This is a genomic window from Streptomyces sp. NPDC006174 (assembly GCF_040614075.1).
GTDB lineage: Bacteria > Actinomycetota > Actinomycetes > Streptomycetales > Streptomycetaceae > Streptomyces.
Genome location: NZ_JBEXTJ010000001.1, coordinates 564,988 through 619,742, shown reverse-complemented (window position 1 = coordinate 619,742; position 54,755 = coordinate 564,988). Strand labels below are relative to the sequence as shown.

Below are 54,755 nucleotides of genomic sequence, written 5' to 3'. Positions count from 1 at the left end.
ATCCGTGGGCGTAGGCGTCGGATCGGTCGGCGTCGGTGTCGGGTCCGTGGGCGTGGGAGTGGGGTCCGTCGGCGTAGGCGTGGGGTCCGTCGGCGTGGGTGTGGGATCCGTAGGCGTAGGCGTCGGGTCCGTCGGGGTCGGCGTGGGATCCGTAGGCGTCGGTGTCGGGTCCGTAGGCGTGGGAGTGGGATCCGTCGGCGTAGGCGTGGGCTCCGGGTCGCACGTCGGGAGGTCACCGTCGAACGGGTACGCGTGGATCTCCTGGCCGCCCGAGGTGCCCGAGGTGTGGGTCAGCGAACCCGCCGTGTAGAAGCGGCCGTTGGTACCGCTCATGGTGAGCGTGGTCGTGCTGGACGGCTGCCCGATGAGCACGCTGCCCTGGAACTGGGCCGGGCCCGTCAGCGTCAGGTTCGTGGCGTCCGGGAAGTTCCACAGCAGGCGCTCGCGGAGCCCCGGGTTCGGAAGGGCCCCCATGAACGTGGCGACCGTGCGTGCGTCCCCGTACACATTGACCAGCACCGTCGCCCCGGACGGGATGTTGGCGAAGGTGAAGCCGGCGTTGCCGCCGCTCGCTGAGACCAGGTCCGCGTCCACGTCGAAGACCTGGATCGGCGAGGTGTTGTCGCCGGTGAAGGTGAACGTGTCACCGGCCCGCGTCCAGCTGCCGGTCGTCGCGCGGTGCTCGTCGCCGTCGTACGCGTAACACCGGCTGGCCTCGGTGAGCTGCGGGCGCAGGCCGGTGAACGGAGCGACGGCGTCCGGGTCGGGGCGCGGGGCGCCCAAGGGGTTCACCGCGCCGCTCAGGGATCCGGCGTAGGCGACCCGGCCCGAGTGGTCGCCCTCCTCGGCGAGGAGGCGCTTGCCGGGCGCGATGAGGACGTCAGCGCCGACCGACAGGTAGTCGGACCCGTCCGGCGGCGGGACCCGTGAACCGACACCCACCACACCGACGTTGTAGATCTGCGAGGCCTCGGGCCGCTTGTCCATGTCGAACCGACCGAGGGTGACGATCTTTCCCTCGGCCTCGGCGGCGGCCTCACGGACCAGGTAGTCGCCGCCGACGTAGATGTTGATGTTCTCGTCGAAGCCGACGACCGGACCGTTGTTGGGCTCGTTCCACACGGACGGGCACCCGCTGCCGAGGCAGGGTCCGAGTCCGCCCGGCAGCGGATCGGCGGCGGCGGCCGGGGCCAGCATGCCCACCATCGCCGCGGCCGTGGCCACTGTCACTGCTGCCCGGATCGTGTTGCCGCGCCTGCGCGCCTGTTGTTCCATGCCGCGCAATATGCATCTTAAATACTAGTCATTTGTTATGACACGCCGGATTTGCCCACAGGTGTAGGCCTATAGGAGGCCAGGAGGGTTCAGAGGAGGCCAGGAAGGTTCAGAGGGCCAGCAGCTTCTCCTCCAGCCGGGGATCGAGGCCGACCGTCGGCCGGTCCGGCCGCTGGGGCGCGGCGCCGCCTATTCCGCGCAGCCAGGTCCAGGTGTCGGCGACGGTCTCGGCCACCGGTCGGCAGCGCAGCCCGGCCGCCTCGGCCCGGGCATGGCCGCCGCGGTGCACCGTGTCGTACAGCTCCCCCTCCGGCAGCCAGACCGGCAGCCCGGTCCACGGCTCGACACCGGCGGCCAGCAGCGTGTCCGGGTCCGTCCAGCGCAGCTCGGCGTCGGAGCCGGTGGCCCGGACGCAGGCGTCGAGCAGCTCGCCCATCGTGGCGTGGCCGGCGCGGCTGACGGTGTTGTACGGACCGTGCAGGCCGGCCATCCCGGCGTCCAGGATCCAGCTCGCCAGGTCGCGCGCGTCGACGTACTGGAGTCCCGTCGTACGCGGGCCCGGCGCGATCACCGGGCCGCCGCGGGCGATCCGCGTGAGCCACCAGGGCAGCCGCCCGATGTTCTCGCCGGGGCCGATGATCAGCCCGGCCCGTGCCAGCAGCGCCCGGTCGCCGAAGGCGTCGAGCGCCGCCAGCTCGCCGCCGCGCTTGGCCCGGTCGTACGGCACGTCCCCCTCCTCGTCGGCCGAGGCGCCGGCCACCAGCGGCCCGTCCTCGTCCAGCCCGGCGGGCGCCGGATAGGCGTACACCGAACGGCTGGAGACGTACGTGTAGTGGCCCGCGCGGTCCGCGAGGAGCCGGGCCGCGTCCCGTACGGCGGTCGGCCCGCCGCTCCACGTGTCGACCACCAGGTCCCAGCCGCCCGCGTGGTCCACCAGCGCCGCGAGGCCCCGCTCCCCTCCCGTACGGTCGCCGGTCAGCGCGCGCACGCCCGGCGGCGGCGCGTGGTGGCCGCGGTGGAAGACCGTGACCTCCCAGTCCCGCTCCAGCGCGGCCTCGGTGACGGCCCGTCCGACGAACTCCGTACCGCCCAGCATCAGTAGCTTCATGACCCGAGCCTGCCCGCTCGGACCACTTTGAGGAACACCTGCACGCTGTCAGCAGAGCGGGGAACTCCCGGAGCTCTCAGGGCGTGCGGGCGAGCGGGCTGTGGTGGCGCAGCAGCCACTCGTAGTAGCCGCTGGAGCGCCGGGCCGCCTCCCGGTAGGCCGCCTCCAGCTCCGCGTACACCACCGAGACGTCCGTCTCCGGTCGTGAGGCCAGGAGCAGCCGGACGGCGAGCGGGTCGCCGCGCAGCGGCCGGATCGCCATGTCGTCGCGCGGCCCCGAGGTCGGCTGGCAGGGTGCGACGGCCTCGCCGAGCACGACGAGCGAGGCGGCGGTGAGGTAATCGCCGTGCAGGACCGGCGGATCGAGTCCGGCGGCACCCAGCACCCGGCGCACGCCGTCCCACTCGCCGTCCACCGTCGGATCGACCATCCACCGGTCGCCGGCCAGCTCCCCGAGTTCCACGACGCGGCGGCGGGCGGCGGGATGGTCACGGGAGAGGGAGATGAACTGCGGTTCGCGGTCGACCAGTACGCGCTGTTCCAGGCCCTCGGGAAGGGCCAGCGGGCTTCCTTCCACCTCGTGCACGAAGGCCACGTCCAGCCGGCCCGCCTCGACCGAGCGCAGGAGGGCGTGGGCCGAGACGTCGACCCGCAGGGAGATCTCCGTACCGGGCAGAGCGACCCGTAGCCTGCGGAGCCAGCTGCCGACGACCCGGCTCGCGGTGGAGCCGATACGCAGTCGGGGCCCTCGGGTGCGGGTGGCGTCGGCCTCCGCCAGGGCGTCGCTGACCAGGGCGCTCATCCCGTCGACGAGCGGCCGGGCCCGGCTGAGGACGGCCCGGCCGAGCGGAGTCGGACGGCAGCCGGTGCGGTCGCGGCGGAACAGCTCGGCGCCGAGCGAGTTCTCGATCCGCCGCAGCTGGGTGGTCAGGGAGGGCTGGCTCACGCCGAGACGTCTGGCGGCCTGGTGCAGACTGCCCGCGTCGGCGATGGCGCACAGCGCCCTGAGGTGCCTCACCTCAAGCTCCATGAACCGGAGACTACGACCGGTCATGCCCCTGACACCAGCGGCCTCAACCCCATCAAACGGAGTTAATTCAGCGGGTGTTGGGCGGCGCGTCATGGAGTGATGAGAAGGTGGCGCATCCCTGGCCGCGCAAGTGGCCCTCTTGGCCGAGGAAGTGTGGCAGTTTCCGGCCGGTGAGGTGGCGGACGCGGGGATAGGGCCGCGTTATCGCCGGTTGGCATCATCCCCGGCGGCCGTCCGCTCCCCCACACTCTCCCCGTACCGCCCCGCGCCCCGTCCGTTCAGCGGACAACCCCCACGGCGCGGGTTCACCGGACAGTAGGAGAAATCCCCCATGAGACACCTCAGGACCGCCATCGCCTCCGCCATCGCCGGTCTCGGCCTCGTCGCCGCGCTCGGTACGGCTCCCGCGGTCTCCGCCGCTCCTGCCCCTGCGGTCTCCACCCCCGCCACCATCGCCGCGTACAACGGGTCGGGCGAGAACGCCGCCGCGAACCGGGCCTTCTTCGACGCGGTGATGAAGTCCGTCGCCGAGAAGCGGGCCGCCAACCCGCGTGCCCTGGCCGTCACGGTCACGTACAGCGCCGCCTCCGCCCCGAGCTTCCGCACCCAGATAGCCAACAGCACCCGGATCTGGAACAGCTCGGTCTCCAACGTACGGCTCCAGGAAGGCTCCAACGCCGACTTCACCTACCGCGAGGGCAACGACCCGCGCGGCTCGTACGCCTCGACCAACGGCCACGGCCGGGGCTTCATCTTCCTGGACTACCGGCAGAACCAGCAGTACAACTCGACCCGCGTCACCACGCACGAGACCGGACACGTGCTCGGCCTGCCGGACACCTACTCCGGCCCGTGCAGCCAGCTGATGTCCGGCGGCGGCCCCGGCCCGTCCTGCACCAACGCGCAGCCGGACGCCAACGAGCGGTCCCGGGTGAACTACCTCTGGCAGAACGGCTTCGCCGCCGCGCTGGCGGGCGCCACCTCCTGACCCGCACCGCCGCACCGACCCGCATCGCCGCATGAGAAGAGGGCCGTTCCGGACGCGGAACGGCCCTCTGTGGTGGAGCGGGCCGGTGTCGTACGGCGGTGGCGGCGGCCTGCGTGTGTTGCTGCCGTACGCCGGTGGCGCCGGCCCGCACGCACCGGTGTCGTACGCCGCCGGCGTCGGCGTCAGCCGCTCAGTTCGGCGCGGACCAGCGTCAGCAGCTCCTCCTCCGTCATGCCCAGTTCCCGCGCGCCCGCGACCACTTCGCGGACCCGCTCCAGGAGATGGGCCCGGCGCGGAGAGGCCCCTTCGGTGACCACCGCGCCGCGGCCGCGGCGCAGTTCGATCAGCCCTTCCTCGCGCAGCCGCTGGTAGCCGCGCAGCACCGTGTGGACGTTCACCCCGAGAGAGTCGGCGAGCACCCGGGCGGCGGGCAGCCGCTCGCCCGGGGTCACCGCGCCGTCGGCGACCGCGCGGCGCACCGAGGCCGCGATCTGGTCGCCGAGCGGCACGGTGGAGGTGGGGTCGACCCGGAAGAGCATGGTCAGCGCCCCGCCCGGTTCCGGTCGACGAGGGTGTTGAGCAGCGCGGCGCCGGTCGCGGAGTCCTCGACGATGACCGCGAACTCGCGTCCGCCCCGCTGCCGGGCCACGATGGCTTCGCCCGATCGGACGATGAAGCCGGTGCGGCCCGGGCGGATGCGGTAGCCCCAGCCGCCGAACTCCGCGACCGCGTCGACCCGGCGGCTGTCAGCCGCCTCGATGCGCTCCAGCGGGACCTGGAACCAGGGCCGGGGCAGCAGGCCGGAGACGGTGAGGCCGCGCCGGTCCACGGTGACGTGGACGCGGCTGAACGTGAGCGCCAGCAGGCCGAGAAGCAGCACGGGAGCGCCGATGAACCAGGTGGCCCCGTAGCCGGCCCCCACCCCGACGGCCACGAGGACCAGGGCGCCCAGCGGCAGCCACCAGGAACCGGTGGTACGCGCCCAGCCGGCCACCTCGCCGTCGGCGAGCGGGATCCGCCGGCGGTCGGCGGGGTCCCTCCCGGCGTCGGGGTCCTGCGGCGCCGGGACCAGCCGGGCCAGCAGCAGCCCGATGCCTCCGGCGAGGACGGCCGCGCCGAAGGCCACGGCGAGGTGCCACAGGGGGAAGGTGGCGGCCGGCCCGCCGTCGGGAGCGTCCAGGTTGACGATCAGCGTGGCGCCGAGCACGTACTGGAAGAAGGCGGCCACGGCCCAGCCGCCGCCGATGAGCAGGCGGTGTGCGCGGCCGTAGATCCGGCCCCGGACCACCATGAGCACCCACACGGCACCGAGCACGGGCAGCACCGGCGCGGTGACGAGGACGTAGGTGGTGCGGTCGACATAGCCGTTCACGTCTCCGGAGACGTCGAAGTGGCCGGCCAGGCGGGTGGGAAGGCGGTCCTCGATGGTGAGGAAGAGGACCAGGTCGACGAGGAAGGCGAGGACAAAGGGCAGGGCCGCGAGTGTGGCGCGGCCAAGGTTCTTGCGTGTCATGAAAACCTCCGTTGTTCGCATGTTAGTAGAACAGCTAGAGGAAGGGCAATGGGTCACACCGACGAGGGCCGCGCTGGAGGTCCGGGAACAGGTCTGCCCCGTACCGGAGTTGCGGTACGGGGCAGAGAAGGAAGCGGCCAGACCCGGCCGCACATCAAGCAAGCTCCAGCGGCTCCAAGGGCTCCAGTGGCTCCAACGGAAAGGCCCCTCGGTGGCCGGTCCCGGCTCCCTTGGCCGGGCGCACCTCGAACTCCTCGCAGCTCCAGATCTCCTGGACGCATCCGGTCCGCCGGTCCCACAGATCCAGCACCGCGCTCTCGCCTTCCGCGTCCCGGTAGGCGTCCTTGGCTCCCCGGAAGCAGGCGAGGCCACCGGAGAGGCCGCGGCCGGTTGCCGGGGAGTAGTCGGAGAAGGCACAGGCGATACAGGTCTGGAGCTGGATACCGTCCGGCAGGATGCGCTGGACGGCCGCCAGCGCGGCGGCGAAGTCGCTCTCGGCGCGCGCGGATTCGTAGACCGCGCCGTCGAGGTGGAGCGTGAGGTAGAGGTCCGGGTCGGCCCGGCGCAGGGAGAGCAGGCAGCAGCCGAGGGTGGCCTGGCGCAAGGTGCCTTCGACGAGGACGGGCAGCGGGAGGTCCCACTCCAGTACGCAGTCGGTGAGCGCGCCGTCCGCCAAGGCGAACATGCCGGCCTCCGGAGGCGTGCCCGACACCGGAGCCAGGCCGTCGAAGCTCTCGCCCTCGAAGTCGACCCCTCTGATCCGGATCCGGAGCTGCTGTCCGTCCGTGGTGAGGACGACGGCCTCGGAACCGCCCCGGTCCCGGTACCAGCCGGCCCACGACTCATCTGTCATGAGCAGGGACTGTAGCCCCTGCCCGGCGCGGCTCCGGTGCCGCCCTCCCTCTCCGCGGAGAGGCCGGACTGGACGTCAACGCGTGCGCGGCTCACGCCACATGGGCCACATCGACGGGCCGTCCGGAAGCTCGACGGCGCGGCCCATGAAGCGGAAGCCGAGCCGTTCGTAGAGCGTGCGGCTGCGGGCGCTGCTCGCCTCCAGGTAGGCGGGCACGCCGTCGTGGTCGCAGCTCTCCAGCTCCGCCCGGATCAGCTCGGCCCCGAGGCCCTCGCCCTGGCGGTGCGGAGAGACGCCGATCATGAGGAGGTAGGAGTGGGCGCGGTCGTGCGGGTGCACCTTCCCGGTCAGCCGTCCGACCAGTTCGCACCGCTCGTTGTCGGGGTCGGCGGTCTGCCGCATCAGGGCGGGTGTGGGGTCCTCCTCCTCGGGTGCGCCGGCGGGCACCGGCAGCCACAGGGCCACGGCCGCGCCGTCCTCGGCCACATCGATACGGCCTTCGGCGAGGGTGATGTCGGCGAAGACGCCGAGGAACCTGCCGTGCACCGCCCGCCGGTGCGCCTCGTCCGGGAAGACCCAGCTGCTGACCGGGTCGTGGTGGAAGGCCTCCTCCAGGACCGAGACGACCAGTTCCCTGTCGTCCTGGCCCGCCCGCTGTATCCGTATGCCCATGACCGGCTTCCGCTCCTTCGCCCGCTGCTCTCGACTCTCAGCTCTCGACCAACCTCCGGAATACTAGAGTTGATGGGTTCCTGAACCGGCCCGATCAGGCCGGTCAGCTGGTGCGGCGGGTGACGAATTCGGCCAGGGCCAGCAGGTCACCGGCTCCGTCCGGGTCGGGGACCGCGCGGGAGAGGTGGTGCACCGCCCGGGCCATCCGGTCGGCCGCGCAGACCTGCGCCCAGTCCCGGCCGCCGGCCCGGTCCACGGCGTCGGCGGCGCGGTCCACCTCGGCGGCGGTGGACAAGGGGCCCCGGTAGAGCGCGGCGAGTTCGGCGGCGGCCGGAGTGCCGGAGGTCAGAGCCGCCACCACCGGCAGCGACTTCTTGTGGGCGGCGAGGTCGGCACCGACGGGTTTGCCGGTACGGGCCGGGTCGCCCCAGATGCCGATCAGGTCGTCGATGAGCTGGAAGGAGAGGCCGGCCTCCCGCCCGAACCCGTCCATGGCCCGGACGGCCCGGTCCTCGGCCCCGGCGTAGAGGGCGCCGAGCGCACAGGCGCAGCCGAGCAGCGCGCCGGTCTTGGCGGTCGCCATGGTCAGGCACTCGTCGAGCGTGACCTCCTCCGGGCCGCGCTCCTCGAAGGCGCAGTCGGCCTGCTGGCCCGCGCAGAGCTCGATGACGCAGGAGGAGAGGCGGGCGGAGGCGCGCTGAGCGGCCGGGTGGGTGTCCTCGGCGAGCAGCCGCTGGGCGAGGGCCAGCATGGCGTCGCCGGTGATGATGGCGTCCGGGACACCGAAGACGGCCCAGGCGGTGGGCCGGTGTCTGCGGGTGGTGTCCTCGTCGATGACGTCGTCGTGGAGGAGGGTGAAGTTGTGCGCGAGCTCGACGGCGACGGCGGCGCGCACGGCGCGTTCCGGATCACCGCCCAGCGCCCGGGCCGCGGCCAGCACGAGCGCCGGCCGGATGGCCTTGCCCGCCTGTCCGGCGGCCGGAGTGCCGTCGGCGTTCTCCCAGCCGAAGTGGTACATCGCGATCCGGCGTATGCCACCGGGCAGCGATTCCACGGCCGTTCGCAGATGCGGGTCGACGATGGCGCGGGTGCGCTCCAGCAGCGCCGCGGCCTCGTGCCCTTCCGTCGCTGCGTCCGTACTGGTCATGGTCACGGTCACTCCCTGGGGCGGTGCGGTGGGGCGGGGCCCCGGCGGCCCGGCCGGTGTCGGCCGACCGGGCCGCCGGGGGTGACACGGGGTCAGCGCCAGCGGCTCACCTCCACGTTCTCCAGTACGCCGAGGGCGTCCGGTACCAGGATGGCGGCGGAGTAGTACGCAGTCACCAGGTAGGAGATGATCGCCTGCTCGTCGATGCCCATGAAGCGGACCGAGAGGCTCGGCTCGATCTCGTCCGGGATGCCGGTCTGCTGGAGGCCGATGACGCCCTGTTCGGCCTCGCCGGTCCTCATGCAGATGATGGAGCTGGTACGGGCGTCGGTGACCGGGATCTTGTTGGACGGGAAGATCGGCACGCCGCGCCAGGCCGGCACGTGATGGCCGCCGATGTCCACGCTCTCCGGGACGAGTCCGAGCCGGTTGCACTCGCGGCCGAAGGCGGCGATGGCGCGCGGGTGGGCGAGGAAGAGCTTCGATCCGCGCCGGCGCGAGAGCAGCTCGTCCATGTCGTCGGGGCTGGGCACGCCGTCGTGCGGCTGGAGCCGCTGGCCGTAGTCGCAGTTGTTGAGGAGTCCGAACTCCCGGTTGTTGATCAGCTCGTGCTCCTGGCGCTCACGGAGCGCCTCGACCGTGAGCCGCAGTTGCTGCTCGGTCTGGTTCATCGGCTGGTTGTAGAGGTCGGCGACCCTGCTGTGCACCTTCAGTACCGTCTGCGCGACGCTCAGTTCGTACTCGCGAGGCGCGGCGTCGTAGTCGACGAAGGTGTGCGGGACGACGGCCTCGCCGACATGGCCGGCGGAGAGGTCGATCGCCGCCTCGCCGTACTTGTTGGTCCGCTGGTGCGGGATGGAGAGCAGACCGGCGAGATGGGCGCGGAGCGGCTCCGCGCGCTCCGCCAGGTTGAACACGTCCGCACGGCTGAGCGTCAGCAGCGTGCACGCGGTGACGGCCCGGGCCGTGTACTCCCAGACGGCGTCGCCGTCGACCAGGCTCTGGTCGCCGAAGTACGCGCCGTCGGCGAGGACTTCGAGCTCCGTCTCGTCCCCGTAGAGACCGGAGCCGATCTTCTCGACCTTGCCGTGCGCCAGCAGGAAGACCCGGTCCGCCGCATCCCCCGAAGCGGCGAGCACCTCCCCCGCGGCCACGTCCCGCTGCTCGCACCTGCGGGCGAGCTCGGCGAGGACCTCCTCGTCCCCGAAATTACGCAGAGCGGGCAGCTCCCCCAGCTCGGCGGGGATCACGGCCACCCGGCCCCCGGTCTGGACGAACGTCACCCGGCCGTCACCGACCGAATAGCTGAGCCGACGGTTCACCCGGTACGTACCGCCCTGTACCTGCACCCACGGAAGCATCTTCAGCAGCCACCGTGAGGTGATCTCCTGCATCTGCGGCGCGGACTTGGTGGTCGTCGCGAGGTTCCGCGCAGCCGCCGTCCCCAGACTCTGCTGCGGCGGCGCCTGCGTGTCGCGAACCTCTTCACCAACGGACATCTGACGTCCTCTCGATCTTGGGCTGACCTGCTGGAGAAGCCTTTCAGCGGAGGACGCCGCCCGCCATTACACAAAAGAGTGTGACTAATCGGCCTTCGGTCGGGGCACGTTGCTCCTCGTCGCCCGGCGGACCCTAAAACTTGCATCGCAGATACCACTTACCTAGAATCAAGCCATGCGGCTGACCAGATTCACCGATGTGGCGCTCCGTGTGCTCATGCGGCTCGCGGTCGCGGAGGGCGCGGACCCGCCGACCACGCGCGAGGTGGCGGACACCATGCGGGTGCCGTACACCCACGCCGCCAAGGTCGTCGCCCGCCTCCAGCACCTGGGTCTGCTCGACGCCCGCCGCGGCCGGGGCGGTGGCCTCACGCTCACCTCGGCCGGACACTCCGCCTCGATCGGCGCTCTCGTACGGGAGCTGGAAGGCACGGACGACGTCGTAGAGTGCGAGGGCGACACCCCGTGCCCACTGCGCTCCGACTGCCGGCTACGCCGCGCCCTGCGGCAGGCCCAGGAAGCCTTCTACACCTCGCTCGACCCGATCACCGTCACCGATCTCGTCGCCTCCCCCACCGGCCCTCTCCTGCTCGGCATCGGCAGCGGCCCACCGCAGGACTGACCCGCGCTCCGACCGTCCCGGCACACCCGCCCCCAGCCACGGGCGGATTCCTTCGGCCCAAAAATAAGCATCCTGCATACCAATTCAAAAAGGAGCCTCTCCTTCATGCTCTCCGACCGGTCCACCGCCACCGTCCGTGCCACCCTCCCCGCCGTCGGCGCGGCCATCGGTGACATCGCCGACCTCTTCTACAAGAAGCTGTTCGCCGCCCACCCCGAGCTGCTGCGCGATCTGTTCAACCGGGGCAACCAGGCCTCCGGCGACCAGCGCAAAGCGCTCGCCGGCTCGATCGCCGCGTTCGCGACCGCGCTGGTCGAGCGTCCCGGCACCCGGCCCGACGTGATGCTGAACCGGATCGCGCACAAGCACGCCTCGCTGGGAGTCACTCCCGAGCAGTACGAGATCGTCCACACGCACCTGTTCGCCGCGATCGCCGACGTACTGGGTGACGCGGTCACTCCTGAGGTCGCCTCGGCCTGGGACGAGGTCTACTGGCTGATGGCGAACGCCCTCATCGCCATCGAGGCGCGGCTGTACGCCCAGCAAGGAGTGGTTGCGGGCGATGTGTGGCGGGAGTGGCAGGTCGCCGCCCGGATCGAGGAGACCGAGGACGTCGCCACCTTCCACCTGCGGCCGGCGGACGGCGGCGAGGCTCCCGCCTTCCGGCCCGGCCAGTACGTCTCCGTCCAGGTCGAACTGGCCTACGGCGCACGGCAGATACGCCAGTACAGCCTCTCCTCCTCGCCCGGCTCCCGGCTGCGCTCCATCACGGTGAAGCGCGTACGCGGAGAAGCGACGCCCGACGGTGAGGTCTCCCGCCACCTGCACGAGCACGCCCGCGCCGGCGACCGGCTGCGCGTCTCCGTCCCCTACGGGGACCTGGTCCTCGACCACCTGGAGGCGCCTCTGCTGCTGGCCTCGGCCGGAATCGGCTGCACGCCCATGCTGTCGATGCTGGAGTACCTGGCCGAGCAGGGCCACGACCGCCCGGTCACCGTCGTCCACGGCGACCGCTCACCCGCCGACCACGCCCTGCGCGCGCACCACGTCCAGCTGACGGAGAAGCTCCCGGAGACCGAGCCGCACTTCTGGTACGAGACCCCGGAGCCCGGCCACCCGGCCCACCGCACCGGCCTCGTCGACCTGAACGGCATCACCGTCCTGCCCGGCACCCACGCCTACCTCTGCGGCCCGCTCCCCTTCATGCGCACGGTCCGCACCCGGCTGCTGGACGCCGGAGTACGCCCGGCCGACATCCACTACGAGGTGTTCGGCCCGGACCTGTGGCTGGCGAGCGCATAACAGAGGGTGCGGTCGAGGCGGGCCACAATAGGCAGGTGAACCGCCCCGAGACCCTCCTGCGCCCGCGGGTGCCGTCCCCGCTCCAGGAGGTCCGGGACGACCGCTTCGGCCGGCGCGGGATCACACTCCTGCTCAAGCGGGACGACCTGATCCATCCCGACCTGCCGGGCAACAAGTGGCGCAAGCTCGCGCTCAACCTGGAGGCGGCCGCCGGCCGAACCGTGCTGACGTTCGGCGGCGCCTACTCCAACCACCTCCGCGCCACCGCCGCGGCCGGCCGGCTGCTGGGATTCGCCACCATCGGAGTCGTACGCGGAGACGAACTGGCGCACCGCCCGCTCAACCCGTCGCTCGCCCGGTGCGCCGCCGACGGCATGCGGCTGCACTTCGTGGACCGTACGACCTACCGCGCGAAGGCCTCACCCGAGGTCCTGGAGGGGCTGCTGAGCCTCTTCGGGGACGTGGAGGTGATCCCGGAGGGCGGCAGCAACGCGCTGGCCGCACAGGGCTGCGCAGCGCTGGGACAGGAGTTGCATGGGCTCACCGATGTGGCTGCTGTGGCCTGTGGGACCGGCGGCACTCTCGCCGGGCTCGCGGCCGGGCTGGACGCCGGACAGCGCGCGCTCGGCGTACCGGTGCTGCGTGGCGGCTTCCTCGGCGAGGCCGTCACCGCGCTCCAGCGGGAGGCGTTCGGCGGTCCGGCCGGTGACTGGTCGCTGGACGAGCGCTTCACCTTCGGCGGCTACGCCCGTACGACTCCGGAACTGGACGCCTTCGCCGCGGACTTCGAGGACCGGCACGGGCTGCCGGTGGAGCGGGTCTACGTCGCCAAGCTGCTGTTCGCGCTGGTGGCGCTGGCCGAGGAAGTGGCCTTCGCTCCGGGCACCCGGGTGAGCGCGGTGATCACGGGCACGCCCGGTACGCCGGGCCCTCAGGAGTCGTCCGTCTCCCGGTAGGCGGCCGCCTCCTCCAGGTCCAGCCGGCGCAGCAGCGTACGCATCATCTCGTCGTCGATCCGCCGCTCGTCCCGGAGCCGGACGAAGACCTCGCGTTCGGCCTCGATCATCTCGCGGGAGAGCCGCCGGTAGGTGTCGTCCGCCGACTCGCCGGTGACCGGGTCGGCCGCGCCCAGCCGCTCCCAGACGGCGTTGCGGCGGCGCTCCAGCACAGCGCGCAGCCGGTCGGCCAGCGGCGGCGGCAGGCTGTTGTGCGGGTCGGCGAGCAGCTCCTCCAGACGGGCCTCCGCGGCCACCGACGCCTCGCTCTGGGCCTGCGCCTCGATGAGCGTCTCGGCCTGCGGGTCGCGTCCCGGCAGCTTCAGTACGCGGACGAGGACGGGCAGGGTCAGCCCTTGGATCACCAGCGTGGCGATGACGGTGGTGAAGGTCAGGAACAGCACCAGGTTCCGGGCCGGGAACGGCTCGCCGTCGTGCGTGACCAGCGGGATCGAGAAGGCGACGGCGAGCGAGACGACCCCGCGCATCCCGGCCCAGCCGACGATCAGCGGCGCGGTCCAGTCGGTGCCCGGCTCCCGTTCCCGTACGCGCTCCGAGAGCCATCGCGGCAGATAGGTGGCCGGATAGACCTAGATGAAGCGGACCACGACGACCGCGACGAACACGATCGCCGCGTAGCCGAGCGCCGCCACCGCGCCGCCCGCTTCGAGCCCCTTCAGGACGAACGGCAGCTGGAGCCCGATCAGCGCGAAGACCGCGGACTCCAGGATGAAGGCGACCATCTTCCAGACCGCGGCCTCCTGGAGGCGGGTGGCGAAGTCGACCTGCCAGGAGCGGTGTCCCAGGTAGAGCGCGACGACGACCACGGCGAGGACTCCGGAGGCGTGCACCCGTTCGGCCGCCGCGTACGCCACGAACGGAATCAGAAGGGACAACGTGTTCTGGAGAAGGGCCTCCTTCAGATGCGTACGCAACCAGTGCAGCGGCACCATCAGCAGCAGCCCGACCCCGACCCCGCCGACCGCCGCCAGCAGGAACTCCGCGATCCCGGCGACCCACGTCATCCCCTCCCCCACCGCGGCGGCCAGCGCCACCCGGAAGGCGGTGATCGCGGTGGCGTCGTTCACCAGCGACTCACCCTGAAGGATGGTCGTGACCCGCGCGGGCAGTCCGACCCGGCGGGCGATCGCGGCAGCCGTCACGGCGTCCGGTGGCGCCACCACGGCTCCCAGGACGAGCGCGGCGGTCAGCGGCAGCTCCGGGATCACGAGGTACGCCAGCCAGCCCACGGCGACGGTGGCGAAGAGCGTGTAGCCCACGGAGAGCAGCGCGACCGGCCGGATGTTGGCCCGCAGGTCGAGGTAGGAGCTGTCGACGGCGGCCGTGTAGAGCAGCGGTGGCAGCAGCAGCGGCAGCACGATGTGCGCGTCCAGGTGGTACGTCGGAACGCCCGGGATCAGGCCCACGATCAGGCCAACGGCGACCAGGACGAGCGGCGCCGGAATTGGCGTGCGGCGCGCCGCACCGGCGACCGCCGCACTGGCCGCGACCAGCGCCACCAGTGGCAGCGCGTCCATCTCACCGTCCTAGGATCCGTCGTAACCTGCCCATCATGAGCGAGTGTGCGCACGTAGCGGATCTGCCACGCCCCGAGCCCGTACCGCTCGGGAAGACCTGTCCCGAGTGCCTGGCCGCGGGCACCCATCCCGTGCAGCTGCGGCTCTGCCTGACCTGCGGGCACGTCGGCTGCTGCGATTCCTCGCCGCTGCGGCACGCCACCGGGCACTTCCGGGAGACCGGTCACCCGGTGATGCGGAGCTTCGAGCCGGGCGAGAGCTGGCGCTGGTGTTTCGAGGACGGTTCGATCGTCTGACGTCTGGGTACGTCAATCCGGCGCCGGTTCTTCGTAATTGGGCGCCGCAGGCCCCTAGCCACTGTGTGTACTCATGGGTTTACCATGAGTGACGGCCGGGGGATGGGGTGCGGGCGACACTGCATCATGGATCCGATAGCGTCGCCGAGCTGAGAACCGTCGACCGACCTTATGGCTCCGGGCCACCCTTCCCGGAACCTCGAAAGAGTTTGTGCCACCTTGGAGGTGAGGGTGTCCCAGATCGCAGGCGAGCCCGGGAATCAGGACTTCGTAGAGGTCCGGCTGCCCGCTGCGGGTGCCTACCTGTCGGTGCTGCGAACGGCCACGGCCGGTCTCGCAGCGCGTTTGGACTTCACTCTCGACGAGATCGAGGATCTTCGTATCGCGGTCGACGAGGCCTGCGCGATCCTGCTTCAGCAGGCCGTGCCCGGCTCCGTCCTCAGCTGCGTGTTCCGGCTCATCGACGACTCTCTCGAGGTGACGGTGTCGGCCCCGACGACGGACGGCCGCGCACCCGAGCGTGACACCTTCGCCTGGACGGTGCTCTCCGCACTGGCCGGCAAGGTCGACTCGACGGTCGCCGACGACCGTACGGTCAGCATCAGCCTCTACAAACAGCGCGGCGCGGGCCCCGGGCCGGCGTGAGCGACGGGAACGGGGACGGTCCTGTGCGGGACGAGACGATCCGATCCGGGGTGGTGCGGCCGGCAGGCATCCCGGAGCAACAGGCCCGGCCGCATCCGGTGGACGGAGCGGACGGGCCTGAGAGCCTCAACGTCGCGGTGGAGCAGTCGCAGGAGCGGGCGGGCCAGATGAGCGAGCACGGGCACCACGATCCACACGACCGCAGCGGGGCCCGGGCCCTGTTCATCGAGTTGCGGGAGCTTCCCGACGGCTCGGCGGAGAAGGCGGAGCTGCGCAACCGGCTGGTGCGGATGCATCTGCCGCTGGTCGAGCACCTGGCCCGGCGGTTCCGCAACCGCGGAGAGCCGCTGGACGACCTGACGCAGGTCGCCACGATCGGGCTGATCAAGTCGGTGGACCGGTTCGACCCGGACCGGGGCGTGGAGTTCTCGACGTACGCGACGCCCACGGTCGTCGGCGAGATCAAGCGCCACTTCCGGGACAAGGGCTGGGCGGTGCGGGTGCCGCGCCGGCTTCAGGAGCTGCGGCTCTCGCTGACCACGGCCACCGCCGAACTCTCCCAGCAGCACGGCCGCTCGCCGACCGTGCACGAGCTGGCCGAGCGGCTCGGCATCTCCGAGGAGGAGGTGCTGGAGGGCCTGGAGTCGGCCAACGCGTACAGCACGCTCTCGCTGGACGTGCCGGACACGGACGACGAGTCGCCGGCGGTCGCGGACACGCTGGGCTCCGAGGACGAGGCGCTGGAGGGCGTGGAGTACCGGGAGTCGCTGAAGCCGCTCCTGGAGGATCTGCCGCCGCGCGAGAAGCGGATCCTGCTGCTGCGCTTCTTCGGCAACATGACCCAGTCGCAGATCGCGCAGGAGGTCGGCATCTCGCAGATGCACGTCTCCCGGCTACTGGCGCGCACCCTGGCCCAGCTGCGCGAGCGCCTGCTCGTCGAGGAGTAGGACGGCCCTCCGCAGGGCGCCACGGGTCCCGGGGCTCAGGCCTCCGGGGTCGCTCAGGCTTCCGGATTCGCTCCGGCGCCCCCGCGCAGGCCCAGGATCCGCGTGGTCGCCGGGTTGAGGACGAGCAGCAGGCCGGTCACGGCGACCGCCGCCAGGACGATCCCGGTCGGGATCAGCGCGCCTTGGGAGCGCAGCAGCGTCCAGGCCACCGGCAGCGCCATGATCTGCGTGATCAGCGCCGGGCCCCGGCTCCAGCTCCGCAGCAGCAGCAGGCCGCGGGCGGCGATGAGCGGGATGGCGCCCAGTGCGATCAGCGTGATGCCGACCGTCTCCGCCTGCTGCGGGCTCTCAGGACGCCCGAGCACCCCCATGACCAGCAGGTAGAGCCCGCTGACCGCGAGTGCGGCGCCTTCGAGGGCGTTGATCCCGGCGAGGGCGGTGATCCTTCGCGGACGCTCCGTCGCGGCGGGCGAGGGGGTGGAGGGGGTCGCTTCAGTGCTCACGCCCTTCAGGTTGGCATCTCCGGGCCCCGGAAGTGAAGCCGGGGTGCGCGGGCGCGGCGCACATCACGTACGAGGGATGCCGTCGCGGAGCGTGAACGACAGAGGATCACGGAGCGTGACCGGCTCGGAGCTGAGCGAACCGTGACTTCGGTACCGAACCACCCGGTAGGTACTCTGACGGGCATGCGCGCACTTCTCGTGGTCAACCCGGCAGCCACCACCACCAGTGCCCGCACCCGTGACGTCCTCATCCACGCTCTGGCCAGCGAGATGAAGCTGGAGGCGGTGACCACGGAGTACCGGGGTCACGCACGGGATCTTGGGCGGCGGGCGGCCGACAGCGACGATATCGACCTGGTGGTCGCCCTCGGCGGCGACGGCACGGTGAACGAGGTCGTGAACGGGCTGCTGCACCGGGGCCCGGATCCGGAGGGCCTGCCGAAGCTCGCCGTGGTTCCCGGCGGCTCCACCAATGTCTTCGCGCGCGCCCTGGGACTGCCCAACGACGCGGTGGAGGCGACCGGCGCGATCCTGGACGCTCTGGAGCACCGGACCGAACGCACGGTTGGTCTGGGTCTGGCCGCCGGCACTCCGGGCACCGAGGACGAGGCCGTACCCGAACGCTGGTTCACTTTCTGTGCGGGTCTCGGTTTCGACGCCGGAGTGGTCGGCCGGGTCGAACAGAAACGCGAGCACGGCAAGCGGTCGACGCACGCGCTGTACGTACGCCAGGTGGTCCGGCAGTTCCTGAACGAGGCCCACCGCAGACACGGGACGATCACGCTCGACGTGCCCGGCCAGGAGCCCGTCACCGACCTCGCGCTCTCCATAATCTGCAACACCGCTCCCTGGACCTACCTGGGGAATCGTCCGGTGTACGCCTCTCCGAAGGCCTCTTTCGACACCGCTCTGGACGTCCTCGGACTGAAGCGTCTGTCGACCTCGGCGGTGGCCCTGTACGGCACCCAGCTGCTCACTTCGAGCCCTGACAGAGGACCGCGCGGGAAGCACGCCGTTTCACTGCATGACCTCACGGACTTCACCTTGCATTCAAAGGTCCCGCTGCCCTTCCAGATGGACGGCGACCACCTAGGACTGCGTACGAGCGTGACGTTCACAGGCGTACGCCGTGCACTGCGTGTGATTGTGTGAGTGGAAGGGCCCAAAGTCCTTTAACTCGAACGTTTGGCCTGGCCCCCACCCCTTAGAAGTGCGGCTGTGACCTAGTCGACACCGAGGAATCAAAAAAAACTTTCCAGAAGGGGTTGTATCCGCCGCCGAGGTTTGCGAATCTCTACATGGCGATCGGGACGGCCCGCAACACCGGCCTCCACTGAGAGCCAGAACCCCTCCTCACCATCACAGACCACACCCAGTGTTTCTGGGAGTCGGCCCGTCATCTGTGGGGGGATTCGTGAAAGCGTTCACATTCACAAGCAACAAGCGTGTAATACCAAGGAGAGGTAGCAGCCATGGACTGGCGTCACAACGCCGTTTGTCGTGAGGAAGACCCCGAGCTGTTCTTCCCCATCGGCAACACCGGTCCTGCGCTGCTGCAGATCGAGGAAGCCAAGGCCGTCTGCCGTCGCTGCCCCGTCATGGAGCAGTGCCTGCAGTGGGCGCTCGAGTCCGGCCAGGACTCCGGCGTCTGGGGTGGCCTCAGCGAGGACGAGCGCCGCGCGATGAAGCGCCGTGCCGCTCGCAACCGGGCGCGTAACGCCAGCGCCTGACCGACGCCCCCCACGAACACGCCTCAGCCAGGCGGCGCGTACAGAGCGTGCGCACAGCCCCGCCTTCGAGTCGCAGCGCGCAGTACCCCGAAGCGCATCGCATCGTGAGCATCACGGAGCGGGCCCGGACCGTCACCACGGTCCGGGCCCGCTCTGTCTGCTTGTACGTGCTCCTACTTGTCACCGCGCACCGGCAGGTCCAGCACCACCTGGGTGCCGCGCTCCGGCGCCGGGACCATGCCGAACGTGCCGCCCAACTCGCCTTCCACCAGCGTCCGTACGATCTGGAGGCCCAGATTGCCAGCCCGCTGCGGGTCGAATCCCTCGGGCAGACCGCGTCCGTCGTCCGTCACGGTGATCAGCAGCCGGCCCTCGGTCGGCGAGCCGCCGCGTACGGCCGAGACCTCCACCGTGCCCTGGTCCGCCACCGCGAACGCGTGTTCCAGAGCGTTCTGCAGGACTTCGGTGAGCACCATGGAGAGCGGAGTGGCGACCTCGGCGTCCAGGATGCCGAAGCGTCCGACGCGCCGGCAGGTCACCTTGCCCGGAGAGATCTCCGAGACCATCGCGATGACCCGGTCGGCGATCTCGTCGAACTCGACGCGCTCGTCCAGGTTCTGCGAGAGCGTCTCGTGGACGATCGCGATCGAACCGACGCGCCGGACCGCCTCGTTGAGCGCCTCGCGTCCCTGTTCGGAATCCATCCGGCGGGACTGGAGGCGCAACAGGGCGGCCACCGTCTGGAGGTTGTTCTTCACCCGGTGGTGGATCTCCCGGATGGTCGCGTCCTTGGTGATCAACTCACGTTCGCGGCGGCGGAGTTCGGTGACGTCCCGGAGGAGGACCAGCGAGCCGATGCGGACGCCCTTCGGCTTGAGCGGGATGGCCCGCAGCTGGATCACCCCGCCCTCGCCCTCCACCTCGAACTCGCGCGGCGCGTAGCCGCTGGCCACCTTGACCAGCGCTTCGTCCACCGGCCCACGGGACGGCGCCAGTTCGGCGGTGGTGGTGCCGAGGTGGTGGCCGACCAGGTCGGAGGCGAGGCCGAGGCGGTGGTAGGCGGAGAGGCCGTTGGGGCTGGCGTACTGGACGACTCCGTCAGCGTCCAGCCGGATCAGGCCGTCGCCGACGCGCGGCGAGGCGTCCATGTCGACCTGCTGGCCGGGAAACGGGAAGGCTCCGGCGGCGATCATCTGGGCCAGGTCGGAGGCGGACTGGAGGTAGGTCAGCTCCAGCCGGGACGGGGTGCGCACGGTGAGCAGGTTGGTGTTCCGGGCGATCACGCCGAGGACCCGGCCTTCACGGCGTACGGGGATGGACTCGACCCGTACGGGAACCTCCTCGCGCCACTCCGGGTCGCCCTCGCGCACGATCCGGCCCTCGTCCAGGGCCGCGTCCAGCAGCGGCCGGCGGCCGCGCGGCACCAGGTGGCCGACCATGTCGTCCTGGTAGGAGGTGGGTCCGGTGTTGGGCCGCATCTGGGCGACGGAGACGTACCGGGTGCCGTCGCGGGTCGGCACCCACAGCACGAGGTCGGCGAAGGAGAGGTCGGAGAGCAGCTGCCACTCCGAGACCAGCAGATGCAGCCACTCGAGGTCGGTGTCGCTCAGAGCGGTGTGCTGGCGGACGAGATCGTTCATGGAGGGCACCTGTGGAGCGTACCCGGGGTTAACGGACGTGTTCGAACCGATCGGCCTGGCGGGCCGTGCCACAGGTGAGAGGGCCGTCGGCGCACAGGATGTCGATGGACAGGGCGCGGTCCACGGCCGGAGAATGTCGTGCGCATGGATGGACACAGGCAATTGGTCTAGTCCACAATGAGTTCACCAAGACCTCCGCTCTCCCCGCACAGGAGAGTGGACCGAGGCACCCGGCGCTCTCTGCCCTGACCGCGCCGGTGCCTCATGTGGCCGACGGCACCGCACACCGTCGGCCGGGCAGGGCCTGCCTTTTGGAACAGGCCGGATCAGCGAGCGGGGTCCGGTGCGTACAGCTGCAAGGCGGAGGAGGGAGTCGACGCGAAGCGTCGGCGACCGACGACAACGCCGCAGATGTGCGTGCCGGGGCCCGAGAGCCCGGCCTGTTCCGAAAGGCAGGCCCGCAGCTCCGGGCTGCGGTGCCGGATGGGCTGAGGGTCCCGTCCTGGCGCCGCGGCCCGCGGGTGTTTTCGGGGCCGTCTCAGCGGGTTTCCGTGACCTTCGCCAGCGCGCGTGGTGAGTCCGGGTCCTGGCCTCGGGCGATGGTGACCTCGTACGCGAGCATTTGCAGCGGCAGGATCTCCAGGATCGGCTGCAGCTCCTCCGGGACGCCCGAGGTCGGCAGCGAGAAGCCCGCCGACGCCGCCTCCACCTGAACCTTTGGTCCGACCACGAAGAGGTCCGCGCCGCGTCCGCGCAGCCGGTCCAGCACCGGCTGGAGCGCCTCGCCGCCCCGGCCGTCGGTGACCACGGCGATCACCGGAGAGATGTTGTCGACCATCGCCAGCGGGCCGTGGAGGAGGTCGGCGCCGGAGTAGGAGAGAGCCGGGATGTAGCTGGTCTCCATGAGCTTCAGGGCCGCTTCCTTGGCTGTCGGATAGCCGTAGCCGCGCGAGGTGATCACCATGCGTTCGGCGAAGCGGTAGCGGGAGGCGAGTGCCTTGACCTCGGCCCGGCGGCCCAGGATCGCGCCCGCCAGGTCGGGCAGGGCCGACGCCTCCTCCGTACCGTCGCCGCCGGCCAGGCCCGCCACGAAGAGGTAGAGGGAGAGCAGGGAGGCGGTGTACGTCTTGGTGGCCGGGAGCGCCTTCTCCGGGCCCGCCAGGATGTCGATGTGGTACTCGGATACGGCGGCGAGCGCGGAGTCCGGATTGTTCGTGACGGCGAGGGTGACCGCGCCGGCGTCTCGGGCGGCCTTCGTGGAGGCGACCAGGTCCGGTGAGCCGCCCGACTGGCTGACGGTGATCACCAGGACGTCCCGCAGGTCGGGCTTGGCCCCGTACGCCGTCGTGGTGGACATGGAGGCGAGGCCGCAGGGCAGGCCGAGGCGGATCTCCAGCAGGTACTTCGCGTAGAGCGCCGCGTTGTCGGAGGTGCCGCGCGCGGTGAGCAGGACGAAGCGCGGCTTCCTGGCGGCGATCTCGGCGGCCACCTCGCGGATGCGCGGCGCGCCCTGGTCGAGGATGCGCCGCAGCATCGCGGGCTGCTCGGCCATCTCGCCGGACATGATGCGGCCGGGCACATCGCGCTGGTCGTCCGGGGCGGGCGGAGAGGTGGCTGACATGTGGGGTGCCTCCCGATGCGGTGTCGTACCGGACAAGTCGACCAGGCGAAGCCGGGGTCCGCCAGTGGGGCCGGGCGGACGGACCGAACCACGAGCCGTTCACCGCACAGCTGCCCGATTCTGCTAGATTGGGACTTTGATTGGTCTATACCACACGGGTTCCACTCATCAGATCGGCAGGCACAGCGTGGAAGTTGTCATCGTCCCGGACGCCACGGCAGGCGGCGAACTGATCGCGGAGGCCATCGCCTCCCTGCTCAGCCGCAAGCCCGACGCCCTGCTCGGCGTTGCCACCGGCTCTACCCCGCTGCCCATCTACCGTGCGCTGGCGGCCAAGGTCGCCGCCGGCTCCGTCGACGCCTCGCGTGCCCGTATCTGCCAGCTGGACGAGTACGTCGGGCTGCCCGCCGGCCACCCGGAGTCGTACCGCTCCGTGGTGCTCCGTGAGGTCGTGGAGCCGCTCGGGCTCTCCGAGGCGTCCTTCATGGGCCCGGACGGCTCGGCCGAGGACGTCCAGGCGGCCTGTGAGGCGTACGACCGGGCGCTGGCGGAGGCCGGCGGGGTCGACCTCCAGCTGCTCGGCATCGGCACCGACGGGCACATCGGCTTCAACGAGCCGTGCTCCTCGCTCGCCTCGCGGACCCGGATCAAGACGCTGACCGAGCAGACCCGGGTGGACAACGCGCGCTTCTTCGACGACGACATCGAGCAGGTGCCGCACCATGTGATCACCCAGGGCATCGGGACGATCCTGGATGCCCGGCATCCGATCCTGCTGGCCACCGGTGAAGGCAAGGCGGAGGCCGTGGCCCAGACGGTGGAAGGGCCGGTCGCCGCGATCGTGCCGGCGTCGGCGCTTCAGCTGCATCCGCATGCGACGGTGGTGGTGGACGAGGCCGCGGCGTCGAAGCTGAAGTTGGCGGACTACTTTCGGGCCACGTATGCGGCCAAGCCGGCTTGGCAGGGGCTGTAGGGCGTACGGCTGTACGTGCGGGAAGGGCCAGGACACCGTGAGGCGTCCTGGCCCTTCCCGTTGTGCCGCCCGTCCGGCGAGAGGCTTTGTCCTCAATCGCCGGACGGGCTTGATGTGTGTCCGCCCGACACGCTTGGTCATCGCCGGACGGGCTTGATCGTGGCCGGGCTTGGGCTATGCCCCAGTCACCGCTTCCGCCGCCGCCTGGCCGCAGACCCTTGATGCGCCGTGCGTGGCGATGTGCAGTGAGCCTCTCGGCGTGGACGCCGGGACGCCCATCTCGACCACGATCGTGTCCGGACGGGCCTCCAGCAGGGCGTCCAGGGCCTCGCGCATCCAGGCGTGGCGGTGTTCGTCGCGGACGACCGCGACGATGCGCCGCTCCCCCGCCGCCGCGACCGCCTCGGCCGCCGGTGCGGTGCTCTCGCTGGTGTAGCGGCCTGCCTCGGTGCCGGGGAGGAGGCGGGTGAGGCCGGCGGCTATGCCCCACGGGGTCTCGTCGCCGACGGCGATGTTGGCCACGGCGGAGAACTCCGCCACGTACGCCGGCTCGGTCAGCCGGTCGCCGGTACCCGTGACCTTCACCGCGCGGCGGGCGGCCACCAGGCCGATGTCGGAGCTGACTCCGGTGCCGGGCGCGGTCCCCTCCTGCACTTCCGCGCCCGGCTCCGGGACGTCCCCCCGGGCCCCCTGCGTCCAGGACGCGAGGGCTCGTACACGGGCGGCCGCGTCCGCGAGCCGCTCCTCGGGCAGTTCCCCGCTCCGTACCGCCGCCACGAGGGCGTCGCGCAGGGCCAGCACCGTCTCCTCGTCGGCCAGCCCGCCGCCGACGCAGATCGCGTCGGCGCCCGCGGCGATCGCGAGGACCGATCCGCGCTCGATGCCGTAGGTCCTGGAGATGGCTTCCATCTCCACGCCGTCGGTGACGATCAGGCCGTCGTAGCCCAGTTCCTGACGGAGCAGACCGGTGAGGATCCGCGGACTCAGAGTGGCCGGGCGGTCCGGGTCGAGTGCGGGAAGCAGGATATGCGCGCTCATCACCGATTTGGAACCCGCCGCGATCGCCGCCCGGAAAGGCAGCAGCTCACGGGCGTGCAAGGTGTCGAGATCCACATCGATGCGCGGCGTCGCCAGGTGCGAGTCGACCGCGGTGTCGCCGTGGCCGGGGAAGTGCTTGGTGCAGGCGGCGACGCCGGCGGCCTGGAGCCCTTCCACGTACGCGGAGGTGTGCCGGGCCACCAGAGCGGTGTCGGCGCCGAAGGAGCGTACGCCGATGACCGGGTTGTCCGGGTTGGAGTTGACGTCGGCGGACGGCGCCCAGTTGAGGTTGACGCCGCACACGGCGAGGCGACGGCCCAGCTCGTAGGCGACGGCCCGGGTCAGGTCCACGTCGTCGACGGAGCCGAGAGCGAAGTTGCCCGGGAACGAGGAGCCGTCCCTGACCTCCAGGCGGGTCACGTCCCCGCCCTCCTCGTCGATGGCGACGAGGACATCGTCCCGCTCGGAGCGCAGCCGCGCGGTGAGGGCGGCGAGCTGCTCGGGCGATTCGATGTTGCGGCCGAACAGCCCGACGGAGGTGAGCCCTTCACCTACGCGGCGCAGCAGCCAGTCCGGTGCGGTGGTTCCGGTGAATCCGGGCTGGAGCACCGCGAGCGCGTCACGCGTCAGGGTGTCCGTGGTGGAAACGAGGGTGGTCATGGGCCCGCACTATCCCTTCACAGCGCCGGAGGTGAGCCCAGCGGCCATCTTCTTCTGAATGATCATGAAGAAGATGACGACGGGCAGGGCGATCATGGTGGACGCCGCCATGAGTGCGCCGTAGTCCGTTCCGCGCTCGGTGGTGAAGGTCATCAGCCACACGTTGAGCGTGTACTTGGAGTTGTCGTTGATCAGGATGTACGCGAAGAGGTACTCGTTCCACGCGTTCACCAGGGCAAAGATCGACGCGGCGGCGAGTCCGGGCGCGAGCAGCGGGAAGACCACCTTGCGGAAGGCGCCGAAGCGGGTGAGGCCGTCGACCATCGCGGACTCCTCCAGCTCCACCGGGATGTTCACGACGAAGCCGCGGATCATGATGGTGGCGAAGGGCAGCGTGGCGACGAGGTAGACGACGATCAGGCCCCAGTACTCGTCGATCCCGCCCATCGCGTTGAGCTGGGCGTAGATCGGGATGAGCATCGCCGTCGGCGGCAGCATCTGCACCAGGATCATGATCAGGAGCAGCGGCTTGCGGCCGAAGAAGCGGAACCGGCCGATCGCCAGGGCCGCCAGGGTCGCGATGACCATGCCGCCGACCACCGCGGTGACGGCGACGATCAGGCTGGACTGGATGGCGGTGGTGAAGTTCGGCTGGTCGATGGCGCGCACGAAGTTGTCGAAGGTGATCGACGTGGGCCACAGCGTCTGGTTGTAGCTGCGGATCTCGCGGTTGGGCCGCAGGGAGCTGATGACCAGCCAGTAGACCGGGAAGATCATGACGACGGCGATACCGAGGCCGATGATGTCCAGGTGGAGCCGGCTCTTCTTCCGGTCGGGTCGCAGCGCCTGTGTCTCGGTCGTGCTGCTCATTCGACCTCTCCCGTCTTCATGAGCTGGCGCAGGTAGTACACGGCCACGCCGGACAGCAGCAGCACCGTGATCAGGGCGATCGCGCTGCCCTGGCTGAAGGAGGTGGACTCGAACGCCTTGGAGTAGGAGTAGAGGCCGAGGGTCTCGTACTCCGGCTCGGGCTTGTTGCCGCGCAGCAGCCAGATCTGGCCGAAGACGTTGAAGTCCCAGATCACCGAGAGGGTGGCGACCATGGTGAAGACCGGCTTGATGACCGGCCAGGTGACGAACTTGTAGACGCCGTAGGCGCTGGCGCCGTCGAGCGCGGCCGCCTCCTCCAGCTCCTGCGGGACCTGGGTGAGGGCGGCGTACAGGGTGACGACCACGAACGGGATGGCGCCCCAGACGACCAGCAGGGTGATGATGCCGAAGCCCTGGATCGGGTCGAGGTACCAGTTGTGGCCGAGCCAGTCCTCGCCGACGACCTTGGCGATCAGTGTGTTGATCAGGCCGTAGTCGGAGTCGGCCATGAACCGGAAGATCGAGGCGGCGACCATCAGCGGCATCGACCAGGCGGCGATCAGCGCCACCGTCAGGACGAGCCGGACCCAGGTGGAGAGCTTGCGCATGAGCAGGGCGACCAGCAGCCCGATGCCCATGGTCAGCGTCACGCAGATGGCCATGAAGACGATCGTGCGGAAGGTGACCCACCAGAACTCGGAGTCGCCGAGGATGTTGGTGAACTGTTCGAGGCCCACCCAGGGGGCGGGCTCTCCGGACCACAGTTCGCGTCGGCCCATGTCCTGGAAGGACATGATGACCGTCTTGCCGAGCGGGTAGAGGTAGACGGCGGCGATCGCCACGATCGCCGGGAGAATCAGGAAGTAGGGGAGGAGTTCACCCTTCTTCCGCTTCCTCTTCTGAACTCGGGGCGCGTCGTCGGCGGAGGACGACTTCCCGGTCGGCTGCGGGTCGGGCGGTAGTGGGACCGGCGGCCCGACGGCCTTGGTATCAGCGGCAGACACGTGGCTGACCTTCCATCGCGGGTCCGAGGCGGGCCCCGGAATTCACGGCGTTCACTTGCGAGAAGAGGGCGGGGGCCCGGCAGCGATGCCGGGCCCCCGCCTGGCGACCGGAAGGTCAGGACTTCTTGTTGATCAGGGCGTTGATCTTGTCGTCGGCCTTCTTGGAGGCGTCGGCGACGGAGGCGCCCTTGAGGATCTCCAGGAGGACGTTCTCCAGGATCTCCTCCTTCTCGACGGAGGCCCAGCCCGGCGCGATCGGCGTGAACCAGGCGTCCGGCACCGCGTTGGCGATGGCGGCCGTCTCCGGCTTCGTCTTCAGCGGCTCGAGCTGCTTCTCGTTGTTCGGGAGGACGTTCTTCGACGCGAGGACGTCACCGCCCTTGGCGTTGGTGAAGAGGGCGATCCACTCCTGGCCGAGGTCCTGGACCTTGGACTTGGAGATCGTCGCGAGGTCCGAGCCGCCGATGAAGGACGGGAGGGCCTTGCCCTCGGGACCGGGGATACCGGCCGTGGCGATCTTGCCCTCGAGCTTCGGGTTGCCGTTCTCGCCACCCGTGACGCTGCCGGCCTCCCAGGCCTGGCCGTAGATCACGGCGGCCTTCTCGTTGGCCATGACGTTGGCGTGGTCCTGCTCGTCCTTCGTCTGGTCGGCCTTGTTGTACTTCTTGACCAGGTTGACGAAGTGCTCCAGGCCCTTCTGCGACTCCGGGGAGGAGAGCGAGCCCTTCCACTCCTTGGCGCCCTCGTCGTACGTGGCTATCTGGCCACCGTAGGCGGCGACGTAGGACATCGCGGCGTACCAGTAGCGGCCCGGGAAGTAGAGCGAGGAGGCGCGCTTGTCCTTCTTGCCGAGGGAGGCGGAGACCTTGTCCATCGCCGCGAGGAACTCGTCCTCGGTCTGCGGGAGCTCGTCGCTGCCGGTGCCGGCCTTCAGCATGTCCTTGTTGTAGACGGCCAGACGGGCACTGGCGTAGTAAGGAACGCAGTACGTCTTGCCTTCGAAGGTGCAGGTGTCCTTCAGACCCTTGATCCAGGTGTCCGAGTTCTCGTACTTCTTGGGGTCGATTTCCCCGAGCGCACCATTGAGGATGTACTGCATGGTCTCGGTGTTGCCGAGTTCGACAACGTCCGGGAATTTGTCGCCACCGAGGGAGGTGTCAAGCTTCTTGACCTTGTCGGCCCACTGCTGGTACTGAACCTTGACCGTGACACCGGGGTACTTCTTCTTGAACTCGGCGTTGACGTCCGAGACCAGCTCGGGCCAGGTCGACTGGGCCTCGCCCATGAGCCAGACGGTCAAGGTTTCCTTGCGGTCCTTCGGGTCCTGCGACGATGCCTTGTCGTCGGAACCACACGCCGCGACCGAAACCAACATGCCCGCGACACCGATAGCCGCGATGAGCTTGCGCTTCACGTCAAACCCTCCTCAGGGATGCTGCAACCCCACCCACCGCGAAGACATTCGACGAGTTCTGCTGGGGCTGGACCTGGTCTTTAATGGTTTAGACCAGTACCGGGAGCTTGGCCTAGACCTTTAGGGGTGTCAAGGGTGTATAAGAAGTGCACTCGCGTCCGTTATAGGACCGACACCTAAGGGAGGGCGACGACCCGTGACCGGACCGTGCCACCATGTGAGCCGCGACAGACGGAGGAGCCGGTGACGGCAGCAACGCAAGCGTCGGAGAGGCGGGCCATGGGTGCCGACGGGGGCAGTTCGGGGAGCGAGACCGGCAACGGTACGCGCACCGCGCGCGTACCGAAGTACTACCGGCTCAAGCGCCATCTCCTCGACATGACCGATACCTTGCCGCCCGGCACCCCGGTGCCGCCCGAACGCACCCTGGCGGCCGAGTTCGACACCTCGCGCACCACCGTGCGCCAGGCCTTGCAGGAGCTGGTCGTCGAGGGCCGGCTCGAACGCATCCAGGGCAAGGGGACGTTCGTCGCCAAGCCGAAGGTCTCGCAGGCGCTCCAGCTGACCTCGTACACCGAGGACATGCGCGCCCAGGGCCTCGAGCCGACGTCCCAGCTGCTCGACATCGGCTATGTCACGGCGGACGACACGCTCGCCGGTCTGCTGGACATCTCGACGGGTGGACGCGTACTGCGCATCGAGCGGCTGCGGCTCGCCAGCGGTGAGCCGATGGCGATCGAGACCACCCATCTTTCGGCCAAACGCTTCCCGGCGCTGCGCCGTTCGCTGGTGAAGTACACCTCGCTCTACACCGCGCTCGCCGAGGTGTACGACGTCCGCCTGGCCGAGGCCGAGGAGACCATCGAGACCTCGCTGGCCACGCCGCGCGAGGCGGGTCTGCTGGGGACGGACGTGGGGCTGCCGATGCTGATGCTCTCCCGCCATTCGATCGATGGCCAGGGCGAACCCGTGGAGTGGGTGCGATCCGTGTACCGGGGCGACCGGTACAAGTTCGTGGCCCGCCTGAAGCGGCCGACCGACTGAGGCGAGCACGGCGTACGGACAGGCGGTGGCCCGGGGTTTCCTTCCCCGGGCCACCGCTTGTTTTCGGTCATCCGCGATGGAACCGGATCGGGTGAACCGAACCGGGCCGCCGTCCGTGTCCCTACTGCGGAACTTCGGTGGAGACATCGGTGATACACGACCGGTATGCGGACAGGGGTTCCGGAGCACGGCCGTCCCACCTTAGATTTCGCGCACGTTACGACAGAGATCACGCGAGGGGACGGATCGATATGCCGGAATCGCCCACACCAGCACCACCGGTTCCACAAGCACCGGGACGACGGGCGCTGACGCCGAAGTCCATCGTCGTCTGGAGCCTGGTGGCCCTGGTCGGCGCGATCGGCTGGGCCACCCTCGCGCTCTCGCGCGGTGAGGAGGTCTCCGCCGCCTGGATGCTGGCGGCGGCGCTGGGCTCGTACGCCATCGCGTACCGCTTCTACTCCCGGTTCATCGCCAACCGGGTGCTGAAGGCGGACAAGAACCGCGCGACGCCGGCCGAACGGCTGGACAACGGTGTCGACTTCCACCCCACCGACCGCCGCGTCCTGTTCGGCCACCACTTCGCCGCCATCGCGGGCGCGGGCCCGCTGGTCGGTCCGGTGCTCGCCGCGCAGATGGGTTACCTGCCGGGCACGATCTGGCTCGTCGTCGGCGTCATCTTCGCCGGTGCCGTCCAGGACATGGTGACACTCTTCTTCTCCACCCGCCGCAACGGCCGTTCGCTCGGCCAGATGGCGCGCGACGAGATCGGGCCGGTCGGCGGGATCGCCGCACTGATCGCCGTCTTCATCATCATGATCATCCTGCTCGCGGTCCTCGCGCTGGTCATCGTGAACGCGCTCGCGCACTCGCCGTGGGGTGTCTTCTCCATCGGCATGACGATCCCGATCGCCCTCTTCATGGGCGTCTATCTGCGCATCCTGCGACCGGGCAAGGTCAGTGAGGTCTCCCTCATCGGCGTCGCGCTGCTGCTCCTCGCGATCGTCGCGGGCGGCTGGGTCGCCGAGTCGTCGTGGGCGGACTTCTTCACGCTGGAGCCGGGCACGCTGGTCATCTGGATGATCGTGTACGGATTCCTCGCCTCCGTGCTCCCGGTCTGGCTGCTGCTGGCGCCGCGCGACTACCTCTCCACCTTCATGAAGGTCGGCACGATCGCGCTGCTGGCGCTCGGCGTGGTCGTGGCGCTGCCGACGCTGAAGATGCCGGCCGTCACCGAATTCGCCTCCAGCGGCTCGGGCCCGGTCTTCGCCGGCTCGATGTTCCCGTTCGTCTTCATCACCATCGCCTGCGGCGCGCTCTCCGGCTTCCACTCCCTGGTCTCCTCCGGCACCACGCCGAAGATGGTCCAGAAGGAGACGCAGATCCGCGTGATCGGCTACGGCGCGATGCTGGTCGAGTCGTTCGTCGCGATCATGGCGATGATCGCGGCCTGCATCATCGACCCGGGTCTCTACTTCGCCATCAACGCGCCCGTCGGCGTGATCGGCGACAGCGTCCAGTCCGCCTCCCAGGCCGTCGCCAACTTCGGCTTCACCATCACGCCGGACGCCCTGGCACAGGCCGCCAAGGACGTCGAGGAGGCGAGCCTGCTCTCCCGGACCGGTGGCGCGCCCACGTTCGCGCTCGGCATGGCGGAGATCTTCTCCGCGGTGATCGGCGGAACGGCGATGAAGGCGTTCTGGTACCACTTCGCCATCATGTTCGAGGCCCTCTTCATCCTCACCACCGTCGACGCCGGCACCCGCGTCGGGCGCTTCATGCTCCAGGACATGCTGGGCAACGCCTACAAGCCGTTCCGCGAGGTCAGCTGGAAGCCCGGTGTCTGGTTCGCCAGCGCCGTCGTGGTCGGCGGCTGGGGCTACTTCCTCTGGGTCGGCGTGCACGACCCGCTGGGCGGCATCAACCAGCTCTTCCCGCTCTTCGGCATCGCCAACCAGCTGCTGGCCGCCGTCGCGCTGGCCGTCTGCACCACGCTGCTGGTCAAGTCCGGCCGCCTGAAGTGGGCCTGGGTCACCGCCGTACCGCTCGCCTGGGACGTGGCGGTCACCCTCACCGCGAGCTGGCAGAAGATCTTCTCGCCGGACGTGAAGGTCGGCTTCTTCGCGCAGCGCGACAAGTACCAGGCGGGCATCGACGCGGGCGAGGTGCTGGCCCCGGCCAGGTCCATGGACGACATGCGGACCGTCGTCACCAACTCCACCGTCGACGGAGTGCTCTGCGCGCTCTTCGCGCTCCTCATCATCGTGGTGCTCGTGGACGCCGGCCGGGTCTGCTACAAGGCCATCCGCGACCCGGAGAGCGTCAAGCTCCACGAGACGCCGTTCGTCCAGTCCAAGTTCGTCGCGCCGGCCTCGCTCATCGCCACCAAGGAGGAGAAGGCCGAACTGGCCGCCGCCGGTGTCGGTCCCGAGGGCGGCCTGCGCAAGGAGGAGGCCGCGGCGACGGGGAGCCGGACATGACCCTCGCGGACGTCCGGCGGGTGGCCGGGCGGATCCGCTGGTACGTCCGTGAGGTGACCGGCGAGGCGACGTACGACCGCTATGTGGCGCACGCCCGCTCGCACGATCCGGACACGCCGGTGATGACCCGCCGCGCCTTCGAACGCAGCCGCACCGACGCCCGCGAGGCGGACCCTCGCGAGGGCTTCCGCTGCTGCTGACCACCCGTCGGCCGATCGGGGCCGCCGCACCCCTCACAGGGGCGCGGCGGCCCCTTCTGGCGTCCGTGGACGAGCCCGGCCGGCGCTCGAATCCCGGTGCGCGGAGCCCTGACCGTACGAAAGGATGTGCCCATGACATCGCGCTCCCGGTCGCCCCGGCTCCGGCCCCTCCTCCTGACCGTGCCACTGGCCCTGGCCCTGGCGGCGGTGACGGGCTGCGGCACCGTGCCGGCGCCTGGTTCGAAGTCGCCGGCGGACCGCAGCTCCTCGGCCGAACCGGCGCCGGACCGGGCGGAGCTGGAGGCGCGGGCGAGCGCCGCGCAGCTCGTCGCGGAACATGTGTGGGTGACCGAGGCCGCGGGCTACGCCTTGGCGCGCCAGTCGGTCGGAGTGCTCGGTGACGACGGGTTCGGCAGCTCCTACACCGCGCCGGACGGCGGGATGCTCCAGCTGTCGGTGGAGCGCCGCCCGCACGCCGTGGCCGACTGTACGGACGGCTCCGCGCCCGTCGGCGGCGAGGAGACCCTGGTGACGTGCGAGCGGGACGGCGAACAGTGGTACCGCGCCACGGAGTCGGGCCACGCGTACGCCCAGGAACAGGGCGACCTCGTGATCACGGTGAGCGGGACGCGCGAGCAGGTGGACCGGGCGACGCTGCGGTCGGCGGCGCGGGCCGCCCACCGCGCCGACGACCACGAGCTGGACCGGGTGCTGCCGCCCGCCGGGGACGGCTCCGGACAGCAGCCGGTCGAGCGCGGCGACCTGCCGCCGGTGGGCGACGGCGCCCCGAACAACGATGTGGGAGCGAGTGGCTGATGGACCTGCCGATCGGAGTGGCGGAACCCGCCGACGCCGCCATTCAATTGCCGTGGGTCTCAGCCTTGGGCGGCCGAGGCCGAGGTGCTCGTGGCGATCGACGCGGACGGCGTGGTGCTCGGTGGTGTGACGTACGCCGCTCCCGGCACTCCGTGGCGCGATATCTCCGGTCGGACGAGGCTGAGTTCCGGATGCCGGCCGTGGCCCGCGCGGGGCGCGGACGGGGCGCGGGAGAGGCTCTCGTACGGGCGTGCGTCGAGCGGGCCCGGTCCGCCGAAGGCGTCCGCGGACTGGTGCTGTCGACGCGGCCCGCCATGCTCCCAGCCCATAGGATCTACCGTCGGCGCGGCCTTCCGCGGACCCCTGAGCGGGACGGGGAGCCGGTGCCGGGCCTGCGCCTCATGGCCTTCCGGCTGGAGCCGGAGGCAGCCTCATGAGGGGCGTAGCAAACCGACGCGACACAACATGTGGGGGCCGCAGCATCTAGCGGCCCCCACATGTATGCTCGACCTCGCTGTCGCCGCAGGGGAATCCGGTGCGAATCCGGAACTGTCCCGCAACGGTGTGATCAGTGTGCTTTGCACACCCGAAGTCCGAAGACCTGTCGACAGCGCGTCCGGCTCGATCGAACCGGACGCCAGACGTCCGGGCCTCGCGGATGGGCCGGTGGACGCCGTGAGCAGTGCTGCCCTGAGGGCATCGTGCTGCCCGGTTTCCCCGCTCGCCGCCGGCCCCCAGCCGAGCGAGGGAAAGCCCAGTGACCATCGCGCCCGCCGATCCGGTTTCAGCCACCGAATCCGCCGCCTCCACCACGTCCGGCCACGGCACGAACGACGGACCCGGAACCGCCCTGCTGCGGACCCTCACCGACCTCACCGTCGATCTGCCCGACACCGACCCCGGACGGGTCGCCGCCTCCGCGCTGCGCGGGCGCAACGCCCGCTCCGACGAGGCCGAGCTGCGCTCGCTGGCCACCGAGGCCGCCGCGGGCCTGATCTCCGAGGACCCGGCGTACTCCAGACTCGCCGCCCGGCTGCTGACCCGTACGATCGCCGACGAGGCCGCGAGCCAGGGCGCCACGTCCTTCTCCTCCTCGGTCGCCGTCGGCCACCGCGAGGGCCTGATCGCGGACCGCACCGCCGAGTTCGTGGCGCTCCACGCGGCCGCGCTGGACAAACTCGTCGAGCAGGCCCTGGCCGACGGTGCCGACGACCGCTTCGGCTACTTCGGTCTCCGTACGCTGCACAGCCGCTACCTGCTGCGCCACCCGCTCACCCGTCAGGTCATCGAGACCCCGCAGCACTTCATGCTGCGCGTGGCCGCGGGCCTCGCCGAGGACGCGTCGGTGCGGGCGCTGGACGAGGTCGCCGCGCTCTACCGGCTGATGAGCAAGCTGGACTACCTCCCCTCCTCCCCCACGCTCTTCAACTCCGGCACCCGGCACCCGCAGATGTCCTCCTGCTACCTGCTGGACTCGCCCAAGGACGAGCTGGACTCGATCTACGACCGCTACCACCAGGTGGCGCGCCTCTCGAAGCACGCCGGCGGCATCGGCCTCTCCTACTCCCGTATCCGCGCGCGTGGTTCGCTGATCCGCGGCACCAACGGGCACTCCAACGGCATCGTGCCGTTCCTCAAGACGCTGGACGCCTCCGTGGCGGCGGTGAACCAGGGTGGCCGGCGCAAGGGCGCGGCGGCGGTCTACCTGGAGACCTGGCACGCGGACATCGAGGAGTTCCTGGAGCTCCGCGACAACACCGGTGAGGACCAGCGGCGTACGCACAACCTCAACCTGGCGCACTGGATCCCGGACGAGTTCATGCGTCGCGTCGACGCGGACACCGAGTGGTCGCTCTTCTCGCCCGCCGAGGTGCCCGAGCTGGTCGACCTGTGGGGCGACGAGTTCGACGCGGCCTACCGCGCGGCCGAGGCCAAGGGCCTGGCCCGCAAGACCATGCCGGCGCGTGAGCTGTACGGCCGGATGATGCGGACCCTCGCGCAGACCGGCCAGGGCTGGATGACGTTCAAGGACGCCTCCAACCGGACCGCGAACCAGACCGCCGAGCCGGGCCGGGTCGTGCACTCCTCGAACCTGTGCACGGAGATCCTGGAGGTCACCAACGACGGCGAGACGGCCGTCTGCAACCTCGGCTCGGTCAACCTGGGTGCCTTCGTGGCGAACGGCTCGATCGACTGGGAGCGGCTGGACTCCACCGTCCGTACGGCCGTGACCTTCCTCGACCGCGTCGTCGACATCAACTTCTACCCGACCGAGCAGGCCGGGAACTCCAACTCCCGCTGGCGGCCGGTCGGCCTGGGCGCCATGGGCCTCCAGGACGTCTTCTTCCAGCTGCGCCTGCCGTTCGACTCGCCGCAGGCCCGCGCGCTCTCCACGAAGATCTCCGAGCGCATCATGCTGGCCGCGTACGAGGCGTCCTGCGACCTCGCCGAGCGCTCCGGCCCGCTGCCCGCCTGGTCCGAGACGCGCGCCGCGCGCGGTGTGCTGCACCCCGACCACTACGACACCGAGCTGAACTGGCCGGAGCGCTGGGACGCGCTGCGCGCCCGGGTCGCGAAGACCGGTATGCGCAACTCGCTGCTGCTCGCCATCGCGCCGACCGCGACGATCGCCTCGATCGCCGGTGTGTACGAGTGCATCGAGCCGCAGGTCTCCAACCTGTTCAAGCGCGAGACGCTCAGCGGTGAGTTCCTCCAGGTCAACGCCTACCTGGTGGACGAGCTGAAGAAGCTCGGCGTGTGGGACGCCCGCACCCGTGAGGCGCTGCGCGAGGCCAGCGGCTCCGTGCAGGGCTTCGCCTGGATCCCTGAGGACGTGCGGGCGCTGTACCGCACGGCGTGGGAGATCCCGCAGCGCGGCCTGATCGACATGGCGGCGGCCCGTACGCCGTTCCTCGACCAGAGCCAGTCGCTCAACCTGTTCCTGGAGACGCCGACGATCGGCAAGCTCTCCTCGATGTACGCGTACGCCTGGAAGCAGGGGCTGAAGACGACGTACTACCTGCGTTCGCGCCCGGCGACCCGGATCGCCCGTGCCGCGTCCGGCCAGGCGTCGGCCGCCGCCCCCATTCCCGTACAGCAGGCTTCGGCTCCCGACGCGGACGCCATCGCCTGCTCCCTTGAGAACCCCGAGTCCTGCGAGGCCTGCCAGTAATGAGCTCCACCGACAACAAGAACCTGCTCGACCCGGGCTTCGAACTGACCCTGCGTCCCATGCGCTACCCCGACTTCTACGAGCGCTACCGGGACGCGATCAAGAACACCTGGACCGTGGAGGAGGTCGACCTCCACTCGGACGTCGCCGACCTCGCCAAGCTGTCGCCGGGTGAGCAGCACATGATCGGCCGGCTGGTGGCGTTCTTCGCGACCGGTGACTCGATCGTCTCCAACAACCTCGTGCTGACGCTGTACAAGCACATCAACTCCCCGGAGGCGCGGCTGTACCTGTCGCGGCAGCTCTTCGAGGAGGCCGTGCACGTCCAGTTCTATCTGACGCTGCTGGACACCTATCTGCCCGACCCGGACGACCGGGCGGCGGCGTTCGACGCGGTCGAGGAGATCCCGTCGATCCGCGAGAAGGCCCAGTTCTGCTTCAAGTGGATGGACTCGGTCGAGAAGATCGACCAGCTGGAGACGAAGGCCGACCGCCGCCGTTTCCTGCTGAACCTGATCTGCTTCGCGGCGTGCATCGAGGGGCTGTTCTTCTACGGCGCCTTCGCGTACGTGTACTGGTTCCGCTCGCGCGGCCTGCTGCACGGCCTCGCCACGGGCACCAACTGGGTGTTCCGTGACGAGACGATGCACATGAACTTCGCGTTCGAGGTCGTGGACACCGTCCGCAAGGAGGAGCCGGAGCTCTTCGACGACGCGCTCCAGCAGCAGGTCACCGACATGCTGAAGGAGGCCGTCGAGGCGGAGCTCCAGTTCGGCCGCGACCTGTGCGGCGAGGGCCTGCCGGGCATGAACACCGAGTCGATGCGCCAGTACCTGGAGTGCGTCGCCGACCAGCGCCTGGCTCGCCTCGGCTTCCCGACGGTGTACGGCTCGGAGAACCCGTTCTCCTTCATGGAGCTGCAGGGCGTCCAGGAGCTGACGAACTTCTTCGAGCGCCGCCCGTCCGCGTACCAGGTGGCGGTGGAGGGCTCGGTCGGGTTCGACGACGAGTTCTAGGCCCGATCCGGACCCAGCCGAGCCCTTCCGGACTCCGTACAGGAGAAGGCCCCACCGTGCTGAGCGCGGTGGGGCCTCGCTGTATCGCCGGGCCGGTCGGCCTCCGCCCGTATCAGGTGGCTGCGGTCCCCTCCCCTAAGGCGCCGAGAATCGTGCCGCCCACCAGGCCGACGGCGCTCATGACGCTGGCGACGACCGCTGTGAGACCCGGTTCCGATCGGACCGGCCAGACGTCCATGTGCCCCTCAACTCCTCCGACAACAAGTTCACTTGTCAGAGGAACACACTTGGCCCTCCTGTTCGGCTCCGCCGGCCGACGCGGACGTGCGGCGGCTCAGGACCTGCTCGACCGCGTCGAGGCGGCGGCGCTGCCGGCGCAGCGTCAGGGGGTTGATGAGGAAGATCCCCGCCAGGCCGAGGTACTGGAAGGCCCTGACGTAGTCGCGGTTCGCGATCTGGATCACGGCGCTCGTGAGCCACAGGAGCGCAACGCCGCCCATCAGCCACCACATCAGTCGGCGCTGCTGGGCGTCCAACGTACGCCGTGCCCGCGCCGCGATCTCCATCGCGGCCGGCAGCTCCGCCGGGTCGTCCGGGACCTCACCGCGCTGGATCTGCCGGGCCACCCTCAGGTACCGCCTGGTGGACATACCCAGCTTCGCCGCCCGGCGATTCGCCCACCGCCACCAGAGCACGGCGGCGACTGCGGACAGCAGGACGAAGGAGGCGGCGAGCAGCAGTCCCGAGGAGACGTCCACGCCGTCCCCACCCAGGACCGCTCCCGCCAGGAAGCCCACCAGCGCGGCCATGGCGACCACGGCGAGTACCACCCCCACCGCACCCGCCCACATCCGACCTGCGCGTCCGTCTCCGGTGGTCCCGGCCATCCCCGCCCCTCCGGTCACCGTCTTCTCTTCACTCGGGTCACGGACGTCTCTTCGACGCTCTCCGGCGTCCATGGCGGCCGGTTGCCTCTCCGGTGCGCCTCGAAACCCGCGCGGCACGGCATGCGGTCCAGGACGAGACCAGGGCCGCCACCCGCGTCGGCGGCGCGGCACCGACGTGCGCGGGTGCCGCCTTCGCGCCGGGACTCGTACCGGCCCGACCGAAAAATATGGTTGGACCAGACCAAGCTTCGGCGTGCACACTCTCAGATCGATCACGCCCGACCGGGCCCGGCTCGCTCCAGAGAGGCGCACATGCCCGTCATCGAAGTGGCAGACCTCGTCAAGGAGTTCAGCCGACCCACACGGCAGGAGGGCCGCTTCGCGGGCCTCCGTACGCTGCTGACGCGTGAGCAGACCGTCAAGCGTGCCGTCGACGGCGTGAACTTCACGGTCGAGCAGGGCGAGATGGTCGGCTATCTCGGCCCCAACGGTGCGGGAAAGTCCACCACCATCAAGATGCTCACCGGCATCCTCGTACCCACCTCCGGCACGGTGACGGTCGCCGGTGCCACGCCCTGGCGGGACAGGTCCCGCAACGCCCGCCGGATAGGCGTGGTCTTCGGCCAGCGCAGCCAGCTCTGGTGGGACCTGCCACTGCGCGACTCGCTCTGGCTGATCAGCCGCCTCTACGACGTGCCGGAGGCCCGGTTCCGCGAGAGGCAACGGCAGTTCAGCGAGGTGCTCGGCCTCGGCCCGTTCCTCGACACCCCGGTCCGCCAGCTCTCCCTGGGCCAGCGGATGCGCGGCGACCTCGCCGCCGCGATGCTCTACGACCCGGACATCCTCTACCTGGACGAGCCGACCGTCGGGCTCGACGTCATCGCCAAGGAGCGGATACGCACCTTCGTCGCGGAGCTGAACCGCGCGTCGGGCACCACGGTCGTCCTCACCACCCACGACCTCGACGACGTCGAGGAACTCTGTGACCGGATCATCCTCATCGACCACGGCAGGGTCGCCTACGACGGCGCGGTGGACGAGCTGAAGAGCCGCTACGCGCCGCACCGCGAACTCGTGGTGCAGACCGACCGGCTGGAAAGCGTCGAGGGCGCGGAGGTCGTCCGCCGGGAGGACGGCAAGGTGTGGCTGCGCTTCGATCCCGTCCGCACCCCGCCCGCCGAACTGGTGGCCTCGGTGCTGGCTCGGCACCGGGTGACCGACCTCTCGATCGTGGAACCCGAGCTGGAGAGCGTCATCCACCGGATCTACGCGGACCGCGGATGACCGCGCCGACGGCCTCCGTCTCCGTCTCCGCGAAGCAGTCACTCGGGACGCTGCTCCAGGCCCATCTCGCCTGCGCCCGGATGGAGTTCCGCGCCGCCCTCACCTACCGCACGGCCTATCTGTCGTCCTTCGCGATGATGCTCCTCCAGATCTGGCTGCTGACGGTGGTCTGGAAGGCCCTCTACGACGGTCGTGCGGAGGTGGACGGACTCGGCCTCACCACCATGACGGCGTACGCGACGCTGACGACGCTGCAGTACCAGCTCGTGAGCCCGTGGCGGTCCTCACCCATCGACCAGCGGGTACGGGAGGGCAAGGTCGCCGTGGACCTGCTGCGGCCCGTCGGTTTTCCCGGCCAGATGCTCGCCGGCCAGCTCGGGTGGGCATCGGCCGCGGTCCCGGTCCTGCTGGTGGCACTGCCGTTCGCGCTGCTGATCGGCGCGGGCCGGGCACCCGTATCGGCGGCCGCCGGGTTCGCCTATCCGGTGGCGCTGATCGGCGCGCTGCTCGTGAACCAGCTGCTCGGGCTGCTGCTCGGCATGGTCTCCTTCTGGACCCTGGAGGTGAGCGGCGCCCTCATGGCCTACCGCTTCGTCGCACAGTTCTTCTCCGGGGCCCTGGTCCCGCTGTGGTTCATGCCAGGACCGGTGAGAGCCGCCGCGGAATGGCTGCCCTTCCAGGCCACCGCGTACACCCCGGCGGCCGTCTACCTGGGCCAGGTCGAGGGCCTCGGCATCGTGGCCGCTCTCGGTGTCCAGCTCGCCTGGATCGGCGCGCTCGGCACCCTGGCCGCGTTCGTCTGGTCGCGCGCCCGGGGCCGCGTCATGTCGCAGGGAGGATGAGGGACGATGCGAGGTCCGCGGGTCTATCTGCTGCTGGCCGGTGCGGCGTTCCGGGCCGAGTTCCAGTACCGGGGGAACCTGCTCATCAACATCATCGGCGGCCTGTTCTACCAAGGTGTCGGGCTGGCCTTCATCTGGGCGGTGCTGGACCGCTTCGGGCAGGTCGGCGGCTGGGGACTGGCGGAGATCGCCTTCCTCTACGGGATCAGGCTCACTGCCCACGGCCTGTGGCTGCTCCCGGGCCACCAGCTGATCCACGTCGACGAGGTCGTCATCGAGGGCGACTACGACCGCTATCTCGTCCGTCCGGTGCCGCCGCTGGTCCAGCTCCTCACCCGCAGGGTGCGGTTGAGCTCGCTCGGCGACCTGGCGGGCGGAGTGGTTCTCCTGTCCATCGCCTCGGCCTCCGCACCGGTCGACTGGTCACCGGGAGCCGTCTGCTTCCTCCTGCTCGCCGTCACGGGCGGTGCGCTGGTGGAAGGCTCCCTGCAACTGGCCGCCTCCGCGCTGGTCTTCCGGATGAAGAGGGTCTCGCCCATCAAGTTCGCCATCGACATGATCTTCAGCGACTTCGGCAACTACCCGCTGAAGATCTTCGGCCCGGTGGCCGGCTTCGGGCTGACCTTCGTCTTCCCGCTGGCCTTCGTCGCCTACCTGCCGGCGACCGTGCTGATGGACCGGGAGGAGGAACTCGCCGTGCCTGAATGGCTCGCCTGGGGTGCTCCGGCCATCGGCGTCGTCCTCATGTACACCGCGTACCGCTTCTGGGAGCGGCAGTCCCGCCATTATGAGAGCAGCGGGCACTGAGCGGGACCACCGGCGGGAGCCCCTTGGCAGAATGCGCCCATGAGCAAGATCGTGAACTACAGCATGGCGAACCGCGGAAAGATCGCACGATTCCTTCCCGGACAGGATCTGAGCGCCGGCTACGTACGACTGCTGGACAAGATGCGGGAGGCGGCCCGAGTCCGCCAGGACGACCTGGACCACCAAGATGTCGACTGGGGCCTGTCGGTGCAGGACGCCCTGGAGCAGCTCGTCTCCGGACGTGCCGACTCCACCGCCGAATGGGCCGGAAGCGCCTATTACACGGCTCTCCAGATCGTCATCGACCACAACGGCAGCGACATGTCCACGCTGGCGAGCTACCGCAGTCCCATCACCGTCTTCACCACGCTGGACGACCAGCTGAGCGCGGCGGGCGTCGCCGCGGACCTGCTGCCCAGTCAGTACATCTTCAGCGGACCGCCGTCCGAGATAGCGTTCCCCATTCCTCCGCCCGTGGAGGGGTCGCCGGAGATCGGGTGCTGGCCGATGCAGCAGGCCGGGACACCTCGGTCTTCTTCTCCGTCGTCGGCTGAGCCGGCGTCTCCTTCGGGACGGCGGACCGGCAAGGCGCTCTCCTAGGCCTTCGCCCAGCCCTTCGGGTAGGAGTGCCGCGTGACCTTATAGGGTCGCGCGGCACTTCGCGTCTCCGTGGGCTCCGCCTCCCTCCGTTCCGCGTCGCGCAGCTGACGGTCGATGCGGCGCTCGCGGATGAGGCCGACGGCGGCCGGGAAGGCGACGAGAGCAAAGAGGACGGTCACGGTCAGGTAGTTCAGGAAGAGGTTCATGGCTCTACTGTCGTCCGCCAGGACCACTTTCATCAGTGGCAGCACTGCCACACAGCATCAAATTACTGCCACACTCTCTCCATGCTGAAAAATGTCGCCGCTCTCCTGATCGACGAGGTCCATCCCTTCGAACTCGGCGTGCTGGCCGAGGTCTTCGGCCTGGACCGGAGCGAAGAGGGCCTGCCGGTCCACGACTTCGCGGTCGTCTCCGCCGGGGGCCCCGAGCTGCGGACCCACGCCGGCTTCACCATCCGTACCGAGCACGGCCTGGAGCGGTTGGAGGAGGCCGACCTCATCGCCGTACCGGCCGGCAGCAACTTCGTGGACCGCGAGTATCCGGACGAGGCCCTGGACGCGTTGCGGCGGGCCGTGGAGCGCGGGGCGCGGGTGCTGAGCGTCTGTTCCGGGGCGTACGTCCTCGGGGCGGCGGGCCTGCTGGACGGGCGCCGCTGCACCACGCACTGGCGCCACGCGGCCGAGCTTGCCCGCCGCTATCCGAAGGCCATCGTGGAGCCGGACGTGCTGTACGTGGACGAGGGCTCCGTCATCACCTCGGCCGGAACCGCCTCGGGCATCGACGCCTGCCTCCACCTGGTGCGCCAGGAGTACGGGCAGGACGCGGCCAACACCATCGCCCGGCGCATGGTGGTGCCGCCGCACCGGGACGGCGGCCAGGCGCAGTACATCAGCCGCCCGCTCCCCCGGAACGCCTGCGACACCGTCGGCTCCACGCTGGCGTGGATGGAGGGCCACCTCGACCAGGAGATGTCGGTGGAGCAACTGGCGGCGCAGGCGCACATGTCGCCGCGCACCTTCGCCCGCCGCTTCCAGCAGGAGACCGGCACGACCCCGTACCGCTGGCTGCTGCGGCAGCGGGTGCTGCTGGCCCAGCATCTGCTGGAGACCTCCGACCGGACGGTCGACACGATCGCCTCGCAGACGGGATTCGGTACGGCGGCGACTCTGCGCCACCAGTTCGTACGGACGCTCGGAACGACGCCGAACGCCTACCGGCGGACCTTCCGGGGCCCGGCGAGCACCGTGCCCGACGTCGCCTGAAGGCGGACGCCGGGCACGATCAGATGCTGGTGATCAAATACCGCACTGCGAGGCCGACCAGAAGCGGTTCGGCCCCTGGTTGACGTGCACGTGGTCGCCGTGGCCCGCGTAGCCCGGGCCGAGGTTCCGCGGAAGCCGTGGTAGCGGGCCTGCTTGGCCAGCGTGCACAGGGAGTGCGGCGAGGCGCCGAGGTCGACCGCGTCGCCGTACAGGTGACGGCTGTTGGTCGCGCCGCCGACGGCCGCGTTGCAGGAGGTGGAGCGGAAGCCGCTGGTCACGCGGATGGACTTGTCGCCGAGCGCGTGGCGCAGCGCCTCCAGCTTCCAGCGTCAACTACGGCAAGGGAAAAGGCAGTTATCTGCCACGGGTACGCGAAAGCCCGGCACCGGTTTCCCGTGCCGGGCCTCTCTCACGGACGACGTCCTCAGTCGTTCGGGACCGTCTCGTAGCGCGGCGTGCCCTCTTCCATCTGCCGGAGCGCGTCCTTGCGTTCGCGCTTGGAGAGCCGGTCGATGTACAGGTAGCCGTACAGGTGGTCCGTCTCGTGCTGGAGGCAGCGCGCGAAATAGCCGGTGCCCTTGACGCGGATCGGGTTGCCCTTCGCGTCCTGGCCGCGCACCACGGCGTAGTCGGGACGGGCGAGGGAGGCGTAGGCGGTCGGGACCGACAGGCAGCCCTCGTTGGAGTCGTCCAGCACCCGCGCCTCGGGGGCCAGCTCCTCCAGGACCGGGTTGCAGACCACGCCGGTGTGGCGGTTGCCGTCGTCGTCCGGGCAGTCGTAGACGAAGACCTTGAGGTCCACACCGATCTGGTTGGCCGCCAGGCCCACGCCCTCGGCCGTCTTCTGGCTGGCGAACATGTCGTCGATGAGCTGCGCCAGCTCGTCGCCGAACTCGGTGACGTCCTTGCACTCCTTGTGCAGCACCGGGTTGCCCACGACCGTGATCGGACGCGACGTACCGCGCTCCCGGTACGCCGCCTCGCGCTCCTCGCAGTCCTCGGTGTCGACGACGAACCCCTCGTCGTCCACGTCGATCCGCCCGTCCGTCTCCTGCTGCGACATGTCCGCCGTACGCCTTCCTGCAAAACCTGAACTCGGTGACCCCGCCGGACCCGGCCGGATGCCGGGATGCGCGGGAGGAACAGCACCGCGATCGGTGCGCGTACAGCCTACGGGCAGCGGTCAGCAGACTTCTTCGAGATCCCGCCACTCGCGGCTGTCCGGACTGTCGGCGACCCAGCCGTCCAGCAGCCCGCGCACCAGCCCGCCCGGCGCCGCCAGACCGCACTCGCGCTCGGGAACCCACAGGTCACCGCCGCCCGCCGTGCGGTGGCCGAGCGGCCCGGGATGGCCCGGCTCGCTGTGGTCGTGCGGGTCCAGGTGCTCGCCGTCGCCCTCGTCGCTCTCCATCCGGCTCTCCGAACAGGCCCGGCACAGCAGCCGTACGGACGAGGACCAGTCCTCGGCGGCGAACCCGGCGTCCGAGGCGAGCTTCTCCAGCGCGTCCCGGTCCTCCTCGGTGGCCGCCTCCAGCAGCACCACCCAGGTCGGCACGGGCGAAGGCGCCCAGAGCTCGATCTCGTCGAAGACCGGATACGAAGGTCCGGCGGCGGTGACCCGCTCGCCGTTCGGCACTCCGTCGTGCAGCACGACCTCGCCCCAGCGCCGTCCGGAGGACGGCAGCGGGATGGAGAGCACCTCCATCCGCGCCGGGTCGAGCCGGCGGCCCCAGACCACCTCGGCCTCGCCCTCCGGCGAGAGCCGCACCGCCGCGCTGCCCAGCTCCATGCCGGTCGGCTCGGTGGTGGCCGCGCTGTTCAGCCCGGAGCCGGGCACCTTGAGGCCGTACGCCTGCCAGGCCCGGCGCGCCAGCGGCCAGTCCTGGAGCGCGGTGGCGGCGATGCCGACGTTCCACCAGTCCGGTGCGCCGGACTCGCGGTCCAGCAGCGCGACCGCCCGCAGGCCCGCCGCGCGCGCCTGCTCCCAGTCGTGCCGGAACTTGTGGAGCAGCGCCAGATTGAACCAGGACTCCGAGAGCCAGGGCTCCAGATCCGCCGCGCGCGTCAGCAGCGCCCCCGCGTCCTCGTACCGGCCGTCGCCGATCAGCGTGAACGCGCGGTCCGTGGCCTGCCGCCAAGAGGCGGACGGCCGATGCCGTACCTTCCCGAAGATCCTCACGATTCCCGCCTGTCCCGACTGGACACCCTCGTTTTCCGCTCTGCTTTCGCATCCAACCATGCCCGGCCGGACGCCCGCTCATTACCCATGGGTTACCCAGCCCCGGCCCGGGTCAGACCGTCCCGGCCGAGGACTCTGGCGAGGGCCTCCACCACCTGCGGCTGGTGGTCGCATCCGGTGGCGAGCCCGCCCTCCTCCAGCGTCCCCAGCGGCCCGGCGACGCCTTCCCCGCACAGGTCCTCGTATGCGTTGACCGTCCTGACGATTCCGGCGGCGGGCAGCCGCTCCCGGTACGGATCGGCCTGCTGCTCGACCACCGAAGCGGCCTGCGGGTCCACTACAGGTCCGGCGCACCACCGCCCCGCCGAGCAGCGCGATCCGGCGCTGCTCGGCGGCGGGCAGCCGGACGGTGGTGCCCGGAGCAGTCCAGGGCGGTCAGCACCACGGAGAAGGTGAGGGCGGCCGCGGCGGCAGAAGCAAGGCGGCGGCGGGCAGCAGAGGCAGGAATCATTCGGCACCGGCCTGGGCGGAACCAGGGCCGATGTGGCGCCCGGCGGTTTCACAGGCGAGGCGGAGTGCGGCGAGCAAGGCCGCCGTGCTCCACGGAATGGCCTCGGAGATCGGGGCCGGGAGCGCGCAGCAGGCGACGGTGATCACCGCCGCCAGGATGCAGCCGCGCGCCGCCACCGATGTGCCTCTCACGCCCGCACCCGCCCCCATGGTTCCTGGAGGCGCCATGCCGGCGAGCCCGGCGGGTCCGCCGAGCCGCTACAGATGCGATGAGCACATTCGGGTGACTACTCCCGCGCGCTCGCGGTCTGATCCGCTCCGGCGACGGTGATGTCCTGTTCCGGCACGGCCTCGCCGGCGCGGATCAGGTCGATCCGGCCCATCACCTTGGAGCGCAGGTCGGTCGGGACCTCGTCCTGACCGCAGCAGCGCTTGACCAGCTTCTTCACGGCCTGCTCCAGGCCGTACTTCTCCAGGCACGGCGAGCACTCCTCGAAGTGCACCTCGAACTTGGTGCAGTCGCCCTCGGGCATCTCCCGGTCGAGAAACTCGTAGAGATGGTCGAGGACCTCCGAGCAGTCCGTCTCGTGCGGCTCTCCGCAGCTCATGAGGTAGAGCCCTTCCGATCGTCCGAACCACCGGCACCGGTCGCGACGAGCCCGCGCTCCCGGGCGTAGTCCTCCAGCATGCCGCGCAGCTGGCGGCGGCCGCGGTGGAGCCGGGACATCACCGTACCGATGGGAGTCCCCATGATGTCCGCGATCTCCTTGTAGGCAAAGCCCTCGACATCGGCGAGATAGACGGCGATGCGGAACTCTTCGGGAATCGCCTGGAGTGCCGACTTCACATCGGAGTCCGGCAGGTGGTCGAGAGCCTGGGACTCGGCGGAGCGCAGACCGGTCGACATGTGCGACTCGGCGCGCGCCAGCTGCCAGTCCTCGATCTCCTCGGCGGCGCTGCGCTGGGGCTCACGCTGCTTCTTGCGGTACGAGTTGATGAAGGTGTTGGTGAGGATGCGGTACATCCACGCCTTGAGGTTCGTGCCCTCGCGGAACTGGTGGAAGGAGCCGTACGCCTTGGCGTAGGTCTCCTGGACCAGGTCCTCGGCGTCGGCGGGGTTGCGCGTCATGCGGAGCGCGGCCGAGTACATCTGGTCGAGAAAGCCGAGGGCGTCCCGCTCGAAGCGCGCGTTGCGCTCGGCGGTCGTCTCCGGTGCGCGGCCGTCGTCGGTCCCTGTGTCGGTCCCAGTGACCGGACCCACCTCCTCCAACGATGTGGCGGAGCCGAAACCGGACCCGCTCGCCTCGGAGAATAGTCGACCTTGCTGGGAGACGGGCTGTCGATCAGCGCCGCCCTTCGACCGCTCACGGGTGGTCTTCGCCGCAGGCAGCACGGTCCACTCCAGTTCAGCGGCGTTCGAGCGGCTGGGGCAGATGGTCGAACCCATGCGACGGACTCCCTCTCCACGTACGACGTTGTTGTACCGACGTCCCGAACAACAGCGCCTCCGTACGCGGCATTCCCGTGGTCCGTGTCACCGGAGGGACGTGAGCCATCCGGTGATCGCTCCGGTGATGACGTCCATCGTCTGGGCCTCACTCCGTCCGGACTTCTTCGGTACGGCGAAGCCGTGGTCGCCGTACGGCACTTCCGTCAGCTCGTACGGGCCGGGCGGGAACTCCTCCGGTCGCCCGAACGGGTCGTTGCCGCCTTGGACCACCAGGGTCGGCACGCCGGTGGAGAGCAGTTCGTCGGCCCGGGATTTCTCCGGCTTGCCCGGAGGATGGAGCGGGAAGCTGAGCGCGAGGACGGCCGCCGCGCCGAGCTCGGTCGCGGTCCGGCAGGCGACCCGGGCGCCGGCGCTGCGGCCTCCCGCGACGACGGGCAGCCCGGGCGCGGCCAGCGCGGGCCACAGACCACGCCAGCCGGTGTCCAGGGTCTTCGGAGCGGGCGCCACCTTCTTGCCGGCCACCCGCCACGGCTGCTCCACCAGCGCGACGGTGACCCCGAGCGCGGGCAGGGCGGCGGCGATGGCCTGCAGGTCGCGGGCCTCGATACCGCCGCCGGCGCCATGGCTCGCGGCCAGCACGAAGCGGGGCTCGGTGGAGGCCAGGGCGTGGAACCAGGTGATCCGGGCCTCACCGGCGTCGGTCTGCACGTTCTGTTGACGGTTCACGCGGCCATCCTCTCCCGCGTGCCGCTCAGTACAGCGTGGACTCCTCCGGCGTACGGCTCAGAACAGCGTGGACTCCTCCGGCGCGGCCAGCTCCTCCAGCAGTTCCGGCCCGTTGTTGCGGACGTTGCTGACGGCGGTGGCGACCGGATAGGCGCGCATCAGTCCGCCGGGCGGCGGCTCCAGCAGCGCGCGCAGCTCGTCCTCGCCGGTGTGCGAGGGGTCCAGCCAGGTGTCCCAGCGGTCCGGCGTGAGCATCAGCGGCATCCGCGGGTGGATGTCGGCGAGCGCGCCGGGGCCCTCGGCCGGTGCGACAGCGAGCGGCGAGGTCTCGGCCTCGGTGGTGATCACCGAGCACGTCACCCACCAGGCGTTCTCGTGGTCGCCGGGCAGGGTCGGGTCGCGCCAGAACTCGTACAGTCCGGCCATCGCGAAGACCGAGCCGTCGGCCGGCGTGACGAAGTAGGGCTGCTTCCGCGCCCGCTTCTTGCCCTTCTTCTCCTCCAGCTGCCGCTCCTCCTTGCCGGTGACCCACTCGTAGTAGCCGTCGGCGGGCAGGATGCAGCGGCGCTGGGCGAAGGCGCGGCGGAAGGACGGCTTCTCGTGCACGGTCTCCGCGCGGGCGTTGATCATCCGGGCCGCGCCTTCGGGCGTCTTCGACCAGGACGGCACGAGGCCCCACTTCAAGGCCCGCAACTGGCGAACCGGACGCTGGTCGTCCGCGTCCTTAACAGGACGCTCCAGTACCGCGTAGACCTCTTTGGTCGGCGCCACGTTCCAGTCCGGCTCCAGGGTCTCGGTGGGTTCCCACTTCTCGATCCCGAAGAGTCCGGTCAGGTCCTCGGGCCGCCGACTCGCTGCATACCTGCCACACATAGGTGCCAGACTGCCACGACCGCCCGCCCCCGCCGCAAGGAGTCGCCCGGCCGATGAACAGCACCGAACTGGGCGATCTGTGGGATCGCCTCACCGGCACCCAGTCCGCACCCGAGCAGTGGCTGGTGGTGGTGACGGCCGCGCTGGCGCTCATCGCCGTCGTGCCGAACCCGATATGGCGCCTCGCGCGCAACACCATCACCATCGCGCACGAGGGCGGCCACGGCCTGGTGGCCCTGCTCACCGGACGCCAGCTCTCCGGCATCCGGCTGCACTCGGACACCAGCGGACTGACCGTGAGCCGCGGCAAGCCGACGGGCATCGGCATGATCCTCACAGCCGCGGCCGGCTACACGGCGCCTTCGCTGCTGGGTCTGGGCGGCGCCTGGCTGCTGACCAACGGCCGGATCACGCTGCTCCTGTGGATCGCGACCGCGCTGCTCGCGGCGATGCTGGTGATGATCCGCAATGTGTACGGGGCGCTCACCGTCATCCTGACCGGTACGGCGTTCCTGCTGGTGTCCTGGCTGACCTCCTCGGACGTGCAGTCGGCGTTCGCGTACACGGCGGTCTGGTTCCTGCTGCTGGGCGGGGTGCGGCCGGCGTTCGAGCTCCAGTCCAAGCGGCGCTTCGGCGGTGCTCCGGACTCCGACGCGGACCAGCTGGCCCGGCTGACCCACGCTCCGGCGGTGCTGTGGCTCTTCCTCTTCCACGCGGTGTCGCTGTGCTCGCTGATCGGCGGCGGGCGCTGGCTGCTGGGCTGGTGAGCTCCAGGATCGGAGAGCGCGACTCCGGTCCGTACCAAGATTTCGTTACGCGGCGGTTTCCGCCCATTTGTTGACGATCCGGGGCGGGCCCGGAGCCACTAAAGTAAAGGCCATGACCGAGAGTTCCGTGCACCCCGCCCTCTGGCCCGCACCTCACGCGACTGGAGCCGTCGACGCGACCGTCACCGTGCCCGGATCCAAATCGGTCACCAACCGGGCGCTCGTGCTGGCTTCGCTCGCCTCCGAGCCGGGCTGGCTCCGCCGCCCGCTGCGCTCCCGCGACACCCTGCTGATGGCCGACGCGCTGCGCGCGATGGGCGTCGGCATCGAGGAGACGATCTCCTCCTCGTCCGCCACCAGCCCGTCCGCCGCCGCCTCCTCGGACAGCACCGGCGAGGCCTGGCGCGTCATCCCGGCGGGGCTGCACGGCCCGGTCACCGTCGACGTCGGCAACGCCGGCACCGTCATGCGCTTCCTGCCGCCCGTCGCCACGCTCGCCGACGGTCCGGTCCGCTTCGACGGCGACCCGCGCTCGTACGAACGTCCGCTGACCGGCGTCATCGAAGGGCTGCGGGCGCTGGGCGCGCGGATCGACGACGACGGACGCGGTGCGCTGCCGCTGACCGTGCACGGCGGCGGAGCGCTGGACGGCGGCCCGGTGGCGATCGACGCGTCGTCGTCCTCGCAGTTCGTCTCGGCGCTGCTGCTGTCGGGGCCGCGCTTCAACCAGGGTGTGGAGGTCCGGCACACCGGCTCCGTCCTGCCCTCGATGCCGCACATCCGGATGACCGTCGACATGCTGCGGGCCGTCGGCGCGCAGGTGGACGAGCCGGAGACCGGCGGCGAGCCGAACGTGTGGCGGGTCTCGCCGTCCGCGCTGCTCGGCCGGGACCTGACGATCGAGCCGGACCTCTCCAACGCGCAGCCGTTCCTGGCCGCCGCGCTGGTGACCGGCGGCAAGGTCACCATCCCGGACTGGCCCGAGCGGACCACTCAGCCGGGTGACGCGCTGCGCGAGATCTTCACCGCGATGGGTGGCAGCTGCGAGCTGACCGAGCGCGGGCTGATCTTCACCGGCACCGGCAGGATCCACGGCATCGACGTGGACCTCGGCGAGGTCGGCGAGCTGACGCCGGGCATCGCGGCGGTCGCGGCGCTGGCCGACTCACCTTCCACGCTCAGCGGCGTCGCGCATCTGCGGCTCCACGAGACGGACCGGCTGGCCGCGCTCACCAAGGAGATCAACGAGCTGGGCGGCGACGTCACCGAGACGGCCGACGGGCTGCACATCCGCCCGCGCCCGCTGCACGGCGGCGTCTTCCACACGTACGACGACCACCGCATGGCCACCGCCGGTGCGATCATCGGCCTCGCGGTCAAGGGCGTGGAGATCGAGAACGTGGGCACGACCGCCAAGACCCTGCCGGACTTCCCGGACATGTGGACCGGAATGCTCGGGGTCTAGAACATGCGCCGCTACGGGAAGAACCCCGACGAGGACGACATCCGCGTCCGCCCCAACCGCAAGGGCAACCGGCCGCGTACGCACATCCGGCCCAAGCACGAGGACGCCGAGGACGGCATGGTCCTCACCGTCGACCGGGGCCGGCTCACCTGCCTCGTCGACGGCCGGACCGTGGTGGCGATGAAGGCCCGCGAGCTGGGCCGCAAGGCCGCCGTGGTCGGCGACACCGTCTCCATCGTCGGGGACCTGTCCGGCGAGAAGGACACGCTGGCCCGGATCGTGCGCATCGCCTCGCGCCGTACGGTGCTGCGGCGCACGGCCGACGACGACGATCCGTACGAGCGGGTGGTCGTCGCCAACGCCGACCAACTGGCGATCGTCACCGCGCTGGCCGACCCGGAGCCGCGCCCGCGCATGATCGACCGCTGTCTGGTGGCGGCGTACGACGGCGGCCTCACCCCGCTGCTGGTGCTGACCAAGTCCGACCTGGCCTCGCCGGACAAGCTGCTGGAGGCGTACACGCCGCTCGGCGTCCCGTACATCGTGACCAACCGCGAGGAGCTGGAGAACGGCGGCGCGGCGGAGCAGGTGCGCGAGCAGCTGGACGGCAAGATCACCGCTTTCGTCGGGCACTCCGGCGTCGGTAAGACGACGCTGGTCAACGCGCTGGTGCCGAAGGACCGGCGGCGGACCACCGGCATCGTCAACGCGGTGACCGGCCGCGGCCGGCACACCACCACCTCCGCGCTCGCGCTGCCGCTGCCCGACGGCCGCGGCTGGGTCGTCGACACTCCCGGCGTACGGTCGTTCGGACTGCACCACGTCGACCCGTCACGCGTCATCAACGCCTTCCCGGACCTGATGCCGGGCACCGAGAACTGCCCGCGCGGCTGCACCCACGACGAGAACCAGCCGGAGTGCGCGCTGGACGCCTGGGTGGCCGAGGGACACGCGGATCCGGCGCGGCTCGACTCGCTGCGGCGGCTGCTGGCGACCCGGGAACGGCGCGAGGGCGACTGAGCCGGAGCGCACCCGGTTCTCGCGCCACGGGCATGTTTGCCGGTTTCAACGATCGGCAGAGGCATAATCGCACCGTGCGGGACCGATCGGTCCACCCCGTCACCTACGCAGGAGGCAACGGACGATGGCATGGCTGCTGGTCGTGGTCGCCGGACTGCTGGAGACCGGTTTCGCCGTCTGTCTGAAGCTCTCGCACGGCTTCACCCGGATCTGGCCGACCATCGCGTTCGCCGCGTTCGCCTTGAGCAGCTTCGGCCTGCTGACGATGGCCCTGAAGAAGCTGGACGTCGGACCGGCGTACGCGGTGTGGACCGGCATCGGCGCGGCGGGGACGGCGATCTACGGCATGGTCTTCCTCGGTGACGTCGTCTCGACGCTGAAGCTGGTGTCGATCTCGCTGGTGATCATCGGAGTGATCGGGCTCCAGCTGTCCGGCTCCGCGCACTGAGCGGACCGGCGGGGCGCGATCACATGGGAGAGCGCGAGCCGGAGTGCGGTCTCGCAGCGTTCCGCGGCCGCCGAAAGTGAGGCGGGCGCGTGCGACGCGGCCACCATGCGGTCCCTGGCCAGCGCGAGGAGCCGGGCCGGGTCCGGGACCTCATGGCCCGGGAGCTCATGGCCCGGCCGGGGCAGTCCCTCGGCCCAGAGTCCCGTGAGCAACCCTTTGACCAGCGGATCCGCGCGGGCGGCTCGTACGGTCCAGCGCGCCACGGCGACCGGATGCGCCGGCGCGGGAGCCGTCAGTGCGCGGTCCACGCCGGTCAGATAGCGGTCGGCGGCCTGGCACAGCACGGCGGTGGCCAGACCGGCCTTGGTGGAGAACTCGTTGTAGAGGGTCTGCCGCGAGACACCGGCGAGCGCGGCGACGTCGGCCATCCGCACCGTGTGCCAGGGCCGGTCGGCGAGCGCTCTGAGAGCGGCGTCCAGCAGGGCGTCTCGCGCTGTCGGCATCGCCGCCTCCCACGCCCGGGGCCGTGCCGGGGGCCTGCGGTTCAGAGTTGAGGCGCTCATGGCGACTGTCAAGGGTCCGCGTACGGGGACGGGGGCCGGTGGCCTATGCCCCGTACAGCTGGATACTGTGACGGCATGCCCGACTACCACGATGATCTGCGCCTCGCCCATGTACTGGCGGACGCCGCTGACGCGGCGACCATGGACCGGTTCAAGGCTCTCGACCTGAAGGTGGAGACCAAGCCGGACATGACGCCGGTGAGCGAGGCCGACAAGGCCGCCGAGGAGCTGATCCGGGGCCATCTCCATCGGGCCCGTCCGCGCGACGCGATCCTGGGCGAGGAGTACGGGGTCGAGGGCACCGGGCCGCGGCGCTGGGTGATCGACCCGATCGACGGCACCAAGAACTACGTACGCGGTGTGCCGGTGTGGGCGACGCTGATCTCGCTGATGGAGGCCGGTGAGCAGGGCTTCCAGCCGGTGGTCGGTGTGGTCTCCGCGCCGGCGCTGAACCGGCGCTGGTGGGCGGCGAAGGGCGCCGGCGCGTACTCCGGGCGCAGCCTCACCTCCGCGACCCGGCTGCATGTGTCGAAGGTGGAGACGATCGCGGACTCCTCGTTCGCGTTCTCCTCATTGAGCGGCTGGGAGGAGCAGGGCCGCCTGGACGGCTTCCTGGACCTGACGCGGGCCTGCTGGCGGACGCGAGGATACGGGGACTTCTGGCCGTACATGATGGTGGCCGAGGGTTCCGTGGACATCTGCGCGGAGCCGGAGCTCTCGCTCTGGGACATGGCGGCGAACGCGATCATCGTCCAGGAGGCGGGCGGCCGCTTCACCGACCTGGAAGGAACCGACGGTCCCGGCGGTGCGAACGGGGCCGCGTCGAACGGTCTGCTCCACGACGAGCTGCTCGGCTACCTCAACCAGCGCTACTGAGACCTGTGCCTGCTGGGGAGTGCGGCGCGTGATCGCGCACTCCCCCGGTGTGCGCCCGGTCCACCCCTTGTCGGCCCGCCCCAAGGATGCAACTCTGAGAGTCCCCCCACTTGTGAACTTGTGAATCGACTCACAGAGTCGGCGCACCGAGGAGGTGGCTCGTTTCATGCTCGTCCGTGACGCCATGAGCACGGTGGTCCTCACCATCGGCCCCACCCACACGCTCCGCCAGGCCGCCAGGCTGATGTCGGCCCGCCGCATCGGAGCGGCCGTCGTCCACGACCCGGACACCTGCGGGCTCGGGATCATCACCGAGCGCGACATCCTCAACGCGATCGGATCGGGCCAGAACCCCGATCAGGAGACCGCGTCCGCCCACACCACCACCGAGGTGGTGTTCGCCGCCCCGGCCTGGACCCTGGAGGAGGCCGCGGAAGCCATGACGCACGGCGGGTTCCGGCATCTGATCGTGCTGGACGACACCGGCCCGGTCGGCATCGTGTCGGTGCGTGACATCATCCGCTGCTGGGCGCCGAGCCGTCGAGGTACGGTGGCGGCCGCCGGGTCGGCGTAATCCTCTGCGAACGCCCGGTGGGCCGGATCCCCGTGAGGGAGCCGGCCCACCGTCGACGGCAAGCGTCCGATCAGCCGCGAAGGGCCTGGACCGCGGCTTCCAGCCGCTTGCCGAAGTCTCCGTCCGCCTGGCGGAAGTTGTCGATCGCGCGCTCGGCGATGTCGTCGCGCGAGACCTGGGAGATGAACCCGGCGAGGTTGTCGATCAACCGGCCCTTCTCGTCCTCCGACATCAACCGGTAGAGGTCTCCGGCCTGCACGAAGTCGTCGTCATCGGCGTGACGGGGAGCCTCGGTGCTGCCGGTGGTGCCGCTGACCGGCACGGGCTGCCAGAGCGGGCGGTCCGTCTGGACGGGGCCGCCGAAGCTGTTCGGCTCGTAGTTCTTGGCGCCCTGGTGCCGGCCGTCGTAGAGGTGGCCGTCCCTGCTGTTGGTACGCGCCTCGGTGGCGTGCGGGCGGTTCACCGGCAGGTGGTCGGCGTTGATGCCGACCCGGTAGCGGTGCGCGTCGCCGTACGCGAAGAGCCGGCCCTGGAGCATCTTGTCCGGGGACGGGCCGATGCCCGGCACGAAGTGCGCGGGGCTGAAGATCGACTGCTCGACCTCGGCGAAGATGTTCTCCGGGTTGCGGTTGAGCTCCAGCTTGCCGATCTCGATCGGCGGGTGGTCCGCGTGCGGCCACACCTTGGTGAGGTCGAACGGGTTGAAGCGGTACGTCGCCGCGTCCGCCGCCGGCATGATCTGGACCTGCACCGTCCAGGACGGGAAGTCACCGCTCTCGATCGACTCGCGCAGGTCGCGCTGGTGCGAGTCCGGGTCGACACCGGAGAGGCGGACGGCCTCCTCGGTGGTGAGGTTCTTGACGCCCTGGTCGGTCTTGAAGTGGTACTTGACCCAGAAGACCTCGCCGGCCTCGTTGTTCCACTGGAAGGTGTGCGAGCCGTACCCGTTCATGTGGCGCAGCGTGGCCGGGATGCCCCGGTCGCCGAAGAGCCAGGTCACCTGGTGCG

At 70.3% G+C, this 54,755-nt stretch carries 54 protein-coding genes, 4 pseudogenes and 1 riboswitch (2 of these 59 only partly in view); of the genes and pseudogenes, 28 read left to right on the top strand and 30 right to left on the bottom strand.

Annotated elements, in window-relative coordinates; all coding sequences use genetic code 11:
• The 3 genes from ABZ267_RS02845 to ABZ267_RS02835 all read right to left on the bottom strand — a co-directional run.
• Positions 1-1,275 carry the 5' portion of a choice-of-anchor A family protein gene (locus ABZ267_RS02845; RefSeq protein ID WP_356746754.1) on the bottom strand. The gene continues 270 nt to the left of window position 1, outside the view, so only the first 1,275 of its 1,545 coding nucleotides appear in the window; the start codon lies at positions 1,273-1,275; the stop codon falls past the left edge of the window.
• A gap of 109 nt (positions 1,276-1,384) precedes the next feature.
• The gene (locus ABZ267_RS02840) at positions 1,385-2,383 is read right to left on the bottom strand and encodes an NAD-dependent epimerase/dehydratase family protein (protein WP_356746755.1); all 999 of its coding nucleotides are present in this window, start codon (positions 2,381-2,383) and stop codon (positions 1,385-1,387) included.
• Between the two features lie 76 nt (positions 2,384-2,459).
• Complete coding sequence (locus tag ABZ267_RS02835; protein ID WP_356746756.1) at positions 2,460-3,413, bottom strand: LysR family transcriptional regulator; 954 nt, start codon at positions 3,411-3,413, stop codon at positions 2,460-2,462.
• A 331-nt stretch (positions 3,414-3,744) separates the two neighbouring features.
• On the opposite strand from ABZ267_RS02835, the gene snpA reads away from it, so the two are divergent.
• Positions 3,745-4,401 (top strand): snapalysin, encoded by a 657-nt coding sequence (snpA, locus tag ABZ267_RS02830; RefSeq protein ID WP_356746757.1) that lies wholly within the window; start codon positions 3,745-3,747, stop codon positions 4,399-4,401.
• Between the two features lie 182 nt (positions 4,402-4,583).
• Here snpA and ABZ267_RS02825 read toward each other — a convergent pair whose 3' ends face one another.
• The 6 genes from ABZ267_RS02825 to ABZ267_RS02800 form a co-directional block, all read right to left on the bottom strand.
• The gene (locus ABZ267_RS02825; RefSeq protein WP_356746758.1) at positions 4,584-4,940 is read right to left on the bottom strand and encodes a GntR family transcriptional regulator; all 357 of its coding nucleotides are present in this window, start codon (positions 4,938-4,940) and stop codon (positions 4,584-4,586) included.
• Positions 4,941-4,942: 2 nt separating this feature from the next.
• Complete coding sequence (locus ABZ267_RS02820) at positions 4,943-5,914, bottom strand: DUF1648 domain-containing protein (RefSeq protein ID WP_356746759.1); 972 nt, start codon at positions 5,912-5,914, stop codon at positions 4,943-4,945.
• 154 nt (positions 5,915-6,068) lie between these two features.
• On the bottom strand, positions 6,069-6,767 hold the full coding sequence (locus ABZ267_RS02815) for a DUF6304 family protein (RefSeq protein ID WP_356746760.1): 699 nt from the start codon (positions 6,765-6,767) through the stop codon (positions 6,069-6,071).
• A gap of 75 nt (positions 6,768-6,842) precedes the next feature.
• A complete protein-coding gene (locus ABZ267_RS02810) occupies positions 6,843-7,439 on the bottom strand; it encodes a GNAT family N-acetyltransferase (RefSeq protein ID WP_356746761.1) in 597 nt (198 codons plus the stop codon).
• Positions 7,440-7,542: 103 nt separating this feature from the next.
• Positions 7,543-8,586, bottom strand: coding sequence for a family 2 encapsulin nanocompartment cargo protein polyprenyl transferase (locus ABZ267_RS02805; protein WP_356746762.1), 1,044 nt, complete (start codon positions 8,584-8,586; stop codon positions 7,543-7,545).
• Positions 8,587-8,678: 92 nt separating this feature from the next.
• Positions 8,679-10,085 carry a family 2B encapsulin nanocompartment shell protein gene (locus ABZ267_RS02800; RefSeq protein WP_356746763.1) on the bottom strand — a complete coding sequence of 469 codons (1,407 nt, stop codon included), beginning with the start codon at positions 10,083-10,085 and terminating at the stop codon, positions 8,679-8,681.
• A 175-nt stretch (positions 10,086-10,260) separates the two neighbouring features.
• Between ABZ267_RS02800 and ABZ267_RS02795 the strand changes: the two genes are divergently transcribed.
• The 3 genes from ABZ267_RS02795 to ABZ267_RS02785 all read left to right on the top strand — a co-directional run bounded on the left by ABZ267_RS02795 (position 10,261) and on the right by ABZ267_RS02785 (position 12,965).
• Complete coding sequence (locus ABZ267_RS02795) at positions 10,261-10,707, top strand: Rrf2 family transcriptional regulator (RefSeq protein ID WP_356746764.1); 447 nt, start codon at positions 10,261-10,263, stop codon at positions 10,705-10,707.
• Between the two features lie 105 nt (positions 10,708-10,812).
• Positions 10,813-12,009 carry a globin domain-containing protein gene (locus ABZ267_RS02790; RefSeq protein WP_356746765.1) on the top strand — a complete coding sequence of 399 codons (1,197 nt, stop codon included), beginning with the start codon at positions 10,813-10,815 and terminating at the stop codon, positions 12,007-12,009.
• Positions 12,010-12,044: 35 nt separating this feature from the next.
• Positions 12,045-12,965 (top strand): pyridoxal-phosphate dependent enzyme, encoded by a 921-nt coding sequence (locus ABZ267_RS02785; RefSeq protein WP_356746766.1) that lies wholly within the window; start codon positions 12,045-12,047, stop codon positions 12,963-12,965.
• On the opposite strand, the pseudogene ABZ267_RS02780 reads toward ABZ267_RS02785, so the two are convergent.
• A pseudogene (locus tag ABZ267_RS02780) lies at positions 12,941-14,542 on the bottom strand (Na+/H+ antiporter). The gene ABZ267_RS02785 and the pseudogene ABZ267_RS02780 overlap by 25 nt on opposite strands.
• Before the next feature lie 35 nt (positions 14,543-14,577).
• Here ABZ267_RS02780 and ABZ267_RS02775 point away from each other — a divergent pair.
• The 3 genes from ABZ267_RS02775 to ABZ267_RS02765 all read left to right on the top strand — a co-directional run bounded on the left by ABZ267_RS02775 (position 14,578) and on the right by ABZ267_RS02765 (position 16,430).
• The gene (locus tag ABZ267_RS02775) at positions 14,578-14,838 is read left to right on the top strand and encodes a UBP-type zinc finger domain-containing protein (protein ID WP_356746767.1); all 261 of its coding nucleotides are present in this window, start codon (positions 14,578-14,580) and stop codon (positions 14,836-14,838) included.
• A gap of 231 nt (positions 14,839-15,069) precedes the next feature.
• Complete coding sequence (locus ABZ267_RS02770; protein ID WP_014048265.1) at positions 15,070-15,483, top strand: anti-sigma regulatory factor; 414 nt, start codon at positions 15,070-15,072, stop codon at positions 15,481-15,483.
• A gap of 23 nt (positions 15,484-15,506) precedes the next feature.
• Positions 15,507-16,430, top strand: coding sequence for an RNA polymerase sigma factor SigF (locus tag ABZ267_RS02765; RefSeq protein WP_356746768.1), 924 nt, complete (start codon positions 15,507-15,509; stop codon positions 16,428-16,430).
• A 53-nt stretch (positions 16,431-16,483) separates the two neighbouring features.
• Here the strand turns inward: ABZ267_RS02765 and ABZ267_RS02760 are convergent, their stop codons facing one another.
• Positions 16,484-16,933, bottom strand: coding sequence for a hypothetical protein (locus ABZ267_RS02760; protein WP_356746769.1), 450 nt, complete (start codon positions 16,931-16,933; stop codon positions 16,484-16,486).
• 183 nt (positions 16,934-17,116) lie between these two features.
• Between ABZ267_RS02760 and ABZ267_RS02755 the strand changes: the two genes are divergently transcribed.
• Together ABZ267_RS02755 and ABZ267_RS02750 are read left to right on the top strand one after the other, a co-directional pair.
• On the top strand, positions 17,117-18,085 hold the full coding sequence (locus ABZ267_RS02755) for a diacylglycerol kinase family protein (RefSeq protein WP_356363885.1): 969 nt from the start codon (positions 17,117-17,119) through the stop codon (positions 18,083-18,085).
• 320 nt (positions 18,086-18,405) lie between these two features.
• Complete coding sequence (locus ABZ267_RS02750) at positions 18,406-18,663, top strand: WhiB family transcriptional regulator (protein WP_003953983.1); 258 nt, start codon at positions 18,406-18,408, stop codon at positions 18,661-18,663.
• Positions 18,664-18,836: 173 nt separating this feature from the next.
• Here ABZ267_RS02750 and ABZ267_RS02745 read toward each other — a convergent pair whose 3' ends face one another.
• On the bottom strand, positions 18,837-20,303 hold the full coding sequence (locus ABZ267_RS02745; RefSeq protein WP_356746770.1) for a PAS domain-containing sensor histidine kinase: 1,467 nt from the start codon (positions 20,301-20,303) through the stop codon (positions 18,837-18,839).
• A 538-nt stretch (positions 20,304-20,841) separates the two neighbouring features.
• Positions 20,842-21,924 carry an SIS domain-containing protein gene (locus tag ABZ267_RS02740; RefSeq protein WP_356746771.1) on the bottom strand — a complete coding sequence of 361 codons (1,083 nt, stop codon included), beginning with the start codon at positions 21,922-21,924 and terminating at the stop codon, positions 20,842-20,844.
• A 187-nt stretch (positions 21,925-22,111) separates the two neighbouring features.
• On the opposite strand from ABZ267_RS02740, the gene nagB reads away from it, so the two are divergent.
• Positions 22,112-22,897, top strand: a complete 786-nt coding sequence (gene nagB, locus ABZ267_RS02735) for a glucosamine-6-phosphate deaminase (RefSeq protein ID WP_356746772.1) — start codon at positions 22,112-22,114, stop codon at positions 22,895-22,897.
• 174 nt (positions 22,898-23,071) lie between these two features.
• On the opposite strand, the gene ABZ267_RS02730 is transcribed toward nagB, so the two are convergent.
• The 4 genes from ABZ267_RS02730 to ABZ267_RS02715 form a co-directional block, all read right to left on the bottom strand.
• The gene (locus ABZ267_RS02730) at positions 23,072-24,595 is read right to left on the bottom strand and encodes a glycoside hydrolase family 3 protein (RefSeq protein ID WP_356746773.1); all 1,524 of its coding nucleotides are present in this window, start codon (positions 24,593-24,595) and stop codon (positions 23,072-23,074) included.
• Positions 24,596-24,604: 9 nt separating this feature from the next.
• The gene (locus ABZ267_RS02725) at positions 24,605-25,465 is read right to left on the bottom strand and encodes a carbohydrate ABC transporter permease (protein ID WP_356746774.1); all 861 of its coding nucleotides are present in this window, start codon (positions 25,463-25,465) and stop codon (positions 24,605-24,607) included.
• Positions 25,462-26,469, bottom strand: coding sequence for a sugar ABC transporter permease (locus tag ABZ267_RS02720; protein ID WP_356746775.1), 1,008 nt, complete (start codon positions 26,467-26,469; stop codon positions 25,462-25,464). Before ABZ267_RS02720 ends, ABZ267_RS02725 begins: the two co-directional genes overlap by 4 nt.
• Before the next feature lie 115 nt (positions 26,470-26,584).
• On the bottom strand, positions 26,585-27,883 hold the full coding sequence (locus ABZ267_RS02715) for a sugar ABC transporter substrate-binding protein (protein WP_356746776.1): 1,299 nt from the start codon (positions 27,881-27,883) through the stop codon (positions 26,585-26,587).
• A gap of 279 nt (positions 27,884-28,162) precedes the next feature.
• Between ABZ267_RS02715 and ABZ267_RS02710 the strand changes: the two genes are divergently transcribed.
• The 7 genes and pseudogenes from ABZ267_RS02710 (at position 28,163) to ABZ267_RS02680 (ending at position 36,611) form a co-directional block, all read left to right on the top strand.
• Entirely contained in the window at positions 28,163-28,927 is a 765-nt protein-coding gene (locus ABZ267_RS02710; protein ID WP_018489091.1) for a GntR family transcriptional regulator, read from the top strand.
• A gap of 251 nt (positions 28,928-29,178) precedes the next feature.
• Positions 29,179-31,407 carry a carbon starvation CstA family protein gene (locus tag ABZ267_RS02705; protein ID WP_356746777.1) on the top strand — a complete coding sequence of 743 codons (2,229 nt, stop codon included), beginning with the start codon at positions 29,179-29,181 and terminating at the stop codon, positions 31,405-31,407.
• Positions 31,404-31,607, top strand: a complete 204-nt coding sequence (locus tag ABZ267_RS02700; protein ID WP_356364124.1) for a YbdD/YjiX family protein — start codon at positions 31,404-31,406, stop codon at positions 31,605-31,607. Before ABZ267_RS02705 ends, ABZ267_RS02700 begins: the two co-directional genes overlap by 4 nt.
• A gap of 132 nt (positions 31,608-31,739) precedes the next feature.
• Positions 31,740-32,423 (top strand): hypothetical protein, encoded by a 684-nt coding sequence (locus tag ABZ267_RS02695; RefSeq protein ID WP_356746778.1) that lies wholly within the window; start codon positions 31,740-31,742, stop codon positions 32,421-32,423.
• Positions 32,424-32,492: 69 nt separating this feature from the next.
• Positions 32,493-32,860, top strand: a pseudogene (locus tag ABZ267_RS02690) (GNAT family N-acetyltransferase); the annotation flags it as partial.
• 52 nt (positions 32,861-32,912) lie between these two features.
• Positions 32,913-33,047, top strand: a riboswitch (cobalamin riboswitch).
• A gap of 133 nt (positions 33,048-33,180) precedes the next feature.
• Positions 33,181-35,595, top strand: coding sequence for a ribonucleoside-diphosphate reductase subunit alpha (locus tag ABZ267_RS02685; RefSeq protein ID WP_356746779.1), 2,415 nt, complete (start codon positions 33,181-33,183; stop codon positions 35,593-35,595).
• Positions 35,595-36,611, top strand: a complete 1,017-nt coding sequence (locus ABZ267_RS02680) for a ribonucleotide-diphosphate reductase subunit beta (protein WP_356746780.1) — start codon at positions 35,595-35,597, stop codon at positions 36,609-36,611. Before ABZ267_RS02685 ends, ABZ267_RS02680 begins: the two co-directional genes overlap by 1 nt.
• A 266-nt stretch (positions 36,612-36,877) precedes the next feature.
• Here ABZ267_RS02680 and ABZ267_RS02675 read toward each other — a convergent pair whose 3' ends face one another.
• Positions 36,878-37,447, bottom strand: coding sequence for a hypothetical protein (locus ABZ267_RS02675; protein WP_356746781.1), 570 nt, complete (start codon positions 37,445-37,447; stop codon positions 36,878-36,880).
• Positions 37,448-37,810: 363 nt separating this feature from the next.
• On the opposite strand from ABZ267_RS02675, the gene ABZ267_RS02670 reads away from it, so the two are divergent.
• The 4 genes from ABZ267_RS02670 to ABZ267_RS02655 are packed head-to-tail and all read left to right on the top strand — an operon-like array spanning position 37,811 to position 41,031.
• Complete coding sequence (locus tag ABZ267_RS02670; protein WP_356746782.1) at positions 37,811-38,782, top strand: ATP-binding cassette domain-containing protein; 972 nt, start codon at positions 37,811-37,813, stop codon at positions 38,780-38,782.
• Positions 38,779-39,624, top strand: a complete 846-nt coding sequence (locus ABZ267_RS02665; protein ID WP_356746783.1) for an ABC-2 family transporter protein — start codon at positions 38,779-38,781, stop codon at positions 39,622-39,624. The genes ABZ267_RS02670 and ABZ267_RS02665 overlap by 4 nt, the downstream gene beginning before the upstream one ends.
• A gap of 6 nt (positions 39,625-39,630) precedes the next feature.
• Positions 39,631-40,431 carry an ABC-2 family transporter protein gene (locus ABZ267_RS02660; RefSeq protein WP_356746784.1) on the top strand — a complete coding sequence of 267 codons (801 nt, stop codon included), beginning with the start codon at positions 39,631-39,633 and terminating at the stop codon, positions 40,429-40,431.
• Between the two features lie 39 nt (positions 40,432-40,470).
• Positions 40,471-41,031 carry a hypothetical protein gene (locus ABZ267_RS02655; protein ID WP_356746785.1) on the top strand — a complete coding sequence of 187 codons (561 nt, stop codon included), beginning with the start codon at positions 40,471-40,473 and terminating at the stop codon, positions 41,029-41,031.
• Here ABZ267_RS02655 and ABZ267_RS02650 read toward each other — a convergent pair.
• Positions 41,028-41,237 carry a hypothetical protein gene (locus tag ABZ267_RS02650; protein WP_356746786.1) on the bottom strand — a complete coding sequence of 70 codons (210 nt, stop codon included), beginning with the start codon at positions 41,235-41,237 and terminating at the stop codon, positions 41,028-41,030. The genes ABZ267_RS02655 and ABZ267_RS02650 overlap by 4 nt on opposite strands.
• Before the next feature lie 81 nt (positions 41,238-41,318).
• On the opposite strand from ABZ267_RS02650, the gene ABZ267_RS02645 reads away from it, so the two are divergent.
• The gene (locus ABZ267_RS02645) at positions 41,319-42,296 is read left to right on the top strand and encodes a helix-turn-helix domain-containing protein (RefSeq protein ID WP_356746787.1); all 978 of its coding nucleotides are present in this window, start codon (positions 41,319-41,321) and stop codon (positions 42,294-42,296) included.
• Positions 42,297-42,329: 33 nt separating this feature from the next.
• On the opposite strand, the pseudogene ABZ267_RS02640 reads toward ABZ267_RS02645, so the two are convergent.
• The 9 genes and pseudogenes from ABZ267_RS02640 to ABZ267_RS02600 form a co-directional block, all read right to left on the bottom strand.
• Positions 42,330-42,622, bottom strand: a pseudogene (locus ABZ267_RS02640) (D-Ala-D-Ala carboxypeptidase family metallohydrolase); the annotation flags it as partial.
• 98 nt (positions 42,623-42,720) lie between these two features.
• A complete protein-coding gene (gene def / locus ABZ267_RS02635) occupies positions 42,721-43,359 on the bottom strand; it encodes a peptide deformylase (protein ID WP_356746788.1) in 639 nt (212 codons plus the stop codon).
• A 120-nt stretch (positions 43,360-43,479) separates the two neighbouring features.
• Positions 43,480-44,475, bottom strand: coding sequence for a hypothetical protein (locus tag ABZ267_RS02630; RefSeq protein ID WP_356746789.1), 996 nt, complete (start codon positions 44,473-44,475; stop codon positions 43,480-43,482).
• A gap of 92 nt (positions 44,476-44,567) precedes the next feature.
• Positions 44,568-44,877, bottom strand: a pseudogene (locus ABZ267_RS02625) (metal-dependent phosphohydrolase); the annotation flags it as partial.
• 105 nt (positions 44,878-44,982) lie between these two features.
• Positions 44,983-45,177: a hypothetical protein gene (locus ABZ267_RS02620; protein WP_356746790.1), complete on the bottom strand. Its 195-nt coding sequence runs from the start codon at positions 45,175-45,177 to the stop codon at positions 44,983-44,985.
• A gap of 95 nt (positions 45,178-45,272) precedes the next feature.
• Positions 45,273-45,593 carry a mycothiol system anti-sigma-R factor gene (gene rsrA / locus ABZ267_RS02615; RefSeq protein WP_356746791.1) on the bottom strand — a complete coding sequence of 107 codons (321 nt, stop codon included), beginning with the start codon at positions 45,591-45,593 and terminating at the stop codon, positions 45,273-45,275.
• Positions 45,590-46,246 carry a sigma-70 family RNA polymerase sigma factor gene (locus ABZ267_RS02610; RefSeq protein ID WP_356747237.1) on the bottom strand — a complete coding sequence of 219 codons (657 nt, stop codon included), beginning with the start codon at positions 46,244-46,246 and terminating at the stop codon, positions 45,590-45,592. The genes rsrA and ABZ267_RS02610 overlap by 4 nt, the downstream gene beginning before the upstream one ends.
• A gap of 273 nt (positions 46,247-46,519) precedes the next feature.
• Positions 46,520-47,161, bottom strand: coding sequence for an alpha/beta family hydrolase (locus ABZ267_RS02605; RefSeq protein WP_356746792.1), 642 nt, complete (start codon positions 47,159-47,161; stop codon positions 46,520-46,522).
• 57 nt (positions 47,162-47,218) lie between these two features.
• Complete coding sequence (locus ABZ267_RS02600) at positions 47,219-48,034, bottom strand: SOS response-associated peptidase (RefSeq protein ID WP_356746793.1); 816 nt, start codon at positions 48,032-48,034, stop codon at positions 47,219-47,221.
• Between the two features lie 53 nt (positions 48,035-48,087).
• On the opposite strand from ABZ267_RS02600, the gene ABZ267_RS02595 reads away from it, so the two are divergent.
• The 4 genes from ABZ267_RS02595 to ABZ267_RS02580 all read left to right on the top strand — a co-directional run bounded on the left by ABZ267_RS02595 (position 48,088) and on the right by ABZ267_RS02580 (position 51,734).
• Entirely contained in the window at positions 48,088-48,801 is a 714-nt protein-coding gene (locus ABZ267_RS02595) for a M50 family metallopeptidase (RefSeq protein WP_356746794.1), read from the top strand.
• Positions 48,802-48,913: 112 nt separating this feature from the next.
• The gene (gene aroA / locus ABZ267_RS02590; RefSeq protein ID WP_356746795.1) at positions 48,914-50,266 is read left to right on the top strand and encodes a 3-phosphoshikimate 1-carboxyvinyltransferase; all 1,353 of its coding nucleotides are present in this window, start codon (positions 48,914-48,916) and stop codon (positions 50,264-50,266) included.
• A 3-nt stretch (positions 50,267-50,269) separates the two neighbouring features.
• Positions 50,270-51,286 carry a ribosome small subunit-dependent GTPase A gene (gene rsgA / locus ABZ267_RS02585; RefSeq protein ID WP_356746796.1) on the top strand — a complete coding sequence of 339 codons (1,017 nt, stop codon included), beginning with the start codon at positions 50,270-50,272 and terminating at the stop codon, positions 51,284-51,286.
• Positions 51,287-51,410: 124 nt separating this feature from the next.
• A complete protein-coding gene (locus ABZ267_RS02580) occupies positions 51,411-51,734 on the top strand; it encodes a multidrug efflux SMR transporter (protein ID WP_018510081.1) in 324 nt (107 codons plus the stop codon).
• On the opposite strand, the gene ABZ267_RS02575 is transcribed toward ABZ267_RS02580, so the two are convergent.
• Positions 51,626-52,237: a TetR family transcriptional regulator gene (locus ABZ267_RS02575; protein WP_356746797.1), complete on the bottom strand. Its 612-nt coding sequence runs from the start codon at positions 52,235-52,237 to the stop codon at positions 51,626-51,628. The two genes, ABZ267_RS02580 and ABZ267_RS02575, sit on opposite strands and share 109 nt — an antisense overlap.
• A gap of 135 nt (positions 52,238-52,372) precedes the next feature.
• Between ABZ267_RS02575 and hisN the strand changes: the two genes are divergently transcribed.
• Together hisN and ABZ267_RS02565 are read left to right on the top strand one after the other, a co-directional pair.
• Complete coding sequence (gene hisN, locus ABZ267_RS02570) at positions 52,373-53,173, top strand: histidinol-phosphatase (RefSeq protein ID WP_356746798.1); 801 nt, start codon at positions 52,373-52,375, stop codon at positions 53,171-53,173.
• A gap of 166 nt (positions 53,174-53,339) precedes the next feature.
• Complete coding sequence (locus ABZ267_RS02565; protein WP_356746799.1) at positions 53,340-53,747, top strand: CBS domain-containing protein; 408 nt, start codon at positions 53,340-53,342, stop codon at positions 53,745-53,747.
• A 70-nt stretch (positions 53,748-53,817) separates the two neighbouring features.
• On the opposite strand, the gene ABZ267_RS02560 is transcribed toward ABZ267_RS02565, so the two are convergent.
• Positions 53,818-54,755: the 3' portion of a catalase gene (locus ABZ267_RS02560; protein ID WP_356747239.1), read on the bottom strand. Its footprint extends 532 nt past the window's final position; 938 of the gene's 1,470 nt are visible here — the last part of the coding sequence; its start codon lies beyond the right edge, outside the window; its stop codon occupies positions 53,818-53,820.

Coding starts and splice junctions, on each gene's coding strand:
- ABZ267_RS02840 (WP_356746755.1), bottom strand. CDS start 2,383: ATGAAGCTACTGATGCTGGGCGGTACGGAGTTCGTCGGACGGGCCGTC.
- ABZ267_RS02835 (WP_356746756.1), bottom strand. CDS start 3,413: ATGGAGCTTGAGGTGAGGCACCTCAGGGCGCTGTGCGCCATCGCCGAC.
- snpA (WP_356746757.1), top strand. CDS start 3,745: ATGAGACACCTCAGGACCGCCATCGCCTCCGCCATCGCCGGTCTCGGC.
- ABZ267_RS02825 (WP_356746758.1), bottom strand. CDS start 4,940: ATGCTCTTCCGGGTCGACCCCACCTCCACCGTGCCGCTCGGCGACCAG.
- ABZ267_RS02820 (WP_356746759.1), bottom strand. CDS start 5,914: ATGACACGCAAGAACCTTGGCCGCGCCACACTCGCGGCCCTGCCCTTT.
- ABZ267_RS02815 (WP_356746760.1), bottom strand. CDS start 6,767: ATGACAGATGAGTCGTGGGCCGGCTGGTACCGGGACCGGGGCGGTTCC.
- ABZ267_RS02810 (WP_356746761.1), bottom strand. CDS start 7,439: ATGGGCATACGGATACAGCGGGCGGGCCAGGACGACAGGGAACTGGTC.
- ABZ267_RS02805 (WP_356746762.1), bottom strand. CDS start 8,586: ATGACCAGTACGGACGCAGCGACGGAAGGGCACGAGGCCGCGGCGCTG.
- ABZ267_RS02800 (WP_356746763.1), bottom strand. CDS start 10,085: ATGTCCGTTGGTGAAGAGGTTCGCGACACGCAGGCGCCGCCGCAGCAG.
- ABZ267_RS02795 (WP_356746764.1), top strand. CDS start 10,261: ATGCGGCTGACCAGATTCACCGATGTGGCGCTCCGTGTGCTCATGCGG.
- ABZ267_RS02790 (WP_356746765.1), top strand. CDS start 10,813: ATGCTCTCCGACCGGTCCACCGCCACCGTCCGTGCCACCCTCCCCGCC.
- ABZ267_RS02775 (WP_356746767.1), top strand. CDS start 14,578: ATGAGCGAGTGTGCGCACGTAGCGGATCTGCCACGCCCCGAGCCCGTA.
- ABZ267_RS02755 (WP_356363885.1), top strand. CDS start 17,117: ATGCGCGCACTTCTCGTGGTCAACCCGGCAGCCACCACCACCAGTGCC.
- ABZ267_RS02750 (WP_003953983.1), top strand. CDS start 18,406: ATGGACTGGCGTCACAACGCCGTTTGTCGTGAGGAAGACCCCGAGCTG.
- ABZ267_RS02745 (WP_356746770.1), bottom strand. CDS start 20,303: ATGAACGATCTCGTCCGCCAGCACACCGCTCTGAGCGACACCGACCTC.
- ABZ267_RS02740 (WP_356746771.1), bottom strand. CDS start 21,924: ATGTCAGCCACCTCTCCGCCCGCCCCGGACGACCAGCGCGATGTGCCC.
- ABZ267_RS02730 (WP_356746773.1), bottom strand. CDS start 24,595: ATGACCACCCTCGTTTCCACCACGGACACCCTGACGCGTGACGCGCTC.
- ABZ267_RS02725 (WP_356746774.1), bottom strand. CDS start 25,465: ATGAGCAGCACGACCGAGACACAGGCGCTGCGACCCGACCGGAAGAAG.
- ABZ267_RS02710 (WP_018489091.1), top strand. CDS start 28,163: ATGGGTGCCGACGGGGGCAGTTCGGGGAGCGAGACCGGCAACGGTACG.
- ABZ267_RS02705 (WP_356746777.1), top strand. CDS start 29,179: ATGCCGGAATCGCCCACACCAGCACCACCGGTTCCACAAGCACCGGGA.
- ABZ267_RS02700 (WP_356364124.1), top strand. CDS start 31,404: ATGACCCTCGCGGACGTCCGGCGGGTGGCCGGGCGGATCCGCTGGTAC.
- ABZ267_RS02695 (WP_356746778.1), top strand. CDS start 31,740: ATGACATCGCGCTCCCGGTCGCCCCGGCTCCGGCCCCTCCTCCTGACC.
- ABZ267_RS02680 (WP_356746780.1), top strand. CDS start 35,595: ATGAGCTCCACCGACAACAAGAACCTGCTCGACCCGGGCTTCGAACTG.
- ABZ267_RS02670 (WP_356746782.1), top strand. CDS start 37,811: ATGCCCGTCATCGAAGTGGCAGACCTCGTCAAGGAGTTCAGCCGACCC.
- ABZ267_RS02665 (WP_356746783.1), top strand. CDS start 38,779: ATGACCGCGCCGACGGCCTCCGTCTCCGTCTCCGCGAAGCAGTCACTC.
- ABZ267_RS02660 (WP_356746784.1), top strand. CDS start 39,631: ATGCGAGGTCCGCGGGTCTATCTGCTGCTGGCCGGTGCGGCGTTCCGG.
- ABZ267_RS02655 (WP_356746785.1), top strand. CDS start 40,471: ATGAGCAAGATCGTGAACTACAGCATGGCGAACCGCGGAAAGATCGCA.
- ABZ267_RS02650 (WP_356746786.1), bottom strand. CDS start 41,237: ATGAACCTCTTCCTGAACTACCTGACCGTGACCGTCCTCTTTGCTCTC.
- ABZ267_RS02645 (WP_356746787.1), top strand. CDS start 41,319: ATGCTGAAAAATGTCGCCGCTCTCCTGATCGACGAGGTCCATCCCTTC.
- def (WP_356746788.1), bottom strand. CDS start 43,359: ATGTCGCAGCAGGAGACGGACGGGCGGATCGACGTGGACGACGAGGGG.
- rsrA (WP_356746791.1), bottom strand. CDS start 45,593: ATGAGCTGCGGAGAGCCGCACGAGACGGACTGCTCGGAGGTCCTCGAC.
- ABZ267_RS02600 (WP_356746793.1), bottom strand. CDS start 48,034: ATGTGTGGCAGGTATGCAGCGAGTCGGCGGCCCGAGGACCTGACCGGA.
- ABZ267_RS02595 (WP_356746794.1), top strand. CDS start 48,088: ATGAACAGCACCGAACTGGGCGATCTGTGGGATCGCCTCACCGGCACC.
- aroA (WP_356746795.1), top strand. CDS start 48,914: ATGACCGAGAGTTCCGTGCACCCCGCCCTCTGGCCCGCACCTCACGCG.
- rsgA (WP_356746796.1), top strand. CDS start 50,270: ATGCGCCGCTACGGGAAGAACCCCGACGAGGACGACATCCGCGTCCGC.
- ABZ267_RS02580 (WP_018510081.1), top strand. CDS start 51,411: ATGGCATGGCTGCTGGTCGTGGTCGCCGGACTGCTGGAGACCGGTTTC.
- ABZ267_RS02575 (WP_356746797.1), bottom strand. CDS start 52,237: ATGCCGACAGCGCGAGACGCCCTGCTGGACGCCGCTCTCAGAGCGCTC.
- hisN (WP_356746798.1), top strand. CDS start 52,373: ATGCCCGACTACCACGATGATCTGCGCCTCGCCCATGTACTGGCGGAC.
- ABZ267_RS02565 (WP_356746799.1), top strand. CDS start 53,340: ATGCTCGTCCGTGACGCCATGAGCACGGTGGTCCTCACCATCGGCCCC.